This is a genomic window from Rothia sp. HMSC068F09 (genome assembly GCF_001812775.1).
GTDB classification, from domain to species: domain Bacteria; phylum Actinomycetota; class Actinomycetes; order Actinomycetales; family Micrococcaceae; genus Rothia; species Rothia mucilaginosa_A.
In genome coordinates this window covers 130077-182295 of record NZ_KV810419.1, presented here as the reverse complement: position 1 = coordinate 182295, position 52219 = coordinate 130077, and the positions used below count along the sequence as shown (strand labels likewise).

The 52219-nt window shown below is 60.0% G+C and carries 41 protein-coding genes, 1 tRNA gene and 2 pseudogenes; 17 read left to right on the top strand and 27 right to left on the bottom strand.

Annotated features, from left to right (window positions below; all coding sequences use genetic code 11):
- The 11 genes and pseudogenes from HMPREF2874_RS03000 to HMPREF2874_RS02950 all read left to right on the top strand — a co-directional run.
- Nucleotides 1–1572: pseudogene (locus HMPREF2874_RS03000) on the top strand (fibrinogen); the annotation flags it as partial.
- 346 nt (nucleotides 1573–1918) lie between these two features.
- On the top strand, nucleotides 1919–2776 hold the full coding sequence (locus HMPREF2874_RS02995) for an IMS domain-containing protein (RefSeq protein ID WP_070648896.1): 858 nt from the start codon (nucleotides 1919–1921) through the stop codon (nucleotides 2774–2776).
- A 203-nt stretch (nucleotides 2777–2979) separates the two neighbouring features.
- On the top strand, nucleotides 2980–6351 hold the full coding sequence (locus tag HMPREF2874_RS02990) for a fibrinogen-like YCDxxxxGGGW domain-containing protein (protein ID WP_246823754.1): 3372 nt from the start codon (nucleotides 2980–2982) through the stop codon (nucleotides 6349–6351).
- A 481-nt stretch (nucleotides 6352–6832) separates the two neighbouring features.
- Nucleotides 6833–7621 carry a CDP-alcohol phosphatidyltransferase family protein gene (locus tag HMPREF2874_RS02985; protein ID WP_070648894.1) on the top strand — a complete coding sequence of 263 codons (789 nt, stop codon included), beginning with the start codon at nucleotides 6833–6835 and terminating at the stop codon, nucleotides 7619–7621.
- A 12-nt stretch (nucleotides 7622–7633) separates the two neighbouring features.
- Nucleotides 7634–8584: a glycosyltransferase family 2 protein gene (locus HMPREF2874_RS02980; protein ID WP_049332917.1), complete on the top strand. Its 951-nt coding sequence runs from the start codon at nucleotides 7634–7636 to the stop codon at nucleotides 8582–8584.
- 18 nt (nucleotides 8585–8602) lie between these two features.
- The gene (locus tag HMPREF2874_RS02975) at nucleotides 8603–9949 is read left to right on the top strand and encodes an O-antigen ligase family protein (RefSeq protein WP_070648893.1); all 1347 of its coding nucleotides are present in this window, start codon (nucleotides 8603–8605) and stop codon (nucleotides 9947–9949) included.
- Complete coding sequence (locus HMPREF2874_RS09310) at nucleotides 9946–11820, top strand: oligosaccharide flippase family protein (RefSeq protein WP_070648892.1); 1875 nt, start codon at nucleotides 9946–9948, stop codon at nucleotides 11818–11820. Before HMPREF2874_RS02975 ends, HMPREF2874_RS09310 begins: the two co-directional genes overlap by 4 nt.
- A 54-nt stretch (nucleotides 11821–11874) precedes the next feature.
- Complete coding sequence (locus HMPREF2874_RS09305; protein ID WP_070648891.1) at nucleotides 11875–13107, top strand: GumC domain-containing protein; 1233 nt, start codon at nucleotides 11875–11877, stop codon at nucleotides 13105–13107.
- 123 nt (nucleotides 13108–13230) lie between these two features.
- Nucleotides 13231–13710, top strand: coding sequence for a PssD/Cps14F family polysaccharide biosynthesis glycosyltransferase (pssD, locus tag HMPREF2874_RS02960; RefSeq protein ID WP_049332927.1), 480 nt, complete (start codon nucleotides 13231–13233; stop codon nucleotides 13708–13710).
- A gap of 278 nt (nucleotides 13711–13988) precedes the next feature.
- Complete coding sequence (locus HMPREF2874_RS02955) at nucleotides 13989–14699, top strand: glycosyltransferase (protein WP_070483017.1); 711 nt, start codon at nucleotides 13989–13991, stop codon at nucleotides 14697–14699.
- A gap of 276 nt (nucleotides 14700–14975) precedes the next feature.
- Nucleotides 14976–15473, top strand: a complete 498-nt coding sequence (locus HMPREF2874_RS02950; RefSeq protein ID WP_049332932.1) for a DUF2505 domain-containing protein — start codon at nucleotides 14976–14978, stop codon at nucleotides 15471–15473.
- A gap of 117 nt (nucleotides 15474–15590) precedes the next feature.
- Here HMPREF2874_RS02950 and HMPREF2874_RS02945 read toward each other — a convergent pair whose 3' ends face one another.
- The 7 genes from HMPREF2874_RS02945 to rfbB all read right to left on the bottom strand — a co-directional run bounded on the left by HMPREF2874_RS02945 (nucleotide 15591) and on the right by rfbB (nucleotide 22485).
- Complete coding sequence (locus tag HMPREF2874_RS02945; RefSeq protein ID WP_070648890.1) at nucleotides 15591–16088, bottom strand: FAD synthase family protein; 498 nt, start codon at nucleotides 16086–16088, stop codon at nucleotides 15591–15593.
- A gap of 287 nt (nucleotides 16089–16375) precedes the next feature.
- The gene (gene sufU / locus HMPREF2874_RS02940) at nucleotides 16376–16846 is read right to left on the bottom strand and encodes a Fe-S cluster assembly sulfur transfer protein SufU (protein WP_049343045.1); all 471 of its coding nucleotides are present in this window, start codon (nucleotides 16844–16846) and stop codon (nucleotides 16376–16378) included.
- Between the two features lie 91 nt (nucleotides 16847–16937).
- Entirely contained in the window at nucleotides 16938–18236 is a 1299-nt protein-coding gene (locus tag HMPREF2874_RS02935) for a cysteine desulfurase (RefSeq protein ID WP_070648889.1), read from the bottom strand.
- Between the two features lie 187 nt (nucleotides 18237–18423).
- Nucleotides 18424–19011 (bottom strand): aminoacyl-tRNA hydrolase, encoded by a 588-nt coding sequence (pth, locus tag HMPREF2874_RS02930; RefSeq protein ID WP_070648888.1) that lies wholly within the window; start codon nucleotides 19009–19011, stop codon nucleotides 18424–18426.
- Nucleotides 19012–19198: 187 nt separating this feature from the next.
- A complete protein-coding gene (locus HMPREF2874_RS02925; protein WP_005506952.1) occupies nucleotides 19199–19819 on the bottom strand; it encodes a 50S ribosomal protein L25/general stress protein Ctc in 621 nt (206 codons plus the stop codon).
- 243 nt (nucleotides 19820–20062) lie between these two features.
- Nucleotides 20063–21487 (bottom strand): dTDP-4-dehydrorhamnose reductase, encoded by a 1425-nt coding sequence (gene rfbD, locus HMPREF2874_RS02920; protein WP_070648887.1) that lies wholly within the window; start codon nucleotides 21485–21487, stop codon nucleotides 20063–20065.
- The gene (gene rfbB / locus HMPREF2874_RS02915; protein ID WP_070648886.1) at nucleotides 21487–22485 is read right to left on the bottom strand and encodes a dTDP-glucose 4,6-dehydratase; all 999 of its coding nucleotides are present in this window, start codon (nucleotides 22483–22485) and stop codon (nucleotides 21487–21489) included. Before rfbB ends, rfbD begins: the two co-directional genes overlap by 1 nt.
- Nucleotides 22486–22559: 74 nt before the next feature.
- On the opposite strand from rfbB, the gene rfbA reads away from it, so the two are divergent.
- The 4 genes from rfbA to HMPREF2874_RS02895 all read left to right on the top strand — a co-directional run bounded on the left by rfbA (nucleotide 22560) and on the right by HMPREF2874_RS02895 (nucleotide 26278).
- Nucleotides 22560–23420: a glucose-1-phosphate thymidylyltransferase RfbA gene (gene rfbA / locus HMPREF2874_RS02910; protein ID WP_049332948.1), complete on the top strand. Its 861-nt coding sequence runs from the start codon at nucleotides 22560–22562 to the stop codon at nucleotides 23418–23420.
- 108 nt (nucleotides 23421–23528) lie between these two features.
- A complete protein-coding gene (locus HMPREF2874_RS02905) occupies nucleotides 23529–25013 on the top strand; it encodes a tyrosine-protein kinase domain-containing protein (protein ID WP_070648885.1) in 1485 nt (494 codons plus the stop codon).
- Between the two features lie 108 nt (nucleotides 25014–25121).
- Nucleotides 25122–25979 carry a nucleotidyltransferase family protein gene (locus HMPREF2874_RS02900; RefSeq protein ID WP_070648974.1) on the top strand — a complete coding sequence of 286 codons (858 nt, stop codon included), beginning with the start codon at nucleotides 25122–25124 and terminating at the stop codon, nucleotides 25977–25979.
- Entirely contained in the window at nucleotides 25976–26278 is a 303-nt protein-coding gene (locus HMPREF2874_RS02895; RefSeq protein ID WP_070648884.1) for a PqqD family protein, read from the top strand. Before HMPREF2874_RS02900 ends, HMPREF2874_RS02895 begins: the two co-directional genes overlap by 4 nt.
- Nucleotides 26279–26410: 132 nt before the next feature.
- Here HMPREF2874_RS02895 and HMPREF2874_RS02890 read toward each other — a convergent pair whose 3' ends face one another.
- From HMPREF2874_RS02890 to HMPREF2874_RS02830, 13 genes are all read right to left on the bottom strand, one after another.
- Entirely contained in the window at nucleotides 26411–27661 is a 1251-nt protein-coding gene (locus tag HMPREF2874_RS02890; RefSeq protein WP_070648883.1) for a glycosyltransferase, read from the bottom strand.
- Between the two features lie 13 nt (nucleotides 27662–27674).
- Nucleotides 27675–28619 carry a glycosyltransferase family 2 protein gene (locus HMPREF2874_RS02885; RefSeq protein WP_049343036.1) on the bottom strand — a complete coding sequence of 315 codons (945 nt, stop codon included), beginning with the start codon at nucleotides 28617–28619 and terminating at the stop codon, nucleotides 27675–27677.
- 72 nt (nucleotides 28620–28691) lie between these two features.
- The gene (locus HMPREF2874_RS02880) at nucleotides 28692–29732 is read right to left on the bottom strand and encodes a glycosyltransferase family 4 protein (RefSeq protein WP_070648882.1); all 1041 of its coding nucleotides are present in this window, start codon (nucleotides 29730–29732) and stop codon (nucleotides 28692–28694) included.
- 2 nt (nucleotides 29733–29734) lie between these two features.
- The gene (locus HMPREF2874_RS02875) at nucleotides 29735–31144 is read right to left on the bottom strand and encodes an O-antigen ligase family protein (RefSeq protein WP_246823753.1); all 1410 of its coding nucleotides are present in this window, start codon (nucleotides 31142–31144) and stop codon (nucleotides 29735–29737) included.
- Nucleotides 31141–32256 carry a glycosyltransferase family 4 protein gene (locus HMPREF2874_RS02870; RefSeq protein ID WP_070648881.1) on the bottom strand — a complete coding sequence of 372 codons (1116 nt, stop codon included), beginning with the start codon at nucleotides 32254–32256 and terminating at the stop codon, nucleotides 31141–31143. Before HMPREF2874_RS02870 ends, HMPREF2874_RS02875 begins: the two co-directional genes overlap by 4 nt.
- Nucleotides 32253–33338, bottom strand: coding sequence for an acyltransferase family protein (locus HMPREF2874_RS02865; RefSeq protein WP_070648880.1), 1086 nt, complete (start codon nucleotides 33336–33338; stop codon nucleotides 32253–32255). Before HMPREF2874_RS02865 ends, HMPREF2874_RS02870 begins: the two co-directional genes overlap by 4 nt.
- A gap of 11 nt (nucleotides 33339–33349) precedes the next feature.
- Nucleotides 33350–35593: an N-acetylneuraminate synthase family protein gene (locus tag HMPREF2874_RS02860; protein ID WP_070648879.1), complete on the bottom strand. Its 2244-nt coding sequence runs from the start codon at nucleotides 35591–35593 to the stop codon at nucleotides 33350–33352.
- Between the two features lie 88 nt (nucleotides 35594–35681).
- A complete protein-coding gene (locus HMPREF2874_RS02855) occupies nucleotides 35682–36410 on the bottom strand; it encodes an acylneuraminate cytidylyltransferase family protein (protein ID WP_070648878.1) in 729 nt (242 codons plus the stop codon).
- Nucleotides 36410–37504: an RNA-binding protein gene (locus HMPREF2874_RS02850; protein WP_070648877.1), complete on the bottom strand. Its 1095-nt coding sequence runs from the start codon at nucleotides 37502–37504 to the stop codon at nucleotides 36410–36412. Before HMPREF2874_RS02850 ends, HMPREF2874_RS02855 begins: the two co-directional genes overlap by 1 nt.
- The gene (locus HMPREF2874_RS02845) at nucleotides 37497–38063 is read right to left on the bottom strand and encodes an acyltransferase (RefSeq protein ID WP_070648876.1); all 567 of its coding nucleotides are present in this window, start codon (nucleotides 38061–38063) and stop codon (nucleotides 37497–37499) included. The genes HMPREF2874_RS02850 and HMPREF2874_RS02845 overlap by 8 nt, the downstream gene beginning before the upstream one ends.
- Complete coding sequence (locus HMPREF2874_RS02840) at nucleotides 38054–39052, bottom strand: CgeB family protein (RefSeq protein WP_070648875.1); 999 nt, start codon at nucleotides 39050–39052, stop codon at nucleotides 38054–38056. The genes HMPREF2874_RS02845 and HMPREF2874_RS02840 overlap by 10 nt, the downstream gene beginning before the upstream one ends.
- 224 nt (nucleotides 39053–39276) lie before the next feature.
- A complete protein-coding gene (locus tag HMPREF2874_RS02835) occupies nucleotides 39277–40197 on the bottom strand; it encodes a glycosyltransferase family 2 protein (protein WP_070648874.1) in 921 nt (306 codons plus the stop codon).
- Between the two features lie 146 nt (nucleotides 40198–40343).
- Nucleotides 40344–42017, bottom strand: coding sequence for an ABC transporter ATP-binding protein (locus HMPREF2874_RS02830; RefSeq protein ID WP_246823752.1), 1674 nt, complete (start codon nucleotides 42015–42017; stop codon nucleotides 40344–40346).
- A 467-nt stretch (nucleotides 42018–42484) separates the two neighbouring features.
- Here HMPREF2874_RS02830 and HMPREF2874_RS09590 point away from each other — a divergent pair, with 467 nt between their 5' ends.
- Complete coding sequence (locus HMPREF2874_RS09590) at nucleotides 42485–43651, top strand: arsenate reductase/protein-tyrosine-phosphatase family protein (protein ID WP_070648872.1); 1167 nt, start codon at nucleotides 42485–42487, stop codon at nucleotides 43649–43651.
- A gap of 110 nt (nucleotides 43652–43761) precedes the next feature.
- On the opposite strand, the gene HMPREF2874_RS02820 is transcribed toward HMPREF2874_RS09590, so the two are convergent.
- From HMPREF2874_RS02820 to HMPREF2874_RS02810, 3 genes are all read right to left on the bottom strand, one after another.
- On the bottom strand, nucleotides 43762–44742 hold the full coding sequence (locus HMPREF2874_RS02820; protein ID WP_012904032.1) for a ribose-phosphate diphosphokinase: 981 nt from the start codon (nucleotides 44740–44742) through the stop codon (nucleotides 43762–43764).
- 20 nt (nucleotides 44743–44762) lie between these two features.
- Entirely contained in the window at nucleotides 44763–46217 is a 1455-nt protein-coding gene (gene glmU / locus HMPREF2874_RS02815) for a bifunctional UDP-N-acetylglucosamine diphosphorylase/glucosamine-1-phosphate N-acetyltransferase GlmU (protein WP_070648871.1), read from the bottom strand.
- Nucleotides 46218–46305: 88 nt separating this feature from the next.
- Nucleotides 46306–46376 (bottom strand) — tRNA-Gln (locus HMPREF2874_RS02810).
- A gap of 253 nt (nucleotides 46377–46629) precedes the next feature.
- Here HMPREF2874_RS02810 and HMPREF2874_RS02805 point away from each other — a divergent pair.
- On the top strand, nucleotides 46630–48474 hold the full coding sequence (locus tag HMPREF2874_RS02805; protein WP_070648870.1) for an ABC-F family ATP-binding cassette domain-containing protein: 1845 nt from the start codon (nucleotides 46630–46632) through the stop codon (nucleotides 48472–48474).
- Nucleotides 48475–48560: 86 nt separating this feature from the next.
- On the opposite strand, the gene HMPREF2874_RS02800 is transcribed toward HMPREF2874_RS02805, so the two are convergent.
- From HMPREF2874_RS02800 to HMPREF2874_RS02785, 4 genes and pseudogenes are all read right to left on the bottom strand, one after another.
- Nucleotides 48561–49748, bottom strand: coding sequence for a glycosyltransferase (locus HMPREF2874_RS02800; RefSeq protein ID WP_070648869.1), 1188 nt, complete (start codon nucleotides 49746–49748; stop codon nucleotides 48561–48563).
- Between the two features lie 85 nt (nucleotides 49749–49833).
- On the bottom strand, nucleotides 49834–50841 hold the full coding sequence (locus HMPREF2874_RS02795) for a GHMP family kinase ATP-binding protein (RefSeq protein ID WP_070648868.1): 1008 nt from the start codon (nucleotides 50839–50841) through the stop codon (nucleotides 49834–49836).
- A 68-nt stretch (nucleotides 50842–50909) separates the two neighbouring features.
- The gene (rsmA, locus tag HMPREF2874_RS02790; protein WP_070648867.1) at nucleotides 50910–51782 is read right to left on the bottom strand and encodes a 16S rRNA (adenine(1518)-N(6)/adenine(1519)-N(6))-dimethyltransferase RsmA; all 873 of its coding nucleotides are present in this window, start codon (nucleotides 51780–51782) and stop codon (nucleotides 50910–50912) included.
- A 45-nt stretch (nucleotides 51783–51827) separates the two neighbouring features.
- Nucleotides 51828–52219, bottom strand: a pseudogene (locus HMPREF2874_RS02785) (LPS biosynthesis protein); the annotation flags it as partial.

Genomic DNA, 52219 nt, shown 5'->3' with positions numbered 1-52219 from the left:
CTGCGCCCGAAGCTGACGCAGAACGATCTGGCGGCTAAGGGTCTGCACGACTACGGCCAGCAGGGTGCCGAGGCAAGCAACCGCCGCGCGCTACCCAATAGCTACTCCGAGAAGTGGAAGTGGCGTACGAGTAAGACGACCGGTACCGGTAAGAACGGTGAGATGAACACCCAGGTTGAGGCCATTACCGAGGTGGGCGGCGCTGTCTTCACCGGCGGCGACTTTGCCTACGTCGAATCGGCCAGCGGCGAGAAGGTCGACCAGGCTTTCCTCGCGGCTTACGAGGTGGGTACCGGCGAGTTGCGCCGTTCCTTCCGCCCGAGCATTAACGGTCAGGTGAAGTCGGTTGAGGCGCTTCCGAACGGTCTGTTGGCCGTGGGCGGCACCTTCGACACGGTGAACGGTGAGAACCACAACGGCTTCGTGCTGCTGGATCCGAAGACCGGTCAGGTGGCTAAGGATTGGGATATTCACGTTCAGAGCCGCATTTCTTCCCTGCCGGTGCAGGTGAAGACCCTGCACGTTCGCGACGGGTACCTGTACCTCGGTGGCTCCTTCACGCACGTGAAGGGTAACACCTCCCCCACGTACGCCTACTCCAGGAACCTGGCCCGCATCAAGCTGAGCAACGGCGAGGTGGACTGGAACTGGCGTCCGGTCTTCAACGGCACGGTGAACGGTGTGAGCGCTTCCGAGGGCAACAGCCACGTGTACGTGGCCGGCTACTTCACGCAGCTCAACGGCGGTGAGGCCTTCCGCATCGCTAACATTAAGGATCCCCGCCAGAGCGGCGGCGATTGGACCCATGAGCCCTCGTACGTTCCTTCCAGCGCTCGGACCTGGGATTTGAAGAATGAGCGTAAGATGTGGGGCTTCCAGTTCGACGTTCAGGACGCCGGCTCCTCCGTCTGGTTGGGTGGCACCGAGCACATGATTAGCCGCTACGATAAGTCGAGCATGCAGCGTACCTACAGCGCAATTACTCGCGATGGTGGCGACTTCCAGGATCTGCACCTGAGCGGTAAGACTATCTACGGTGCTTGCCACTGCGGTGACTTCATCTACCAGGGCGCAACCAAGATTGATGCGGAGTGGAAGAACGCTACGGATGCCCAGACGATTCGTTTGGTCGCGGCCTTCGATAAGGACACCGGCCAGGTGCTGCCGGAGTGGGCCCCGATTATGAACGGCGCGCACGGCTACGGCGTGTGGGAGTCCTTCGTGGATTCGACCGGTACCCTGTGGGTCGGCGGCGACATCAGCAAGTCTCTGGGTGCTAACGGCGTGCAGGAAACCGTGGGCTTCGCTCGCTACGCTGCTCGCGACGTGACTCCCCCGGAGACCCCGCAGAACCTGCAGGTGAAGCATAACGGTGCGAAGGATCAGCTGAGCTGGTCCGCCGTGCCGGAGAAGCGAGTGACCTACCAGGTGCTGCGCGATGACCGTCCGATTGCGACGGTGACGGACACGCACTACTCGGTTGATCATCGCGATGGCGCCAAGTATTACGTGCGTGCGGTGGATACCTCGGGCAATTATTCCGCGAGTACCCAGGCCGTGCAGGCAGCATAACCCCTGTTCAGGGCATATATCGAGTAATATAACGTTTAATTCAACGTGATATTCGCCCTAATGCCCCGGGTTAGTTTTACAACTAACCCGGGGCATTTTGCACATAGTGTATGCATCTCCCCGGATGCATCATAGTTTTCTCACCTAAAGATGCACATTTCCTTCATATGCAGGTTTATATCCAGCAATACCTGTTCTTTATTCTCAAATGTTATGAAAATGCAATCTTTAGAATCCAGGTATTTTCCCAGCTTGGCGTGATAGCCTTTAGGGGCCGAGCCTCCGGGCGCGGTATTATCCTTCCGGAATATTGACCTTCTCACTCCAACCACCTAAGAGGCTTCCCATGTCTAACCTTTTCTCTGCGGGTTCTTCAAAGGCCCGTCGCCTCGGCGTTCTGAGCACCCTCGCGGTGTCTGCGCTTCTGTTCAGCGCCTGCGCTTCCGAGAACTCCACCGCGCAGAGCTCTTCGTCGGCCACCCCCTCGGCGAGCGCTTCCACCAGCGCCTCCGCAACTCCGTCTTCCCCTGCTGAAGGCGCGCAGGCTTCAGCCTCGGCCAGCCGCATCCCCGATCAGGGTTCCTCGGAGGCTAACCCCTCCGCGGGCACTGAAGCCACCTCTTCTGACGGCCAGAAGCTGGAGGAGATTTACACCGGCTCGGAAGACATGAAGAAGGCCTCCCCTGTTCCCACCGATAATGCCGAGGTTAAGAAGACCACCGAGCTCGTAAACTCCTACGAGGACATCCTCTCCAAGGTTAAGCCGGCTCCCTCCGCCGCGGCTTCGCCGGAGGCAACCAGCGAGCCCACCAGCGATGAGGACGCTCAGGAGCAGAACACGGAGAAGGCTCGCGCGGTCCTCGATGAGGACACGATTCGTGCCATCGAAAACATTGCCGTGGATTCCGCCGCCTCCGAGTTTGCGGTGCAGGCCTCCGAGTACGCTTTGGCCGGTTGGCACTATGAGGGTTCCTCCACCGTGGTGGGCACGCCCCGCATGGCCGATACCGAGTACAAGGGCCAGCCCGCACGCCTACTGGAAGTGTGCATGGACTCTTCCTCGGTCAAGATTTACGATGAGAACAATCAGCCCGTCAAGGATGATAGTTCCCCCAAGCGTTCACTCAATATCTACACCCTTGTTCAGGTTAACGGTCAGTGGAAGATTGCAACCCACGATTTCCCGAATAACCCTGATTGCTAGGGACTAATTAAGATACCGGTCTGCGCGGTTTTAGCTCAGGCCGGTCTCACCAACAACGCATTAATGATGCTGCGTTTTCATACAATTTTTGGCATTCACCTGGAGATATTATGAAAGCCCTTTTTGGGATAACGGGGTCTGGCTTTTCTCGTTCCGCAATAACTCGTTCGACCCTATGCCTCAGCATTGCAACCGCGTTGGCAATGCCTACCGTCCTTCCCACTCTGGCACCGGGCGCCGCGGTCGAGAAGACCGCCGAGCAGACGAACGTTCAGAAAGATTCATCCTTCTACAACGGCACCACCTCCGAGCGTGCCGCTGCTAGCTGTTGGGAGGCTAAGCAAGCCAACCCCGAGGCGAAGAGCGGCGCCTACTGGCTGTACACCCCGGCCATGAGCGCACCGACCCAGTTCTACTGCGATCAGGAGACCGACGGTGGCGGCTGGGTCAAGATTGCTGAGGGTCGCGACGGCTGGACCGAAGGCTACGAGGGGCAGGGTGACCCGGCTCAGCTGTATAGCTCCGCGGCGCCCGCGTCCTCCGGCCTGACGCTCAGCCAGGATCAGGTTCGTTCCTTCTCTTCGCTGCCCGCGGCCACGACCCCGGTGCAGCTTTCGGGCACCACCATTAGCGAGCTGCTCAACGGCACCTCTCCGCAGGATCTCACCGATGGTTACCGCTTCCGCCGCGTGCTGAACACCTCCGGCACCAAGTGGCAGGAGGTAACCGTGCAGCGCCGTCAGACCTCCGAATGGACCTGGGCCCTGCGTGCCGACGCTATTTGGTCCAACGCCGTGGTTCAGAATCCCGACGAGTTCTCCGCGTACAACGAGAATGGTCGCCGCGATTGGACCGACGGCACCTGGCAGGATCACCTGTTGCGTGGCCAGGACAACGGTTTCAAGACCCTGCTCTTTGAGGAGATGCCTAAGCAGGACTACCGTATCGGTTTCCGCTACGGTAAGGACGCTCCCATCGCTCAGGACGGCTCCGAGCCCTCCATGAGCGATTCGCGCAACTCTTACATCTACACTAACGAGGGTACGACCCAGAGCGCTTTTGGCTACACCCAGATGTTCCTGCGTCCCAAGCTGACCCAGAGCGACCTGAAGCTGACCGAAATCGGCGTGAATGGCACCGCGGCCAGCCAGCGTCGCCAGCTGCCCAATAGCCGTTCGGCTACCTGGCGCTGGCGCACGAGTTCCGCGACTTCCAGCGGCAAGACCGACGAGATGCACACCTACGTTGAGGCCATCACCGAGGTCAAGCACGACGATAACTCCTCCACCGTGTTTGTCGGCGGCGACTTCAAGTACCTGGAGTCTTCCACGGGCGAGGTCGTGAACCAGTCCAACATCGCGGGCTTCGACCCAAAGACCGGCGAGCTGCGCCGTGACTTCCACCTGACGCTCAACGGCCAGGTCAAGGCGGTTGAGGCCCTGCCGAATAATCGTCTGGCGATCGGCGGCTACTTCACCACGGTAAACGGCCGCCCCTTCTCGGGTTTCGTGGTCGTGGACGCCTCCACCGGTGAGGTTGCCCCCGAGTGGGAAAACGTGAGCATCTCCAACCGCATTAAGGGCGATGAGCTCGTGGTGAAGACCATTCACCGCCAAGGCGACTACGTGTACATCGGTGGCTCCTTCACCCACGTCAAGGAGAGCGATAACGCGGGTGTCGCGTACTCCCGCAATATCGCGCGCTTCAAGCTGGGCGCCCCTTCCAATGGCGTGCCCGGTATCGTGAGCATCGACCGCGACTGGCGTCAGGTGTTTAACGGCACCGTGAACGGCATCAGTGCCTCCGAAGATAACTCGCACGTGTACGTGGTCGGTTACTTTACCTGGCTGAACGGTGCCCTGGCGTACCGCGTGGCGGATATTACCGAGAACCTCCAGAAGGGCGGTAACTGGTCGTACCAGAACTCCGAGATTCCCGCCGGTGCGAACGTGAACGACCTGATGCACGAGACGAAGGTCTGGGGCTTCCAGTTCGACGTTCAGGATGCTGGATCCGGCGTCTGGGTTGGTGGTACGGAGCACCTCATCTCTCGCTACGACAAGAGCGATATGCGTCCTACCTACACCGCGATTACCCGTGATGGCGGCGACTTCCAGGATCTGCACCTGGATAAGGAACGTAATACCCTCTACGGTGCTTGCCACTGCGGCGATTTCCTGTACCAGAATTCGCACACCAAGCGTGCGCCGCTCACCGAGTCCACCGTGATTCATTCAGTGAAGCTTGTGGCTGCCTTCGACCCGCAGACCGGTAAGATGCTGCCCGAATTCGCCCCCGCCATTAAGGGCGATCACGGCTTCGGCATCTGGGAGTCCTTCGTAGACTCCACCGGCACCCTGTGGGTCGGTGGCGATATTCACCGTACCCTGGGCGTCAACGGTGTCCAGAACACCGTTGGTTTTGCACGTTTCGAGCAGCGTGACGTGACTCCGCCGGCTACCCCTCAGAACCTGAAGGTGGAGCTCAAGGACGATAAGGACGCTCTGACCTGGGATTCCGTGGCCGATAGCGGCACCGTGCGCTACCAGGTTCTGCGCGACGACCGTCCGATTGCTACCGTCTCGGGCACCTCCTACGAGGTGGAGCACCGCGATGGTGCACACTACTTTGTGCGTGCCATGGATTCCTCGAACAACTTCTCGGCTTCGACCGGAGTCCAGATTTCGCCCGTCCGCCCGACCCCCGAGGCCACCCCCTCGGAGAGCCCCATCGAGACTCCCACCGCCACCGCTTCGGAGAGCCCGGCTGAGAGCCCCACCGCTGAGGCCACCGCTTCGGAGAGCCCCATCGAGACTCCCACGGCAAGCCCCACGGTTGAGAACAAGAAGCCCGAGGAACCGCAGCCTGACCCGGCACCCAAGGAGCAGGTTGTTCTGCCCTACGGTTCCACTTGGAATTACGTTGTCTCCGATAAGGCACCGAACCGCGCAAAGGCGTGGAAGTACGACTTCCGCTTCTCTCTCGAGGATCTGGCCAACACCCGCTGGAACGAGGGCCGCGCCCCCATCGGCCTGGGCGCGGGCAACTTCAACACCCGCGTTCCGATTCGTTACGGCCGCGTGTACAACAACATCTACGCCTACACCACGATTGACCTCACTCGTGATCAGGCAAGCCGCGACCTGGAGCTGACCACCTATGCGGACGATGCCGTTGCGGTGGCGGTCAACGGTCAGGAAGTCGGACGCGCCGGTTTCGGCACCAAGACGCCCCTCTGGAACACCACCGTTGCGACGCGCAGCGTGTCTGCCGATCGGGCCCAGAAGACTCCGGTGACCTTCACGGTTCCGGCTTCTCAGCTGAAGGCAGGTAAGAACCTCATTGCTGTTGAGGTGCACGGCGCTCGAGGCGGTTGGTTTACCCGCACGGGTGTCAGCTTCGATCTGCAGGCCACCGTCACCGCGGCCGCGCAGAACCAGGAAAAGCCTGCCGCCCAGAACGATGAGAACGGTGAGCGAGCCGCCACCGCTGAGAATGCTCAGCAGGGCCGCAGCGTCCGCACCGTGCGTGAGGGTGTGGGCACCCGCGTTCCTCTTTCCGCACGCCGAGGCTAAGCACTCCGTCTAGCGCGGGGCATATTCTGCGGATTCCGCCATGGGGTTTGATTTTCCGAATGATTTCGGAAAATCAAACCCCATTTGTGCGAATAAAATACTTTTTCGTGTTCGTGAGAGTGAATTATTCTCAAATGATTAGAGGCATCTAATTATTCGAGTCCTAGCGATATACCGGGGGTGTTAGTCGCACTCCAGAACGGGATTCGTACCGCTCAAATAAACCGGTGCATAACCCTCTTCACACGAGGGAAAATACACCAAAGGGCTTAGTCAGTGAGTTTTAAGACATATTGCTAGACACCTATCCCGCGAGAAGGTTTCCGCTTTATCTCGTTGTAAAATATCGATATAGTGGTGTACTGAGAAAAGGAGCTAACCACTCATTTCTTAGGCGAGACTTCCGGACTTTCTCGCGCCCATCCCGAAAGGGAGTAATTCACTCTCCTTCACTCCTCTCACCGATTCAAAGGAATTGTGCATGTCCACCTCCGAGGCACCTCACACCCCGAATTCAACCCCCTCATCGGGATTCGCCGCCACCTTCTCCAGCACCCTGCGTTCCCTGGAAGCCGCTCAAAAGCCCGGTATTGGCGTGCCTGCCTACACCCGCTGGGTCAACCGTCGCGTCGCCCGCTACTTTGCCGCCGCCGCCGTGGCCCTGGGCATCACTCCCAACGGAGTCACCGCCATCTCCGCCGCCTGCTCCGCAGCCGGTCTTATCGTGCTCATCGCCTGCCCGCCCTCCGTGGGTGTGGGCATCTGCGTAGCCCTGCTCTTCGCGCTCGGTTACGGCCTGGACTCCGCCGACGGCCAGGTAGCCCGCGTGACCGGCGCATCCTCCCCCGCCGGCGAATGGCTCGACCACGTGGTCGACTCGATTCGAGTGCCCTCCGTGCACATGGCCACCCTGCTCTCCTTCTTCCTGTACCCCGAGCACTACTCCTTCAGCGGGTCCCACGCCTTTAACGGCTGGCTCATCGCCATGCCCATGATTTTCACCGCTCTCACCGCGGGTCACTTCATGAGCCAGATTCTTGCCGAGCAGCTACGCAATAACCGCAAGACCGCCGCTCCCCCGACCGGCGGCCCCCTGCGTTCCTTCGTCAACCTGCACATGGACGCCGGAACCCTCTGCTGGATTTACATCTTCCTCGGCTTTGGTCCGCTCTTCGTGGTCGTGTACGCCCTGCTGCTGCTCGCCAACGCCGCCACGATTCTGGTGTCTATGCGCCGCAAGTACGTCAGCCTGTCCACCCCCGCCGAGTAAGGAGAAAGACCAATGATGCACTTCACCTCTCGCAACCCCGCCGTCTCCGCCGTCATCGCGACCAACGGCAAGCGCCCCGAGCTGCTGCGCGTGGCCGTGCGCTCCATCCTGGATCAGAGCTACCGCGGCTTCGTCGAGGTCATCGTCGTGTTCGACCGCGTTGAGCCCGACCGCCTCGAAGATATCGAGGTCGGCGAAAACCGTGCCCTGAAGATCGTCTCCAACACCCGCACCGGCGGCCTGGCCGGCGGCCGCAACAGCGGTATCCTCGCCTCGACCGGCGCCATGATTGGCTTCTGCGACGACGACGATTACTGGATGCCTTCCAAGCTCACCCAGCAGGTTGCCCTCTGGCGCGAAAACCCCGAGGCCGCGGGTATCTCCTCGGGCATCACCGTGCGCTCCGGCGGCCAGGACATCGTGCGCCTGGCACCCGAGCGCGCAACCTTCGCGGATTTCCTGCGCTCTCGCATCACCGAGATTCACCCCTCCGCCATGCTGTACTCCCGTGAGGATCTGCTCGGTGTCGACGGTGAACCCGCCCGCATCGGCCTGGTCGATGAGGAACTGCCCGCCGCCTACGGCGAGGACTACGACCTGCTGCTGCGCGCGACCCGCACCGGCGATATCCTGAGCGTGCCCGAGCCGCTGATTCTGGTGCTCTGGGATCGTCCTTCCTTCTTCTCGGGCAAGTGGCAGTCCATGGTGGACGGGCTGACCTACATCCTGCGTAAGTTCCCCGAGTTCGAGCAGGATCCCAAGGGCCTTGCCCGCATTGCCGGTCAGGTCGCGTACGCTCAGGCGTCCCTGGGCAACAACAAGGAGGCGCGCGCCTACGCACGCGCCGCGCTGCGCCGCGACCCCAAGCAGCTGCGCGCCTGGGCCGCTTACGTGGTCTCCACCGGCATTATTAAGCCCGCGACCCTGCTCGAGCTCGTCCAGAAGACTGGCCGAGGCCTCTAACCCGGATACCGCACAGACATGGTTACTTCATCCGTTCCCTCCTATCCGGGTGCCTCGACACTCACGCTGAAGGACTCCTCGACGGGGCTTCCCAGCGCGATTGCGCGCGCCCGGGTGCGTCTGCGTCCCGAGCCGGTCGCACAGAAGAAGCTACCGGCTTGGCCGCTCATGACCCTGCTCTACGGCTTCCCCGCGCTGTGGGCACTGGGCGTCCTGCAGATCGCTCCGATTGTGCTGGCCGCCATCATGCTCTTTTACCTCATCATCCGAGGTAATGTGCGAGTGCCCGGCCCGATGTGGGTGTGGGCCGCATTTAGCCTGTGGGTCGTGGTCGCGGCGCTCGCGCTGACCCGTTCCACCGATATCATCGGCTGGGGTCTGCGCTTCGTGAACATCCTCAGCGCCGGCGTCTACGCCCTCTACTACTACAACGCTCGGTCTTCCATCAGCCTCAACAAGCTGCTGGGCGGCCTGGCGACCCTGTGGGGCACGCTCATTGTGCTCGGTTACGGCGGCGTGTTCTTCCCCGAGTTCCGTCTGCGCACCCCCATGAGCTTCATCATGCCCTCGGGCTTCATGCAGAACCCGCTCGTGCGCGACTACATGCTGCCTCCCCTGGCGGAAGTGCAGCGCCCCTGGGGTGCCCCCGAAGCGTATGTGCGCCCCTCCGCGCCTTTCCCCTACGCCAATAGTTGGGGTCTGGCCTACACGCTGCTCACCCCGGTGATGCTCGCATGCCTGTTGCGTCTGCGCTCCATCTGGACGCGTATCGCGCTACTCATCGCGATGGCCCTCTCCACGGTCCCCGCGATTGCTACCAGTAACCGAGGCATGTTCATTGGCCTGGGCATCAGCGCCGCCTACGTGCTGTTGCGTCAGTTCCTGGCCGCCAATTGGCGCGCCGTGGGTATCGGTGTCGCGGCTATCATGGCCGTTGTGGTGGCTCTCTTTGCCTCCGGCACCGTGAACAATATTCTGGGCCGTCAGGACTACTCCGACTCGACGGGCGGCCGCGCGGCCCTGTACCGGGCCACGTGGAAGGCTACGCTCGAGTCTCCCATCATCGGTTATGGAACCCCGCGCATGGAGCCGAGCATCGGCGTGTCGATGGGTACGCAGGGCTACCTGTGGACCCTCATGTTCTGCTTCGGTTTTGTGGGTCTGGCGCTGTTCCTGCTCTTCATCCTGAGCACGGTGGTGTCGGGGGCGCGTGTGAAGACCGCGGCGGGGTACTGGTTGCACAGTCTGCCGGTGGCTACTTGCGTCGTCTTCATCTTCTACAGCTTCGATATCGCGCAGTTGAGTATCCTGCTGCTCGCCTCGATGGCTTGCCTCCGCTCGATTCGGGAGGGTGAGGGCCTGTGACGAATTCCGCTGAGACGACTTCGGGAGGCGGGCACCCCCGCCGCCGGGCCCGCCTGAGTGAGGAGGCGGAGACCCTGGCCGAGGAGGTCGCACTGGCCGAAGAGTACGGGGACGATTTCGCCCCCACCGTGGACGATATCCGTTCGGGTCGTTTCCCGGCCACTACGGCCCTGTCGATTGTGCCTCCCGCTCAGGGCTTTGCGCCCGCCGGGGACGATTCGGTTCTCCTCGGGTCCTCCCCCGCCGTTGCTTCGGCCGCATCCGCAGATGCGCGCCCGGGTGGTGCACATCGCGGCGGGCCTCGCCGCATGGTGCAGGAGGGAACCACAAGCGAGGCTACCCCCGCGAGCGCGGTTCAGACGGCAAAGCCGGCGCAGGGCAAGAAGCAGCCCAGCCTCGCCAAGAGCGGTTCGCTGGCTTCGCTGTGCGTAATCTACGGTGCCGGCATCGCGTTCGTTACCACGATGGTGGTTTCCAACGGTATTGGCGCGGCAGGTTCGGGTGAGTTCTTCCGCCTTATGGCTCTCTTCGCCATCGCGATTTCGCTCGTAACCTTCGGTGCGGATACCGGTCTGGTGCGCACCATCTCGGCGCAGCGTGCCCTGGGGCGCTACGGGCTGCTCCCGCAGCTCATCCGCTACGGCCTCGTGCCCTCGCTGGTGACGTCGGTTTTCCTCGTTGTGGGCGTGTACGTGTACTCGTCCCTGGTGCCGATGGCTCCCGAGTATCAGGCGGCTATGCGCGTCAGCTCGGCCTTTGTGCTGGTTGCGGCGCTCATGACGGTTTTCTTCGGGGCGTTGCGCGGTCTGCACCGCGTGGTGACCTTTACGATGCTCCAGAACGTGTTGCTGCCGACGCTGCGCTTTGGCGCGGTGGGACTGGTGGTGCTGTTCTCGGGTCAGCTGATGGACCTGGTGTATGCCTGGACCGTTCCGGTGGCGATTACCGCTATTGTGGCGTTGTGGCTGTTGGAGCGTGCCTTCCCGAATGAGGAACACGTGGAGGTCCTGCCTTCCGAGGATTCGCCGGAGGAGACTTTCCGTTCCTTCTGGAGCTTCAGCTCGGCCCGAGGCGTAGCCACCGTGGTCGAAACAATCCTGGAGTGGATTGACGTGCTGGTGGTGACGGCCTTCCTGGGTGCGGCCGCCGGCGGCGTCTACGGCGCGGTCAACCGTTGCGTCCGCGTGGGCACCATGATTGAGCACACCGGTCGCGTGGTGACCGGTCCGTCGATTAGCGCGGCGCTGGCGACCCGCCAGCTGGATCGAGCTCGGGATATCTTCCTGTCCACCACTCGTGTGCTGACGGCCCTGTCGTGGCCCTTCTACCTGTCCCTGGCGTTCTTCGGACCCGTGCTCTTGCATTTCTTCGGTAAGGGCTTCGAGTCCGGCGCGGGCATCCTCTGGGTAATTTGCCCGGCGGCGATGCTCTCGATGAGTGCCGGTGGCGTGCAGTCGGTGCTGCTAATGAGCGGTAAGAGCCGCTGGCAGCTGCTGAATAAGCTGTCCTCGCTGGTTGTGGCCGTGGTCCTGAACTTCACCCTGGTTCCCGTGTGGGGGCTGTACGGTGCGGTAACGGCCTGGTCTTCGGCTCTGCTCATCGATACGTTCCTGGCCAGCTATCAGGTGTTCCGCCTGGTGGGTATCCGCGCCTCGTGGCGTGAGATGGCTCCCTCGCTGTTCCTGGGGGCCGCGGTGCCCACGGCGTGTGCGCTGGTGGCGCTGCTTCTGCTGGGGCAGAGCGTGCTGGGCGTGATTGTGTACGTGGTGCTTCTGGTGCCGGTGTACGGCGGTGTGCTCTTCCGCTTCCGCAAGGCGCTGGGCATCGAGCGATTCCTGTCGGCCCGCCGCGCGAAATCCGACGCCTCCTAATCTTCCAAACTTTCTCCGATATTAGTGTCCGTTTTCTCTTCCAAGGATGTCCTCATGGATAACACCTCTCACACTTCCTCGGTGACGCTGGGTAGCCAGGTTCGCCGTATTCTTCGTCATCCCGTGCTGATTCTGGTATCGGTCGTGGTGTTCGCCCTGGCCGGTGCGGCCTACGGCTACATGACCAACGGCAAGTACACCGCCAAGGCTTCCCTGGTGGTCTACCCGATGGTGGTGGACCCGGCCGGTACCGGTAGCGCCAACTCCGCCAAGGTCGACATTGCCACCGAGTCTCGCGTGGCTTCCTCTCGTGAGGTGGCTACCCAGGCTGCTAAGACCCTGATTAGCGAGGGCGATACTCTCTCCGAGGCGCAGCTGACCAGCCGCCTCATGAACTCCGTGAAGGTGACCGGCACCTCCCAGACCTCGGTGCTGGATATCGAGGTCACCCGCTCCAACCCGGACGACGCCGCACGTTACGCGAACGCGATGGCGAACTCCTACCTGCAGGTCCGTTCCGACGCGCTCAAGAGCAGCGTGGACTCGGCAACCAAGCAGCTGGACGAGCAGATTGCCACCGCGGAGGGGGACGCGAACCGTAACGCTCTGGTATCCCAGCTGCAGGAGCGTCGCGCTCAGATTCAGCTGACTTCTACTACCGGTGGCCGCGTGATGAGCCAGGCTCAGGTTCCTTCTTCTTCCTCGGCTCTTGGCCCGGTGAAGCTGGGTATTGTCGGCGCCGTGGCGGGTCTGCTGATTGGCCTGGTTCTGGCGTACGGCCGCGACCGCACGATGCGCAACGTCGGCTACGCTGACCGCCTGCAGGATGCTGGTATCCCCGTGCACGAGCTGGGTTCGACCTCAGAGGCGAACGATGCCTTCATGCTGCTGCGCACTGTGGGTGCTCCCGACGGTGATATCAAGAGCGCCGGCGCCTCCGGCGTGGTGATTCTGCCGGGCACCGACCGCGGCGTGGAGCACCTGTACCAGATGCTGAAGCGCGTCCTGCCCAGCGAGTACGCACGCTTCACCGATTACGCTTCGGTACGCGAGGACCTGACCCGTTACACTCCCGAATCGATGGTGACCAAGAGCGAGGCTCCGCTGGTCATCAGCCTGAGCACCGCCACTCCCCTGTCCACCCAGCTGCGTTTCGTGCAGGCTGCCGGCCTGGCCCTGGTTCCGGTCACCGCAGCTACTTCGCTGAAGTCGGTGCGTGAACTGTTCCAGCAGCTGGAGCAGTTGGAGGACGTCACCTCCCTGGCGGTCTTCCTGGACCGCGAGTAGCGTCGGGGCGCACCCGCGCGGGTATTCACTCTATGGTGCGGGGCTCGGCGATTCCGGTTTGTCGAGCCCCGACCGCTCATCACATTTTTGTTTCTCCCTTTGTGGGGTATTAGGAGAATACTTATGACTGAGGCAACCTCCGCCCAGGCCCGGCCCAAACTCCTGTTGGTTTCCAGCAGCGGTGGCCATTTGAAGCACCTGACGGCTACCGCCGCCGCCTGGCAGGATTACGATCGCGTGTGGGTTAGCTTTAAGCAGCCCGACGTGGAATCCTCGCTGGCCGATGAGAAGACTTATTGGGCGTACTATCCGACGACGCGCAATATTAAGAATGCTATTCGCAACCTTTTCTTGGCGTTTCGAATTTTTCCGAAGGAACGTCCGGATGCGGTGGTTTCCGCCGGTGCGGGTGTCGCGGTCCCATTCTTTATTGCGGCGAAGCTTTTCCGGGTAAAGACCCTGTACATCGAGTGTTTTGACCGCCCGACTCTACCGACGATGACGGGTAAAATGCTGTACACCATTGCTGATCGCATCATTGTTCAGAGCGATGAACAGCAGAAGAATTTCCCCGATTCTCGCGTGATTCACCCCATTTTTTAAGAGTGATTAACCTATCCCGAAAATAATACCTTCCAGTGCATAGAGGGTATTATTTTCGGGGTATAGTATTTATTAAACATACAGATACATAAAGGTCGTGCGCTCCGCTGAGGACTCACCATCCACACGAACTAACCACTCGTCAGAGAAGCGTATGCGGGGATTACTCACCATTCTCTCCGGCACGACGCCACCACGTATATCCATACGATGCCCTCCGGATTTTTGCATCGGATATGCGGGGTTACTACCGATAAATACATAGAGAGGAATAGGCGATGTCTATTCAGAACTTCCCCCAGGTCAGTGTCGATACCGCCAAGTTCGATCTGCCTGTATTTACCCCCGCTGTCGCACCGGTTCGCATCCCGACGAAGACGTACGATCTGGTGGTTTCTCTTGGCACCGACGTTCACACTTTTGACCGTCTTCTGCGCTGGGTCGAGGCCTACCTTGAGGCTCACCCGCAGGTCACCTGCCTCGTGCAGCATGGCCACACCGCGCCCATTAAGCACGCGGATAATCTGAAGCTTCTTCCCGCGGCCGAACTGCTGGACTACTACGCCAACGCAAGCGTTGTGCTGGTTCAGGGTGGCCCCGGTTCCATCCAGGATGCGCGCCGCACCGGTGCTCTGCCCTTGGCCGTTCCGCGCCGCGCGGAGTTTGACGAGGTTGTCGATAACCATCAGGTCCCCTTCACCGCTCTGATGGAGAAGCGCGGCCACGCCGTTGTGGTGGAGAGCCGCGAGGACCTCTTCCACAAGCTGGATCTGGCGCTGTCGAACCCCTCTCTCTTCCGCACCGCCGAGCCCTACGTCTCCACTCCGGAAATCTCCGCGGCCCAGCTGGGTGAGGAGCTGCACGACCTGCTGGCCGGTAAGATTCACCGCCGCGATTCCTTCTGGGGCCGTTGCAAGCAGGCCGTCCGCGCGCACCGTGCGGGTAAGGCCGAGATGGCACGCATCGACGCCATGGCTCCCAGCGCCTAGTAAGCGCCCAGTACCGGCGCCTAGTAGCACGGGCTGAATATTTCGGTCCGCTCCCCTATTCGTGCAAGACGCCCCTGAGTCTTGCATCTTAGACCGGCACGCGAACCTCCGACCGAGAACGCGGTGACCTGCGGGTATAGGCCCGTTGCCGCTATCTGCCCACGGCGTATTCTCGGCAGAATTCGCATCGTATTATTAGGTTGCGAAACCCCGCGCACCGTATCCTAGAGAGGAATGATGCGCGGGGTTTATCGCGCACTACGAAAGGAAAATTTCATGGCAGTTCAGGAATCGACCGTCATCAATGCTAGCGTCGACCAGGTCGTCGAGGCTTTCTCCAGCGAGGATTTCGCACGCTTCGTCTGCTCCGAGGTGGGCGTTGAGTTCGGTAGCTTCTCGGTCTCCGGTGACACCTCCGCCGAGTTCACCGCAACCACCGAGCGCACCATCCCGGCCGACCGCGTTCCGGATATCGCCCGCAAGTTCGTGGGCAACGGCGTCTCCATGACCCAGGTGGACAACGTGAGCGCCCCCGCGGCTGACGGTGCGCGCACCGTCGCAACCGAGGTGAAGGTCAACGGTATCCCCGTTTCGGCCAGCGCCACCCAGCACCTGATTCCCGAGGGCGACAAGACCCGTCTGGACGTCAACGGCGAGGTTTCCTGCTCCATCCCGCTGGTGGGCAAGAAGATTGCCGCCGCTGCCGAGCCGCAGGTTGGCCGCGTGCTGAAGGTTCTGGGCACCTCCGCCGAGAAGTGGATTGCTCAGCGCTAATCGTTCCCGCCCAGTAGGCCGGCGTACCGCTGGTCCTCACGAGGGTTAAAGAATCCCCGCCACCCGATTGGGTGGCGGGGATTTATGCGTCTTGGGGGTCACGAGAGCGGCAGGGTTTTAGGAGGCGATAATCGCCTCGGAGTACTCGCGGTCCCCCAGTAGCTCAGCGAAGCGGTGCATCTCCGCGCGCAGGTCGTGCTCGGCCTCGAGCAGGTCGACGACCTTGCGCAGCTTGGTGCTGGAGGTGTGCTCGGTGTAGGGGAAGTAGTGCACCTCCACGCCCACCTCGGCGAAGCGTTCCTCGAGGGCGCGGCCCTTCTCGGTGCCCTTCCAGTCGTCGCCCTTGAAGAAGACGTTAAAGGGCTTCTGTTCCCATGTTTCGAGCTTGTCGGGGGTGGTTTCGATGTGCACTTCGTCCACGTAATCGATGTGGCTGACGATGGCGGCGCGCTCTTCAATGGGGATGACGGGGCGGCGGCCCTTGGTAACTTCGAGGACGTCGTCGTGCACGACGCCTGCGATCAGGTAGTCGCAGTTCTCCTTGGCCTTGCGGAGAATCTCGAGGTGACCGTAGTGGAAGAGGTCGTAGGCACCTGCGGCGTAGCCAATAATCATGAGGGGTTCCTTGTGGTTGGTAGCGGCGATGGTCACTCCGGCGTCCCGAAGGGGTCGGAGGGTGAGGAACGCATCCGCCCCGTTCATGCGGGCGGGGCCGGTCCGAAAAAGGTTCCTCGCGGGGCGCTGGTTAGGCGAACCGCACCTATTATTTTACCAGTCATCTTTTCCCGCGGGGCTCGGATAAAACGCGGAATGAGGCGGACGCGCTGTAGCGTCCGCCTCATTCCGTTGCGATCATCTTTGGGCCGCCCAGCAAGGAGCTGGTGGGGGCCGCGCGGGCTGTGCTAGTCCTCCAGAGCGGCTTCCTTGGCGGCCTCCTCGACGGCTACCCAGGAGAGCATCGCGCACTTCACGCGAGCCACAAACTTCGAAACGCCCGCGAAGGCAGCCATATCGCCGTACTCCTCCTCGTCCAGGGTCACCTGGCCGCGGGAACGCAGCATCTCGCGGAACGCATCCACGTGGCGCTGCAGCTCAGAGAGGGTCATGCCCGGAGCCATATCCGAGAGCACGGAAGCAGCCGCCATCGAGATGGAGCAGCCGTCGCCCTCCCAGGAGACCGACTCAATGGTCTTCTCCCCGTCCTTCAGCTCGTCAGAGAGCACCACGCGCAGGTTGATCTCGTCGCCGCAGGTGGGGTTGTACTGGTGGTTATCAGCGCTCGCATGGCCGGCGGGAACCTCCACGAGGTGCTCGCCAATGCGCTCCTTAGAATGTTCCAGGATGATGTCCTGGTAGAGAGCTTCGAGAGACATTTTGGTCTTCTTCCGTGTGTTGAATCGTCTAGTGAGGATAACGCGGCCGCGCACGGCGGCCCGGGTATGCCCGCCGTGCGCGCCGTAGAGGTTAGAGGCCGAAGTAGGGGCGCACCTCGGCGAGAGCCTTCAGGAACGCGTCCATGTCCTCGGTCGTGTTGTAGATGTAGGTGGAGGCGCGGGTCGAGGCGGTCACGCCGGCGCAGCGGTGCAGCGGCTGCGCGCAGTGGTGCCCCACGCGCACGGCGATACCCTGCGTATCGAGCAGCTGGCCCACGTCGTGCGGGTGCACACCGTCAATGGCGAGGGCCACCAGGCCCGCGCGCTGGGCGGGATCGGTCGGGCCCAGCAGGCGCACGCCCTCGATCTTCTGAACGCCCTCAACCAGGCGAGCGCCCAGCTCGTGTTCCCACGCTTCAACGTTCTCCATGCCCAGGTGCTGCAGGTAGCGCACGGCGGCGGCGAAGGCGACCGCCTGCGAGACGCGCTGGGTACCGGCCTCGAACTTGATGGGGGCGGGCATGTACTCGGCGTCCTGCAGCCCGACGCGGGTGATCATGGAGCCGCCGGTCAGGAAGGGCGGCAGGGCGTTCAGCAGTTCCGCGCGGCCGTAGAGGGCACCGATGCCGGTGGGAGCCAGCATCTTGTGACCGGAGAAGGCGGCAAAGTCGACGTCCAGGGCGTGGAAGTCCACGGGCATGTGCGGTACGGACTGGCAGGCGTCCAGCACGACGAGTGCGCCGTGCTTGCGGGCTAGAGACACCAGGCGTGGCACGTCGGTAATCGCTCCGGTCACGTTGGAGACGTGGGTGAAGGCCAGGATGCGGGTCTTCTCGTTGACGATACCCTCGGCGGCCTCGTAGTCGATGCGGCCGTCCTCGGTGGCGGGGATGTGGCGCAGGGTGGCGCCGGTGCGCTGGGCAAGAATCTGCCAGGGAATCAGGTTCGCGTGGTGCTCAATCTCGGTGGTGACGATTTCGTCACCGGGGCCCAGCGCAAAACGCTCGGCGGGCTTGCCGCCGATGCCCTGGGAGGCGTTACCGATGCTGTAGGCGACGAGGTTCAGTGCCTCGGTGGCGTTGGAGGTCCACACGATCTCTTCGTCAGTGGCGCCCACGAAGTTCGCTACGGTGATACGCGCATCCTCAAACAGGTCGGTTGCCTCAACCGCGAGGGTGTGGGCGCCGCGGTGCACGGCGGAGTTAGCGTGCAGGTAGAAGTCGCGTTCTGCGTCGAGCACCTGAAGGGGTTTCTGGCTGGTCGCCCCCGAATCCAGGTAGACCAGGGGATGCCCGTTGACCTCGGTGTTGAGGATCGGGAAGTCCTGGCGAAGCTGGCGTACGATGTCGTCGCTCAGCGGGGTGTTGGCGGGGGTGGAGTATTCAGCCACGGGTACCTTCTTCTCTCGCTCATACGCTCCACGGGTCGGGTATTTTCCCGTCGTGGAGCGTATAACGTCATTCTTTTCTAGCTTATTCCCTCACCGGGCTCTTGCATAGTTAGGTAGAGCCTAGTTCACACCTCGACCCGAATCATGCGTTGCCCCGGTTCAGTGCTTGCCCGGCACGGGTCATGTGCTAGGAGCCTGCGCCGTGGTAGCGCTGCTGGGTTGCCAGCAGGCCTTCCTTCACGAGCATCATGGTGGCATCAGCGGCGTTCGAGATGAGGAAGGGCAGGTCTTTCGCTTCGGTGCTGCTGAAGGGCTTGAGCACGAAGTCTGCGGTGTCCATGCGTCCGGGAGGTCGACCGATGCCGGTGCGCACACGGTAGTAGTCCTTGGTGCCCAGTGCCTTGGTGATATCGCGCAGACCGTTATGACCGCCCTCTCCCCCACCAATCTTGAGCTTAATGGTGTCGAAGGGGATATCGAGTTCATCGTGCACAACAATGATATGGTCGGGGTCGATGCCGTAGAACTTGGCGACGGCGCTGACCGGGCCGCCGGAGGTGTTCATGTAGCCGAGGGACTTCATGAGGATGACCTTGGGGCCACCAAAACCGAGGCGCCCCTCCACCACAACCGCGGAGGCCTTGGAATGCTTCTTGAAGCTGCCGCCAATTTCCTTGGCGAGCTCGTCCAGAACCATCTGACCAATATTGTGGCGGGTTTTCTCGTACTCCGGGCCCGGGTTCCCCAGACCAACAATGAGCCACGCATCAGACATATCTTCGCCCTTTCCACGGCGCTGTAAAAGGTTTTTTAGAAAATTCATGGACTACACCATTCTATGAGTATGGCCCGCTACCACCTCAGAAGAGAGGTAGCGGCGGGCCATCCACAGATCACTGTTGCGCTAGGCGCAGGGCGCGGTCTTAGTGCTTTGAGTTATCTGAGTCGTGAGCTTCGCCAGCCTAATCTGATTCCTCGGAAGCTTCAACGATGTCACCCTCGGGTGCGTTTTCGCCTTCTTCACCGGGCTCGGGAACGTCGAGTTCCTCGGGCTCAGAAACGTTAACGATCAGCAGTTCAGCGTCTGCAACCAGGGTTACGCCTGAGGGCAGTTCAACATCTGATGCCAGAACGTGAGCGCCAGCTTCGCGGCCTTCGATGCTCACGGTCAAAGCTTCGGGTGCCTTCAGTGCGTCAGCTTCAACCAGAAGAACGGTTTCTTCCTGGTTAGCAACGGCGCCAACAGCGGGCTCGCCTTCAACGTGTACAGGAACCTCGATCTCAACGCGCTCGCCGCGCTTAACGGTCAGCAGGTCGATGTGCTGCAGTTCGGGGCGGATTGCGTGACGCTGGATGTCCTTGATCATTGCGAGGTGTGATTCACCTTCGATGTCGAGGTCGAGGATAGCGTTGGGGACGCGGGCAGCCAGGGTGGTTGCGTGGCCGGGGAGTACTACGTGCTTGGGCTCTTCGCCGTGGCCGTAGATGACGGCGGGGATGTCGCCTGCCATGCGGATGCGGCGCGCGTAGCCCTTGCCGAAGTCGCTACGTACGGTAGCTGAAATTTTGATGGTATCTGACATGAGTCGTCCATCCTTTCTTGGTTAGAAGTGATGCGCCAAGTGGAATAGGGACTGGCGCCAGAAATCTCTTTCCAACCAGCCACCGTCAGTTACGGACCTACACGTTTCGTGTATTCCACCGCCTTGGCCAAGACAATATTGTACAGGTTCCCGGCTCTTCTTCAAGGGCCGGGAACCTGTGATATGGCGCTTTTCACGCCTTTTATGCTGTTATCAGCAGATATAGGACCAAATCCTAGAGGATTAGGAACCCATTTCTGCAAGGTAGGCGGCGAGCGCCTCGCGGTGATTGCGCGGGGTGAAGCCTGCAGCAATCAGCTTGGACAGGTCCATTGCCGAGTTCGTCGGACGGTGAGCGAAGAGCTCAGCGTTGGCGAAGTATTCCTCGGTGGTGGTGTCGCTGACTCGTGCCTGGTCGTGGCCGGTGCCTTCGTACACTGCACGAGCGAACTGTGCCCAGTTGATGACTTCACCGGTGTTCGACACGTTGTAGGTGCCGTATTCAGCGCCGGAAAAGAGCAGGTGCAGGGCAGCTGCTGCCAGGTCCTGGGTGAAGGTCGGGCGGCCCCACTGGTCGGCGACCACGGACGGGTCGATGCCGCGCTCAGCCAGGGATGCCATGGTGCCAACGAAGTTCTTGCCGGCGCCAACAACCCAGCTGGTGCGCAGGGTGTAGTGCTTACGCCATGCGGCGGCGGCAACCTCACCGGCAGCCTTGGATGCGCCGTAGACGCTCAGCGGTGCCAGGGGGTAATCCTCCGGGTATTCCTCGCCCAGGGGCAGGGAACCGTCAAAGACGTAGTCGGTGGACACGTGCACCAGCGGCAGGTTAGCTTCTTCACAGATGGAGGCAAGAGCGCTCACACCCAGAGCGTTAGCTGCCCAGGCATCACGGCGACCCTCGGGGGTTTCTGCCTGATCCACTGCGGTGTACGCTGCAGCGTTGATGACCGCACGGAAGGAGCGCCAGCGGAATGCGTCACGCCACTGCTCGGGCTTGCCCAGGTCGAGGCGGTCGCGATCCACAGCCAGGAAGGGTACGTTCTGCTCGGTGAGCTGGCGAACCAGCTCGGTGCCGAGCTGACCGCCCGCGCCAATAATCAGGATCGGGTCGGCTTCCAGGGGCTTGATCTCGTTCAGACGCGGGTGGTTACGGTCCTTCTCGGAGAGTTCTGCCTTCGCCAGGTCGATAGGCCAGTCGATTGCGACGGTCTCATCGGCAAGGTTCAGGAAGCTGTAGCCGGATACCGCATCCGCCGACCAGTGGTCGTTGACCAGGTAGGTGTAGGCGGTGTTCTCTTCCAGGGTCTGGAAGGAGTTACCCACGCCGCGGGGCACGAAGATTGCGGTGTCCGGGCCCAGCTCCACGGTAACGACCTTGCCGAAAGACTCGCCGGCACGCAGGTCAACCCATGCGCCGAAGATACGACCGGTTGCGACAGAGACGTACTTATCCCACGGCTCAGCGTGGATACCGCGGGTGGTACCTACCGAAGCATTGAACGAAATGTTGTTCTGCACGGGGTTGAAGTCGGGCAGACCGGCTGCAACCATCTTCTCGCGCTGCCAATTTTCCTTGAACCAGCCGCGGTTATCGCCGTGAACCGGCAGGTCAATGATGAGCAGGCCGGGAATCTCGGTTTCAGTAACCTTCAATTCCTTGGTCATTACTGGCCAGCCTTTGCGTACTTCGCCTCAACCTCAGCCTTCAGGGGCTCCCACCAGCCGCGGTTCTCGGTGTACCACTTAATGGTGTCGGCAAGACCGGATTCGAAGTCGGTGAACTTCGGCTCCCAGCCGAGCTCTGCACGCAGGCGGCTACCGTCGATTGCGTAGCGCAGGTCGTGGCCGGGGCGATCAACCACGTGCTCGAAGTCGTTCTCGTCCTTGCCCATCAGGCGCAGGATGGTGCGCAGAACGGTGATGTTGTTCTCTTCGCCGTCCGCACCGATGAGGTAGGTTTCGCCGATCTTACCCTGCTCCAGGATGCGCAGCACGGCCGAGGAGTGGTCGGATGCGTGAATCCAGTCACGAACGTTCAGGCCCTCGCCGTACAGCTTCGGGGTCAGGCCCGAGAGGATGTTGGTAATCTGGCGGGGAATGAACTTCTCGATGTGCTGGTAGGGGCCGTAGTTGTTCGAGCAGTTCGAGATGGTGGCCTCGATGCCGAAGGAACGAACCCACGCACGCACGAGCAGGTCGGAGCCTGCCTTGGTGGAGGAGTACGGGGAGGAGGGGTTGTAGGGGGTGGTTTCAGTGAACTTAGCGGGATCGTCCAGCTCGAGGTCGCCGAAGACCTCGTCGGTGGAGATGTGGTGGTAGCGAGTGCCGTGCTTACGGACCGCCTCCAGCAGACTGAAGGTACCCACCAGGTTGGTGTGAATAAAGGGTTCGGGGTTGGCCAGCGAGTTGTCGTTGTGAGACTCCGCCGCGTAGTGAACAACGGCGTCAGCCTTGCCGACCAGTTCGTCTGCCAGCTCGCGATCCGCGATATCGCCGACGACGAGCTTAAAGCGGGATTCGGGAAGACCTTCCAAAGACGCAGCATTTGCGGCGTAGGTCATCTTATCCAGCACGGTAATCGTGTGATCAGTGTTATCGATGAGGTGGTGAACAAAGTTCGAACCAATAAAACCGGCACCGCCGGTAACAAGAATGTGAGCCATACGGTAGATTTTACCCGGCTAAAGAGCGATTTTTACGCCTCAACAAAGAGATAAACATGACACAATAAGAAGTTATGAAGGGAATTATTCTTGCCGGCGGTACCGGTAGTCGTTTGCACCCCATCACTCAGGGTATTAGCAAGCAGCTCACTCCGGTCTATGACAAGCCGATGATTTACTACCCGCTGTCCACTCTGATGCTTGCGGGTATTCGCGATATTTTGATTATTACCACTCCTGCCGATCAGGAGCAGTTTAAGCGTTTGCTCGGTGATGGCTCTCGTTTTGGTATTAATCTCGAATATAAAGTTCAGCCTTCTCCGGACGGCCTGGCTCAGGCATTTATTCTGGGCGCCGATTTTATTGGAAATGATCCCGTAGCCCTCGTGCTCGGTGACAATATTTTCTACGGCCCCGGTCTCGGCACTCAGCTGGCCACTTACGAGCAGAAGGACGGCGCGACCGTCTTTGCATATCGCGTGGCCGACCCCCGTGCTTACGGTGTGGTGGAATTTGATGAGGACTTCAACGCTCTCTCTATTGAGGAGAAGCCCGAGAACCCCAAGAGCGATTACGCGATTCCGGGTCTGTACTTCTACGATTCGAAGGTCGTGGAGTACGCTCGACAGATTAAGCCTTCGCCCCGCGGTGAGTTGGAAATCACTGACCTTAACCGCGTCTACCTGGAACAGGGTAAACTGAAGGTTGAGGTTTTGCCGCGCGGCACCGCATGGCTCGATACCGGAACCTTTGATTCACTCGCTGATGCCACTAACTTCATCCGCACCGTCCAGAGCCGTCAGGGCTTGTCCGTCGGTTGCCCGGAGGAAATTGCGTGGCGTCACGGTTGGCTTTCCGACGAGCAGCTCCGCGAGATTGCTACCCCGCTTACCAAGAGCGGTTACGGTAGCTACCTGCTCGGCCTGCTCCGCTAAGCCTCACACCGCAACCCAGGGGATATACCGTATCCCTTCACCGCCCGCGGCAGTACTCCACGTCACGGGCACACACTAACTCAAACTTTCTGGAGTATTCTCACTACTATGACCATTTTGGAATTCTTCCGCACCACGAGGGCTAACCTCTGGTTGCTGATTATTGGCATCATCGTTGGTGCCGCGGCGGGCTTCGGCTATGCATCCCTGCAGCCGAAGGTGTACGCCGCCTCGTCCTCGGGCTACGTGACCGTGGGCGAGTCCGGTACGGTGGATGTTCTCTCGGGCTCTACAGCCGCTAAGGAGCGTGCTCGCTCCTACGCAGCTATCGTCTCCTCTGAGGCCGTGGCACAGAAGATTAAGCAGAACACCCCTGAGCTCTCCCTAACCACCGGTCAGATTCGTTCTAGCCTCACCGCAACCGCAGGTGACAATGCTGCGCTGATTACCGTGAGCGCCCAGGCTTCTTCCCCGAAGAACGCACAGCTGCTCGCCAACAGCGCTCTGCAGGCTACCGCTGACTACATCAAGGAAATTGAGCAGAACCCCGGTAACGCTCAGGCCCTGGTTAACGGCGATAGCAACGCTGCGGCAACCCCCCCTGCAAACAGCAATACCGTCCGCGTGATTCCGCTGAATAACGCAAGCGTCAACCCGCCGCTGGTTTCCCCGAACTACCAGCAGAACACTCTGATTGGCGCCGTTATCGGCCTGGTCGTGGTGTACACCGCCATCTTCCTGCGCCGCGCACTGGATCAGCGCATCCGCACCCGTGACGACGCCACCAAGGCAACCGGCGCAAGCATCCTGGGTGTGCTGCCCGTCAGTGAGGACCTGAACGAAGAGAACATCGTGAACGGTGACACCGACGACCACATCGCTCAGGAATCGATTCGTCAGCTGCGTACCAACCTGCGCTTCGTGAATGTCGATACTCCCCCGCGCTCCTTCATCGTCACCTCCGCTGTGCCCGGTGAAGGTAAGTCGACCGTGTCGCTCTCGCTGGCTCGCTCCCTGGCCGACGCTGGTTCGCCCGTCATCCTCATTGACGCCGACCTCCGCCGCCCGACCGTGGCTAAGAAGCTGAAGCTCGACGCCAAGGTCGGTCTGACCCAGGTTCTGGCCGGTCAGGTGGAGATTGCAAACGCCGTGCACCAGCTGGGCGATTCGAACCTCTTCGTGCTTCCCGCGGGCCGCATCCCCCCGAACCCCTCTGAGCTTCTGGGCTCGGACAAGATGCGCCAGCTCATCAAGGAACTCTCCGAAGAGTTCATCGTGGTGGTCGACGTTCCGCCGCTGCTGCCCGTGACCGATGCATCGCTGCTCTCCCACTCGGTGGACGGCGTGATTCTGGTCGGTTCGATTGGCCGCAGCCACCGCGAGCAGATGGCCGAGGCTTCCAGCATCCTGAAGAAGGTCAACGCAAACCTCTTCGGTCTTGTTCTGAACCGTGCACCCCGTAAGGGCCTGGGTAACTCCTACTACGGCTTCGGTTACGCAAGCACCTACGTGGGCTACGCAACCTACTACGGCTACGGTAAGGACGGCGATAAGAAGTCCTCGAAGTCGAAGTCCTCGGCCCCCAAGGCATAACCTTTCGAGCCTCTCCCCACGGGGAGCAACATACGGCGGGAAGGGCAGTGTTTCTGTCCTTCCCGCCGTATACTTATTTGGTATAGACCGGTGCACCGAAAGGTTATTGTGACCACTCACTCCACCAATACCCCGGAGCCGCTCACCACTCCGCTCGCGGCACGGATTCGGCTTGCGCACGCCTACTTCCAGCACATGGCCGATAAGCATTCCATCGACGTTCTGCATATCAAGGGCTACGCGTTCTCGCAGGAAATTTACCGCAAGGGTAGGTACAGCTCCGACGCTGACCTGTTGGTCCGTCCATCGCAGGTGGACCGCTTTGTGCAGATTCTCCTGGCGGATGGCTGGCGTATCCAGGCCCACTTTGAGACGGGCTCAGTGTTCGAGCACGCCATGACCCTCTACCATGCCTCCTGGGGCCTGACCGATATTCATCGATTCTTCCCCGGCCTCGGTCGCCACGGTGACTACGAGAAGACCTTTGACCGTGTGTGGGCAGCCCGCCGTACCCGATTCATCGCTCACCGGCCCTGTACGGTCCCCTCAGACCTGGATGCGCGCCTTATCGTGGTGCTACACCGTGCCCGCGCTGCGTCCCGTTACAGCGCGGATATCAACTATCTGGTGAACCGCATGTCTTACGCAGACTGGCAGCGGCTTAAGGAACGTGCCAACGAGCTCGATTCAAACCTGGCCTACAGCGCGGCCATAGGCGGGCTTGAACAGTACCGAGGCGATCGCGACTATCTGCTGTGGCTTTCCGTTTCGCAGGATGTCCCCCACTACGTTCAGTGGATTGGTCGGCTTCGGTCGGCAACCACCCTGCGCGATAAGCTACGCACCCTGAAGAACATCTTCTTCGTCAATAAGGACCACCTGGCCATGCAGCTTGGCCGTACCCCCACGCGTGCCGAGGTGCGTGCCAAGTTCTTTGAACGCTTCGGAATCGAGGTGAAAAAATGACCGCAGAATCCCCTCAGCCCGTGTATGGTATCCCCGAAAATATCGCCTACGTACATTCCGAGGAGTTCGCCAAGTACTCCCCCACCGCCACGTATATCGCGAATCTAGACACCGGGGAGCACTCTATCCTGCAGGGCTCGGCCTCCATCATCTGGGGTCTTTTCGAGGAACCCACGAGCGAGGAGGAAGCGATTGAGACCATCTGTGAGCTCTACGAACAGCCCGCAGAGGTTATCGCGCCGCAGATTCAGGCGTTCATCCCAGACCTGCTCTCCAAGAACCTCCTGGAGACTCTCTAGGGCCTCTCTGTAGCTCGAAAAACGGGCACAACGTAAGAAGGCGGGGGTGGTCAGACTTTTTTAGTCTGACCACCCCCGCCTTCTTTGTCTCCATGAACGAGCGGAGAGCACGAACAAGCGGGAGAAGCGCCTTTACTGGTCTTCGGGAAGCGCCTGGATGTAGGACTTCAGCCGGCTGATGAACCGTGCCTCCGAGAAACTATCCACGTACTCACGGATGTAGTCGGCGTCCCAGTCCTTCGGGTTGAAGACCTCCAGGGCCGCCTGCAGCTGCTCCACCGTGGGCTGATCGATGAACACGCCCGTCTTACCCTCCTGAATCGTATCCAGGAAGCCACCCGCACGGTACGCGATGACCGCCTTGCCGCTCGCTCCGGCCTCCAGCGGAGTGATGCCGAAGTCCTCGTAGGAAATTGCCAGCAGCGCCAGGCAGTGGCGGTAGGCGTAGCGCAGCTGCGCATCCGTCACACCCGAGGCAATCCGAATCGTGTCACCCGCAATCTGTTGCAGGTGTTCCTTCTCGGGACCGTGGCCAATCACCAGCAGTTTCTTGCCCAGGTTATTGCAGGCTTCCACGGCCTTGTCCACGTTCTTGTAGGGCAGCAGACGCGAAACAATCAGGAAGTAATCCTCCCCGCTCATGAACTCTTCAAGACCCGGAATCGGCTCCGTCGGGGCTTTAGGGTCCACCGAGTGCGGAGGGAAGAAAATCGGAACGTCCTTCTTACCGTACACGTTCTCGATGCGCTTCTTAATGACGCTGGCGTTCGCCACGTAAACCGCCGAGCGGTGCGCTGCCCAGTGATCCCACAGCATCAGCGCCGGACGTAGCGTCTTCAGCAGCAGCGGCACGGGACCGGTGCTCTTCTCGCCCAGGTACTGATCGCTCAGGTAGAGCCAGCGAGCCGGCGAGTGGCAGTAGATAAACTTGCGACCCGCGTAGTTGAAGCCGTGCGCCCAACCCGTCGTCGATACCACGGCACGCTCTGCGGGAACCTTCAGAAGGGAGGAAGCCAGCGGAAGAATCGGCAGGGCCATGCGGTGGTTACGGCGCAGGTAGCCAATCTTGTTCAGAGGACTCGTGATGATTTTCGCGTCCTTGAACTCGGGGAACGTTCCCTCCGGGTCGTACAGGGTCGTGTAAATCGGGGCGTCCGGGAACGCGCGATGCATGGCCAAGACCACGCGCTCGGCACCTCCGCGCTGAGTCAGGTAGTCGTGAGCAATTGCGATTTCCTCTGTTGCCTCCGGCTTCACAAAGGGTACGTAGCGACGCACCAGGTGCGCCACCTTCTTCAAGCCCTTCGGAATATCTGCCAGCACCGCATCGGGATTCTTTGGCCCGGTGAACGGAGCGGAGGTCAAGAGCTGAGCGAGTGACATTTTCTTTTCCCTCCTAGAAAACTTTCTGTGCGCGTTCGGGGTAGTGAATACCTGCGTAGGATGCAGCCTCAACCTGCAGAGCCACCAGCTTCTCGGCCAGCTTCGCCGGCAGTTTGAGCAGAATCTTATCGCTCGCATCGCCCAGGGTCTTGATGGTCTTTTCGGTCGTGAACCGGGCCAGGGTCTTTACGAGGAAACCCCACGGGCCGCTCGGGTTCGGGGCCGGATGCGCGGCATCTCCGTGCTTACGGACGAAAATCGTGCGGGCAGATCCCGAATGTAGAGCGCGCAGGGCACGCACCGCGGTGGTGGTGGCCTCAGCATAGTGCTTGACCTCAACCTCGTCAGAAATAATGATGCGGCCACCGGCATCGTGCACCATCTTGCCCATGTCTACGTCTTCCCAACCGTAGAGGCGGTAAGCCGGATCATAGCCTCCGGTACGCTCGTAGAACTCAGCGGAAATCGACGAGTTTCCGTTCCAGTACAGCCAGCGTCCCTCTTCGGCCACGCTCAAGGCGCCTTGCTTAAAGCGCGCATCGCGGAAGTTACCGTACACACGGGAGTACGGGGTGTCCGGGTACACGTTCTTGAGGGTACCGATCACGCCGTCGTAGTCGCGGTGCAGACGAATCTGGTTAGCGACGTAATCGGGAGCCGGCTGCAGGTCGTCATCGCAACGGATGAGGATATCGGCATCAGCCGCGCGGTGGCCGGCGTTCAGCGCCGCCACTCGGCCGCGGTTCTCCTCAAAGACAATCTTGGTCAGGTTCAGCTTGCCCTCGGCGATGTAGCGATCAACCACGGCCTCGCTGTTATCGATATCGCCATCGAGAACCACGATGACCTGGAAGTCCTTCTCCGTCTGCTCGGCAAGCGCATCCAGCGGGTAGTGCAGAATCTCCGCGCCACCGCGAGAGGGGATAATGACCGCAGCCTTGTAACGGTGAGTCGTCATGCTTTTCCTTCGGGTTGAGGTGAGATGAGAGTTTGAGTGAAATATCCCGTGGGGAGGGATCGGGCGTAGGGATTAGCCAGCGAAGCGTTCCAGCACCTCGCCTACGCGCACTTTACCGGCCTCGGGTGAGTAGTTTTCCTGCCAACGCCAGAACAGTTCGGAGGTGCGTTCCGCCAGGTCGGAGGAGTTCTCGCGTAGCTCCTCCCCCAGGCTCTTGATGGCGGCGGCCAGGTCCAGAGGCTGACCGGCCGAGACGATATAGGGGTAGGATTCGCCGCCCACGACCTCGGCTAGGGCGCCGGCATCACTCACAATGACAGGGATGCGGGCGCTCATCGCTTCAGCAACCACAAGGCCGAAGGACTCGGGCGCAATGGAGGGAACCACCAGCATATCGATGGAACCAAAAAGTTTGTCCGGGGTGGTCCAGCCGAGTCGGGTGCTGAAAGACGACACCTGCTTCAGCGCTTCCTCCACCTCGGTACGCTCCTCATCCGAGGCAAACACGGGTTCACCGCCGATAACCAGGTCATAGACGACCTCGTCAGCATTCAAGGCGCTCATGGCCGAGCAGAGGGTCGCGATACCCTTCGAGGGGGTCAGACGGCCCAGGTACCCCACGCGCAGGCGGCGATCGCCCACGCTGTGGTCCAGGGCGGTGGACACGCCGCTCACCCAGTTTGCAAAGACTTCGCTGCCGGGGCAGGAGTGCTCCACATAGCGGCTGGGCACCAGGGTCACGGAAGCTTTGCGGCGGGCGAAAGGCACCAGCTTGGCGTTCAATCCGGCCGGTAGCTGGTGCAGGTGCACGATGCGGTTCTTACGGCCGCCAGTAGCCGCAGCAGGAACCAGACCGTTACACCACAGCAGAACGTCCTTGTGGCGAGCGTGCCAGACGCGCAGCGCCAGCATGTACTGGGCTCGGTTTTTCGCCGGAAGCACGACGCGGGCGAAGCCCTCATCGGCGGCCGCCTCCACGAGCTGATTGGGCTCGGAGGGGCCGACGATGGTGACCTTATAGCCAAGGCTCCGGGCCGCGCGGGCCACGTTCAGGAGCATGACCTCGCCGCCGCCAATATCGCCGTTATTGGTAGCTATATAAAGCTCTTTCATCGTTATGCTTTCCTCGCCCGCTGACGGATAGAACTGACGTCAAACGATTTAGAAGTAGGTGACTTCTTAGGAATTTCTTGCTGGGCTACAGCGGCAGGAGCTTCCTTCTCGATGAGCTGGCCCTTCTGCTGTGCAGGTTTCTCAGCGTTGCCCTGAACCTTCTGCGTAGCATCTGAAATAGGTTCATGATGTCCGCTGTCCGAAGCGTCTAGATCCTTGTCCGGGTTCAGGTACAGCAATGCAAGACCCACCACGATAGCCCAAGGCACCGTCAGAATCACCTCGCCAAGACGCTGAGAGGTAATAATGATGATCACCATTGCGGCTTCGGCAATAACAATGCGCTGAGCACGCGGCTGCTTCCAGATGAATGCAGCAGAAATCATCAGGGCTACAATCACAATCATATAGAGCCATCCAGCCTCCTGGACCAGCGTCATATATGAATTGTGAAAGTAGAAGTAACGATTCTGAAGCGGAACCTGTGCAGTACCCAGACCACCGCCGTACCACGGAACCACATCAATCATGCGGTACATGGTTTCGTCGATTCGTTCACGCAGAAGGTCACTACCAAGTCGTTCCGCGAAGGCACCAGCACGCGCGAAATTATCTTCCAGGTAGTTCACAGCCAGGTAAAACAACCACGCAAGAACTGTTTTACCAAACAAATTCAGGCGATGAGAAAAGTACAACCACAGGACAGCAAAAGCATATGCGGCAAGAGAGGTACGGGAACCCGTCAGCCACAGCATACCTGAGGTAACAACAAGAGCAGCGATACGGTGACTTGTTTTACGGACCATAGCGACAAACAGGAAGCCGAAAATTGCGTAATACAGACCTGACTGATTCTTATCGTTCAACCAACCGGTCAGCGTACCGCCGTAGTTATTCGGTGCGATGCCCGCATAAAATCCAATGAGGTTAAAAATAAGACCCGCTGTCACACCAAAGATGAGGGAACGAATGTCAACCCTCTTTTGAGCAATCTGCAACGCCAGAAGAAGGACCACAGCCATACGGATTGCGCGGCGAATCGCTTCGTCAACAGAAATCCCGTTAAAAGCTACACTTTCGAACAAAGCCCAGCCAACAGCAAACAAGATGATCGAGAAGAACAAGGAGTTATACCTTGTCTCCAAGGTGGCAGGTTTTGTCAGCTTGTACAAGACAAGCAACATCACAACAACCGTACCCACAGGCATGGTCACAACGGGCGTAGGGATACCGATGAAGATCAGGCCGAAACCAGCCCAAAAATCAAGCATTGTCAGCCTTGAGACGCTGCCGATAAGGTACTTTGCTTCACCCGCGGTCGCCTGCCCAATGCGATATGTCTGGAGAGAATTAGGCTTTTTGTCCTGCTGAGAAGCTGCGGTCTCTGTACTTTGTGAGAAAGACACAGTCATTTCTTCTCCAATGTGCGAGTGTAAATATCAACCGTCTGAGCAGCCATCTGCTCGTTCGAAATCCAGGTGAAAGGCTCAGACTCGCCCTTCTGCAGCTGCGCGCGCATAGCCTGCAGAACGTCCTGAGTCAGGGTTGCACTCTGGCGCTCCACCAGCTCGTCGGCGCTCAGGATCTCCGGGTTGCCGCCCACAGCGGTAGCAACCGTCTTCAGACCGGCTGCCTTAGCATCCAGCAGAGTGTAGGAGCAGTTCTCCCACACCGACAGCTGAACAATCATGTCGCTACGGCCCATCGCCTCAATCGGGTTAACAAAGCCGCTGAAGGTCACCGAATCGCCCAGGTTCAGACGCTGAGCCTGAGCCTGCAACTCGGGCGCCAAATCGCCAGAGCCCGCAATCTCAAGATGAGCCTGCGGGTAATCAACACGAAGCTGCGCAAAAGCGTCCAGCAGCACGTCGATGCCCTTCTCAGGGGACAGACGAGAGAGCGAAAGAATACGAGGACCGCCCTCGGCAGGTACACGCTGCTGCTCAACAGCCGCATGCACCTCGGGGATGTCCACGCCGTTGTACACCAGCTCCACGCCACGAGCGCCCCACTTGGCGCGCATCTGATCGGCGGTAGAACGGGAAACAGCAATTGCCTGGTCGGTACCCCACAGGCGCACACGGTGCACGGTCTCCATGAGCTTAGAACGCCAGGAGCTACCGTGGTACACCGAGTCATTACCGGCAATACCGTGCTCGGTGGTCAGAAGCTTCGGCACGCAGGTGCCGCGCTTGATGACGCTACGGATGCGTAGCGTGTTGACTACAGCGGTCGCGACAACATCCGCATACGCCAGGTGGCTGTGCACAATATCCGGGCGGAGCTGCTCAATAGCCTTCTGCAAAGAAGCAAAGGACGTCTTGAAACCGTAGTCGGGGCCGAAGTCAGCCTTGATAACGGTGACGCCCAGTTCCTCAAGGCGGCTCGTGAGCTTACCCTCGGGTGCGAGAACCACCAGGTTAAAGCCGGGGAGCCCGGCACGTGCCATATCGACAACGTGCCGAGCTACTCCACCAAAATCGGGAACCGGAACGACCCAAAGAGCCGTTGGTGTAGAGGTCATGCCTTAGTCAACTTTCGAGTGAGGAAAGAACGGAAGGATGCAGAAACCTTAGTTTCAATAGAAATATGCACCAGGTAGGCGAAGCAAATCACCAAAACCAATGCAATAATACGTGCCCCCCAGGGGCCAGCCACCGGGTAGAACAAATCCACCAGCATATAGCCGACCATAGCGTGGCCCAAGTACAGGGGGTAGGAAATACGTCCCAAGAAATTCAGCGGACCCCTCGAAAGTACCGGAACGTTCTTCAGGTATACAACGATGAAGAACACCAGGCTAATCAGCGCCACACCGATTCCATGAGCAAGATCATGCATCAGCGCTGCGTTGAGGGAAGCCAGAATCGCAAAGTACGGAATGTGCCAGGTGAACTTTCGATCATGACTGTACATGAAGAACATCATGCCCAGACTAAAGAGCGAAGAATGTTCCGCAACCGCAGCCCACACAATCATCTTCGGTGCTCCACCGAGAGAAGCCTCAGGGTGGAAAAGCAGACACAGAGCCGTACCGATAACCGACCAGGTAAGCAGAATCGTAGTCAGCTCCCCACGGTAAATCTTTCCCTTCCTGATAATCAGGTACAGGGCGACCATCACGTAGAACTGCAGTTCCACTGCCAGCGTCCAGTACACCTGATCCACGTTATCCACACGCAGGAAGCGTTGCAGCATTGTCGTGTTGATCAGGGTCTGCGGAATCGTAATATGGCGTCCGGGGTTTCCGTAGATGAAATACACCAGAGCCGATACCGCCAGCGCAAACCAATAGGTCGGGTAGATACGAGAAAAACGCGAAATCACGAACTTCAGTGCCGACCCGCTCTTGATGGCGCTGAGCAGAATCACGAAACCAGAAATGATGAAGAAGAGCTGAACACCCAACTCACCCAGGGCGATGTCATAGGGCGAAGGAGCAGTCCGCGGATAGTTCTCCGTAGCGGGAACACCCAGGTGATAAATCACCACGGTAATAGCAGCCAGGCCGCGGAACCCGTCCAGCTCCCGGAAACGCCCGGGAGTGATGAAGTCCTGATCTAGAACATCATCCTCCCGAGCTTTTACGGTCTGAGACTTGGTCATAGACGCTGATCCTACAGCCACTTCTCGAGGCGGTCCAGGGCGGTGAAGAAGCCTTCACCATTGTTGATGTGGCCCTGCCAGATTTCGGGAATGAAGGATGCCTTCGGGGCCAGCTCACGCAGCTGCTTGCCCAGTGCGGCCCAGTCCACGTCGCCTTCGCCAACCTGAACACCCTCACCGTCAACGCCGACGCCGTCCACCAGGTGCAGGTGAATCGACAGCGGTGCCAGCTGCTCGACAGCCTCCGACAGCGGAATGTTCAGGAAGTTAGAAGCCAGCATGGTGTGGGAGATGTCCAGGCAGAGCGCGGTGTCGTAGGTACGCGAGAACTCCGCGGTATCCTTCGGATCCAGGAACAGGTTGTGGTACTGCTGACCACCCATCAGCCAGGGGTACGGGGGCAGGGTCTGAGCGGCCAGGCGCACGCCGGATGCGTCCAGGTGCTTCAGGGCCTCGCCGATGCGCTCGTACTTTTCGGCACGCTCGGAGACGGGGATGTGCTTGTCCTTGGTAAAGCCACCCATGGTCACAACCATGATCGGGTCCTCATCCACGGTGAAGTAGCGGGTCAGGTCACGGGTGATGTCGATGGTGCGCTGCACCTCGGCGATGGAGCGTTCCCACACCTCGGGATCCTTCGAAGCGAGGTCCACGAGGAAGTCGCCAGCGAAGAGGTCGGGCAGGTGGGTGGTGAAGCCCATGTCCAGCTTGGAGTCGAAGACATCGTCGATGTTGATGTCCAGGTCCTTGTAGGAGAAGTGGAACTCCAGGAAGTCCGGCTTAGCCTCTTCAATCAGCGGCTTGTAGTCGTGGTAGCGGACGGGCAGGCCCCAGGGGCGATCGAACTTGAAATCGCGGCGGGTGACCAGGTCATCCTTCAGGTCGCCCTCGAAGAAGAACGAGCCTTCTTCAACGTCGCGCTGCATGGTACGGCCGACCAGCTGCGGCAGGTGGTTCGGCTGCAGGCCGCGGCCGGGAGACTTCACGGCCACGTCGGCCTCGGTCACGACCTCGCCCTTAGCGATGTGGCGGGTAGCGACCAGGGACTTGGCCAGGTTCACGCGGTTCATCAGCTCACCGGTGGACACCTCGCGGGGAGCGGCAGAACCGATAGCTGCCTCAACCTCGCGAATCTGCTGGACCATGGCCTTGAATTCCTCGGGCAGCAGAGAGACGGTGTGGTCGTTACCCTCAAGGGTCTTGTCGGTGGTGAAGTGCTTCTCGATGATCTTTGCACCGCGAGCAACGGCGGCAATCGGCACGTGGTAGCCACGCTCGTGGCCCGAGTAACCGACCAGGCACTGGCCAATCTCTGCCAGGCGGTCCATGTAGGCCAGGTTCACGTCCTTGAAGGGTGCGGGGTAGGCCGACTGGCACTGCAGCAGGGCGTAGGATGCGCCGGCGTTGCGCAGCAGGGCCACGGACTCGCGAATCTCTTCCTCGCGGCTCATACCGGTGGAAACCAGCATGGGCAGACCGCGGGATGCGACGTCGCGCAGCAGCTCGTGGTTGGTCAGGTCAGCAGAAGCAATCTTCATGCCCTGAATACCGTAGTCGACCAGTGCCTGCACCGAGGGGGCGTCCCAGGGGGTGCACATGATGTCCATGTTGTGCTGCTTGACGTGGTCGAAGACCTCGTACATCTGGTCCACGCTCAGGGAGAAGCGGGAGAGCAGGTCCAGGGTGTACTGCACGCCCAGGTCCTCGCCAGCGGTGGCTGCACCGCGCTGACGGTAGAGGGCGTCCATGTCACGCAGCTGGAACTTCACGGCGTCGGCACCGGACTCAACGGCCAGGTCCACCAGTTCCTTAGCGAAATCAACGCTGCCCTGGTGGTTGTTACCAATCTCGGCGATGATGAAGGCCGGAGAGTCCTCGCTGATGGTGTGCTTACCGATGCGCAGGACGTCCTGCTCATCCATGGCGAGTGCCACGAGGTGGCCACGCTCGTCGGTCAGCGGAACGTGGTTAATACCCTTGGCGAAGTAACCGCGCAGGGTCTCGGGGTCGGCATCTGCCGGAGCGGTCTGCGGGTTGGTGTTAGCGGCATCCAGGGCGCTGGTCTCCAGGGATGCGGTCGGGTTAGCAATCAGCCAACGACGGAAGTCGCCGTCAGAGAGCGAACCGCGCAGGATACCGGACTCGTTCACCAGGAAGATGATGCGCTGGCCGTTGGCAGAAATCTTCTGCAGTGCGGTAAGAATCGGGTCTTCAGCGAAGACCACATACGGGGCGATATTACGTTCAATAATCATAGGTTTGAACCTTTTCGTTTGAGTGTTCTATTGAATGACTGAGTGCCGGTCAATCCGGGATGGCGACGAAAATGTCGCCGGATGAGGGTTACTTGCTCTCGTTCAGAATCTGAGTGAGCTGATGTTCCGCCACGGAGAAGTCAATCGGCGCGTCGATGTCGACACCCTCAACCTCGTTGAGCATGAACAAGTCAATCGTACCGCCGGGGTAGCCGGCCAGGCGGTTGTGGTGCTCCGTGTACACGGGGGTCTTCGTGATGTACATGGAGCCGTTCTCGCGGTAGCGGAAGGTTTCCTTAGTCAGCTCCTGACGGCGCGGACGGTGCATAATCTCGAAGGCTGCGGTGGGTTCCCCATCGGCGTGCCAGGTCCAAATGAACGGACCGATCGGAATCACGCCGACCATGGAGTCCTTGTCGTTCTCGACAAACTGGCGGACCGCGCGTGCCAGGGTTCCGGGCAGACGCACGGGGCTGGTTGCCTGCAACAGCATGACGGCTTCGGGTGCCCAGCCGTTCTCGGTGTAGAACTCGATGGCGTGCTCGACGACCGGCTCGGTTGCGGTGGTGTCCTCCGCCAGGTGGGCCGGGCGAATGAACGGCACCTCGGCGCCGTACTCGCGGGCGATATCGGCCAGCTCGGCATCATCGGTGGAGACGACAACGCGCAGCTCGTGCTCACCGGCAAGCTCTTCCTTCGCCGCCAGGGCCTGCTCGATGGTCCACGCCACGAGCGGCTTACCCGCAATCGGGCGCAGGTTCTTGCGCGGAATGCCCTTCGAGCCGCCGCGTACGGGAATGACGCAGAGAATACGCATTATGCCTCCAGAGTTTCGATGATGAGTTCAGCGATGCGGCGTGCCGGTTCCTTCTCAGGCTGAACCGGTGCGGGGGTGGGTTCGCTCCCCCACCGGTTCATGCCGTAACGGTCCCAGAATTCCACAAGCCATGCGGGCGGTGCCGGGTGGTACACCCAGGCCGGGATACCGCGGATAGCCGCCTCCAGCACTCCGGTGGAGAAAATCGACACGACGGGGTTCGGTACCTCGTTCAGCGGGGTGCCGGAACGATCGATGCGGATGCCTTCCTTCTCCCACAGCTTGTGGGTCAGCACCGACAGCTTATCCTTCTCGCTCGGATGCGGGCGGTAGCTTCCGCCGAACTTCTTCAAGAAAGAGTGCGAAGCATACGCGAAGGATGCACGTGGCAGTTCCGCACCGTGCATCTGACCCAGGAAAATCGATTCCAGGTCGTTCTGCTTCTGTGCCTCAGCACCGGCTGCCTTCTGCGCTGCCAGGTAGAGCAGCTGCGAACCCACCGCGTGAGTCGTGACGTCGCGGCGACCCGATGCCCAGAACTCGGCGTCAGCTTCGCTGAAAGCCAGCAGGGTGCATCCTACCGGCAGCGGCGGTGCCTGAGGTACCAGCAGCCCGTGCTGAACCATCCAGTACTCAGCGCCGATTGCACGAGAGAATTCGTAGGCTGCGGCACCGCGTCCAAGGAACTGTGCGGCAGAAAGAACAATACGGATATCCGGCAGGAGGCTCATCAGCTCATCGCCGGAGATTTCCCGCTCAGACCAGTCCTTGCGAGAGTAGCGCTCGCTGGCATACTGTCCGTCCAGGCACTCGCTAGCGTCCTCAGGAACCCACAGAGCAACATCGACAGCGTCCAGATGCTTGAGAGGCTCCAAGATTGCGTTGCGGTTCGTCGGAGAGAACGAATCCATAACAATCAGCACTTGAGGCTTAGTACCGCGAGTGTACAGAAGACCGCGTACAGGTTCCTCCGCGCCGGCCCGAGAACGTGCGGAGTCAAGAAGCGAATTCAGCTTGTATTTAGCCCACTTCAGCTTCTTCTGACGCCTCTGCCATGCCTGCCAGGCATCCAAATCCAGAGGGTACTTAAGCATCCTGCTTCTCCCCCGAACGGACTCGAATAACGGTAGCGGGGATACCCACAGCCACGGCATTAGCCGGGATATCGCGGGTGACCACAGCCCCAGCACCAATCACAGCGCCGTCTCCGATGGTGACGCCACCGAGCACAGACACATTCTGACCGAGGAAAACGCGATCACCAATCACGATGTCACCACCGGGCTGCACATCGTGCAGAGAGTCCAGAGGATGTTCGCCAGAATTGACCATCACATTATCGGCAAAGACACAGTCCTTACCAATAGTCACATTCGACAGAGCGTGAATATGGCTACGGTGACCAACGTAGGTACCGGAACCAATACTCAGAATACCGCCAGCTTCAGAAGCAATCCACGCATCCTCATAGATTGCAATCTGGTCGCCAAGGTAGATGTTCTCTACACCGACCATGCGCAGGGGACGAACAAGAACAGTGCCCGATCCGAAAGAGCCAAACGCTCGCGAGTACAGGATCTTACCCAGCAGGTCTGCCATGTGCCAACGCACACTCGGCATCTTAGTCACAATCTTAGAAAGGTTTAGGCCCATAGCTGCTCCAAAATCTTTACACGCTGATCGAAGGTGTGCTCGGCCAAAGTGCGCTTTTGACCGGCTTCACGAATCTGACGAGCCCACTTCGGCTCACGGAAAATACGGGTACAGATCTCAATGAGCTCATCGATGCTCTCGTAGACCAGAACCTCTTCGCCAGGAATGTAGTAGCGATCCACATCAGCACGGTCAATCACCTGCAGAGCGCCCACGCCGGGAGCCTCAAAGGTACGCATGGTGAAACCATCCTGATTATTGTGGATGTTCAACGTTGCCGGGGAGGACGCCATAATGCCATACGCCTCAGAGCGGTCAATATCGCGACCTGCGGGCACGCCGGAATCCTTGAACTGCTTAGTGCGCAGAATATCGTAGGGGTGACGCGACCAAGCACGACCGTAAGCACGCACCGGCAGACCGGCTGCGACCAGCGCCTGCAGGGTCTCCTCACGGTTGGGGTACTTGGCGCCCACGAAGTTGATGGAGTCCTCACGCACGGGAATAACCGGGCAGTGGGTGTCATAGGCGTTGGGCATGTCGAGCACCTCGAAGCCCTGCTCGCGCAGGTGCTGCGCGTCCAGCGGGCTGTAGCTTGCCAGCGAACCCAGGTGGTGCAGGTCCTCTTCGGTGTAGCTCATGCGGCGCATCTCGTCGTAGAGCCAGGTGCCGTAGCGAACGCCGGAGGTTTCCAGCAGGTCCCACCATTCGCGGGAGAGCATGTCGCCCTTAATGACCAGCACAATATCGGGGCGGAACTCGTTGAAAGCGTCAATAGCCTTTCGAGTTGCCTGAGCCGCGAAGCTTTCGGGGCGGTACTTCTCGGGCAGCTCGTGGGCGAGCTTGTTGAGGATGCGCTCGGACAGAGTACCGGGGGCATCGTAGATGTGGGTGCGCACATCGTATCCGTGCACTTCCAGGGACGCTTGAATCGCCTTCCAGTACCCGTGGAATGCGGGTGAGAGTAGTAGAAGTTTGGGCTGAGTCATATGAGGATTGGATCCTGTCGGCGTTTGCTATAAGAACCCGCAGGGTAAAACCGTGCGGTGCTATGTGTTGGAGTGAAGCAGAGAGGTACGTTTCAAGCAAAGCTTGCGCTCAAACATACCTACTAAAATTTTACAACGAAAGCAGAAGATGACACATGCTTACGCAGTGTGTCACCTCCAACGTTTAGCTATGGGGCGCTCCGCACCGGGCGCGGACGCTAGAGCTAGTTTTCGCGGCGCTCGGCCTTGGCGATGCGCTCCAGTTCGGCGGCGAGGAAGCCGCGAGCGTCCACATCCTTATTGCGCAGCGCACGCACAGAGTTCACGAGGAAGTTCGCGTAGCTGGTCGCACGCAGGGCTACGGCCAGCTTCTTTTCCCAGCCCCACTTGTCGGCGTAGATGAAGCGTGCGGTGGTCAGCCACTGGATGCGACGCTCCGAGGGGGAAGATCCGCCGCCCTCGTGGGTAACGGTTACCGAGGGAATCAGGTAGCGGTCCACACCGGCCTGCGAGAGGCGGTACTGGAAGTCCACCTCTTCGCTGTTCATGTAGAAGCGCTCGTCCATGCCGCCGAGGCGGTTGAATACGGCGCGAGGCACGACCATGCAGGCGCCCATAACCCAGTCGACCTTCGCGTCGGAGGTTCCGGTGCATGCCTCAACGTCGTGTCCAACGCCGCGGTGCCACCAGTTGGTCGGCTTGAAGCGAGCCAAGGGGGTGAACCATTCCCAGGCGATGTGTCCGGCGGTGGGGAACTTGCGGGCCACCCACTGCTGCTGGCCGTCGTGGCCAATAATTTGGGGGCTAGCCAGCACCTCGCCGTGGCGTTCCACGGCTGCGAGCATGCGCGAGACGAAGGTGTCATCCAGCTCCAGGTCGCTGTTGAGGATGAAAACCCATTCGCCGGTCGCGGCAGCGACACCGGAGTTCACGGCCTTACCGAAACCGCCGTTGACGGCACGGCGCACGACGGTCACGCCCTCAACCTCGGGGAACGGGGTAGGAGAAACGTCATCAGAGACAACGATTTCAATATCGGCGGGGTCAATACCCTGCTGAGCACGCAGCGTGTCGATAATGGCGAGAACCGGTTCCGGCTCACCGTAAAACGGGATGACCGCAGAAACGCGGGGTGAGTGGGTCATAACATGTCCTTTGAGCGAGGGGGGCGGGCCGCATCAGTGGATGGGGCCCGGAGGTAAGAAAAGAAGCTGAGGCGTGGAGAAGGGCGATTGCGCCAACGCGTCTGTACTATTCGTACCACTGCGTCGCCACAACCGCCCCGCATCTGTTAGTCCGGCAGCTGGCCCAGGCGAACGAGGTTCGCAAATTCTTCGTTTGCCGCCTGAACTTCCTTGAAAGTTCCCTTATTGGCAATGCGGCCCTGGGAGAGGTACACCAGCTGATCAACGTTGCGCACCGTGGAAAGACGGTGAGCCACGATAATCACGGTAATCTCCTTGGAGATGCGGTTAATGGTCTGAGTAATCTTGTGCTCAGTCTCATTGTCCAGCGCACTGGTTGCCTCATCCATAACCAGCAGGCTCGGGTTGCGGTACATCGCACGCGCAATACCCACACGCTGACGCTGACCACCGGAGAGGCGGTTACCATTCTCACCAATCGGAGTGTTGATGCCATCTTCCAAGGTCTCGACAACGGGCATCAGCTCCGCCAGCTCAAGGCAGTAGAGCACTCGCTCATCATCGATGTACTGCTTGGGAATGCCGAAGGCGACAGCCTCACGCAGAGTACCGTTACCCAGGTACGGATCCTGAGGAACATAACCAATCTTCTGGTACCAAGCATGCAGGTCAGCGTGGATGTCCTTACCCTGGCTAGAAATCGTGCCGCTCGTCGGGGTCAGCAGACCAAGAATCAAGTCAACCAGAGTAGTCTTACCCGAACCGGAGCCACCCACGAAAGCAACCGAGGTACCAGCCGGCACATCCAGCTGAATGTCTTTGAGAACGTCCTTATCACCATCCGGGTAACGGTAGACCAGGTCGTCAATTTGAACATCCACGGGGTCAATTCCCGAGTTGATGATGGTTGCCGGATCAATTTCATCCTTGAACTCAACCATCTGCAGGCGCTGCTCTTCGGGGCTCATCGAGCGGATAACCTTAGCAACCTCTTCACTAGCGAACTCGTTCGCACGGATACCGCCCAGGGAGGCAATCATACGGGTCGCGTTCGGAAGGATGCGGATACATGCGGTTGCGAAAAGCATCAGGGAGGGAAGACCATCAGCACCCTGAGTCGAAGTCACCAAAGCCAGCAGACCAGCGATACCCACGATGAAAATAATTTCAAGCGAATACTTGGGGAAGTCGTTCAGGAACGAGAGGTTAACATCGCTTTTAACGCTTCGTACTGCGGGCTCGCGGTACTGCTCGATAGCAGCCTTGTGTGCATTCGTAATACGAATTTCGCGGAAACCCCTGATGTCGTCCAGCAGGAAGCGCAAAGCGTCTCGACCCGCACGTGCCGTTATCTCACCATACTTCGCGTTACCGCGGCGCAAGAAGAGCTGCATGATAGCGATGGTGATGCCGAAGTATGCGAAAGCAACCAGCGCAGGAATCGGCATGACGCACAGAATCATGATGAGCAGCACGATGATAGACAGGAAATCGCCCACAAAGTTAATAATCGATCCCACAAAACCGCGGTACGCAAACACCACGTAGGTGCTAATCAGATACGCGGTTTCCTCAGGCTGAGACTTCCTGTGATTGAAGTAGCTATCCTTCATGTAATGGTTGAGGATAGTCGTCGACGTCGCCAGCTGCTGGTAGCCGGTGAACTTCAGGCTCCAACGCTTAAAGAGGAGCGCAGCGATACCCTTAATCACAAAGGCGAGCACCAGGACAATACCCAAATAGAGCACCAAATCAGAACGCTGAGGGTTGCCGAAGATATCAGAAATTACAGCCAGGTAGCCGGTAATTTCAGCACCCATCGCAATATTCATAATGGGAAGAATGGCCGCAACACCGACCATTTCCATTAGCGAAAGAAGGAATAGGCCGATTAGATTCACAATTAGTAGCGTAAAGCTCCGTCCTGGGAAAAAGATACGAAGCTTAGTGTAAATACTCTTCATTGGTCCTCGTTGGTGAGTGTTTGCACTGGCTTCCGAGTGAGAAGAAGCCCAGCATTTCACGCCAATTCTAGCATGTGACCTCTAAACCCTTTCGCTATAAAGTTTGTACTTTAGGTCATCATCACGTCCCCAGGTTGAAGCTTTCAGAGCGACCTACATTGAAGATGTATCGGACGAGGCCTTAGGGAATTCGCCACACTCGAGATTCAGAAACCTTTGAAGAGTCAAGCAACTCGGTATGATAGATACTATTCGTTCAACTTCACCCGACACTTCCGGCTTCCCTGTTCACCGTTGGGTATGTTCAAGAGAAAAGGCTTTTGATGGGCATCTTCAACATCAAGTCCTTGAAGGACAAGTACACCCGGGGCTCCGCAGAGGAGATCACCGACTCCTCCAAGGCCCCCGAAACCACCGCGACTACTGCGCCGGCATCCGCCCCCTCCATTGCGGAAGGGGTCCGCTCACTGATCCAGAACAACCCCGACCTGGCAGGCAAGAACCGCCGCGGTGCCGCCCAGCGCTCCATGGTCCCTTCGGGTTCGCTCCGCGAAGTCATGGGCGAGTATGAGGCTCACTCCCCCGCCGAGGTCGCCGTTCAGACGCCCCTTCCCAAGGCATCCGAGCCTTCCCGCGCCGAAGAAATCTCTGAGGACGGCACCGTCACCATTGACGCGCAGCCGCTGAGCCTCACCGAAACCTCAGGTACCGCCGCCGATATCCTCCCCCTGGACGAACCGTCTGCTGAGGACTCCTCCTCACGCTCCGTTCACGCCAAGGAACACCACACGCCCACCGTCGCCTCGGGTGTTCTGGCCGACACCGCAGAAGAGCCCGCTCCGGCAGCCCCCGCGGCACGTGAGGAGACCGCAAGTGCCCCGCAGGGTGAACGCGAACGCACCCCGCTCTTCAAGCTCTCCCCCGGCACCTTCACCCGCAGCGGCGCCCACGACACCGACGGCCCCTTCCAGGCGCTCTTCGTGTGCACCGGCAACATTGCCCGCAGCGCCTCCGGCGAGGTCATTTCCAAGCACCTGGCGGCAGAGTACGGGCTGGAGGACAAGTGGACCTTCGCCAGCGCCGGTACCGGCGCGCTGGTCGGTCAGGGCGTGTACGAGCTCATCGCCAACGAGCTCATCGAGCGTGGCTACAACCCCGAGGGTTTCGCCTCCCGTCAGCTGACCGAGGAGATTATTAAGAACGCGACCATCATCCTGGTCGCGGAGAAGGTGCACGCCGACTGGATCGTGCGCGAGTGGCCCCAGTACCACTCCAAGATCGTGCTGCTCAAGCAGGCTGCACGCCTTCGTGAGGAAGCGCGCCGTGCCGAGCCGCTCTCCTACCTCTACTCCTACGGTGGCACTCCCCTCGCGAGCGATAAGCTCGAGGACCCCTACCGTCGAGGCCCGGCCGCCGCGAAGAAGGCCGTGGACGAGGTTGAAGAGTCGCTACGCGTGATTCTGCCGTGGCTGGCGCGAGCCCACCGCTAAATCTCCGCAATACAGAATCTGCAGGGGCCTGTCCCCCCCCTCTGAAACGTAGAAAATCCCCCGCTACCACAACCGTGGTAGCGGGGGATTTTCTACAGCCTATTCAAGCCCTAGTGATCGAAAATCTCGGTCACGGAGCCCTCGTCGAAGACCTCGCGAATAGCGCGAGCGATGAGGGGCGCGATGGAGAGAACGGTCAGGTTCTCGAAGCGCTTTTCCTCAGGGACGGGCAGGGTGTTGGTCACCACGACCTCGACCGCGCCGCACTCGGACAGACGCTCAACGGCGGGATCGGAGAGAACCGGGTGGGTTGCCGCGATGATAACTTCCTTCGCGCCCTTATCCATGAGGACCTTCACGGCGCCAGCGATGGTTCCGCCGGTGTCAATCATGTCGTCAATCAGCACGCAGGTGCGGCCCTCAACGTTACCCACAACGGTCTTGGAGACCGCGTGGTTCGGAACGTTGATGTCTCGGGTCTTGTGCACGAAGGCCAGGGGTGCGCCGTTCAGCAGGGTGGCCCAGTGCTCGGCCACGCGCACACGACCGGTGTCCGGGGACACCACGGTCACGTTCGACAGGTCCTCAACGCGCTCGCGGATGTGCTTAGCCAGCACCGGAATTGCGAAGAGGTGGTCCAGCGGGCCGTCGAAGAAGCCCTGAATCTGCGAGGTGTGCAGATCGACGCACATCAGGCGATCCGCGCCGGCGGTCTTGTACAGGTCAGAAATCAGGCGAGCCGAGATGGGTTCGCGGCCCTTGTGCTTCTTGTCCTGACGAGCGTAGGGGTAGAACGGGGACACCACGGTAATGGAGCGAGCGGAGGCACGCTTGAGCGCATCAATCATGATGAGCTGCTCCATGAGCCACTCGTTAATCGGTGCCGGGTGCGACTGAATCACGAATGCGTCCGCACCGCGCACAGACTCCTCAAAACGGACGTAGGTCTCGCCGTTGGCGAAGGTGTATGCGGAGGTGGGCAACAGGTCGTGGTCAAGGGCCTGCGCAATCTCCTCGGCGAGCTTGGGGTGTGCTCGACCGGAGACCACTACAAGCTTGCGCTCACCGGGGTTGGTAATCTCGCTACTCATGGTGTTGTTCTTTCCTCGGATTAGGATTCTGCCGGTTCCTGTGCGCCCGCGGCCTTTGCAGCCTCAGCGGGTTCGGTACCGGCACGGTTCTTCAGAACCCAGCCCTCGATGGTGCGCTGGGAAGTCTCAGAGTAGGCGAGGGCGCCCGCAGGAACATCCTTGCGGATCAGCGCGCCCGCGCCGGAGTAGGCACCGTCACCCACGGTGACCGGTGCAACGTAGATGCCCGCGGATCCCATGCGGGCATGTGCGCCAATAACGGAACGGTTCTTCACCAGACCGTTGTAGTTGGCGAAAATGGAACCCGCACCAATGTTGGCGCCCTCGCCGATGGTGGCGTCGCCAACGTAGGACAGGTGCGGAACCTTCGCGCCGTCACCAATCTGCGAGTTCTTGGCCTCGCAGAAGGTGCCGAGCTTCGAGCCCTTACCCAGGGTCGTACCGGGGCGCAGGTATGCGAAGGGACCGACGGTTGCGCCCTCGCCAATCACGGCACCAAAGCCGTGCGCGCGGATGACGGTAGCGTCAGCCTCAACGGTCATATCGGTCAGAGTGGTGTCCGGGCCAATGGTTGCGCCGGTGGCAACGGTGGTGGAGCCGTGCAGCTGCACGCCGGGCAGGAGGGTCACGTCGTTCTCAATGGTGACGGTAACGTCAATCCAGGTGTTCTGCGGATCGACGATGGTCACGCCGTTGCGCATGTGAGCCTCGAGGATGCGGTTGTTGAGCATGCGGCCCAGCTGAGCCAGCTGCACGCGGTCGTTAGCGCCCTCAACTTCCCAGCGGTCCTCAATGGCCAGAGCGGAGGTACGGTGCCCCTTCGAACGGGCGATGGACAGCACGTCGGTGATGTACTTCTCACCCTGAGCGTTATCGGTGGTCACCTCAAGCAGGGCTTCGCGCAGCACGTCGGCGTCAAAGGCGTAGATTCCGGAGTTAATCTCGGTGATTTCGAGCTCTTCGGGGGATGCGTCCTTCGCCTCGACGATGGCGGTCACCTCGCCAGCCTGGTTACGGACAATACGGCCGTAAGCGCCGGGCTCATCCACGTGGGTGGTCAGCACGGTGACGGAGTTCTTGTCCTGCTCGTGGAAAGCGATAAGCTCGCGCAGAGTCTCAGGACGCAGCAGGGGCACATCGCCATAGGTCACCAGCACGGTACCCGAGACGGGGGCCTGCGCATCCAGGGCGTTCAGGCCGACCTCAACGGCGCGGCCGGTGCCGGGGATTTCGTCCTGGTCAACGATGGTCACGTCGGGGTCGAAAGCGAGCACGTGCTCGGCGACCTTGTCGCGCTGGTGGCGCACCACTACAGCGAGGCGTTCAGGGTTCAAGTCACGGGCCGCGGCAACGGCGTGCTCCACCATGGAGCGGCCACCAATACCGTGCATAACCTTGGGGGTTGCGGACTTCATGCGCGTGCCAGCGCCGGCGGCGAGAACAATCACCGCGGAGGGTGCCAGTTCAGTGTTCACTGAGAAGACTCCTTATACGAGGTTGTAAGAGTGAGAGGTGAGCGCGGAACCGCCGACTCTCATTCAACGATTCCGTTGAGTGCTTACGCTCCGCCACTAGGACTCGAACCTAGACAAACGGCTCCAAAGGCCGCTGTGCTGCCATTACACCATGGCGGATTATTCCCGTGCCGGTGCGGGTACCGCCTCTGGTGGCAGTCGCCATTCGCTACCCTAATTTTGGGCAGAGAACAGCGCCGTGCAGGAAATGCTTCCCTCAGTTTATCAAATATCCGCCGTGGGCTCGCCCCACGCGCGGCGCAAACGCGGGCTTTCGACGGGTACTTCAGCTATCTTTTCAAACCTTCAACCGTTCCCCCATCGATTACCTCACCGGCAACTGAAAATACCCTCACCCTGTACCCTAGAAGGCGTGGCACATTTACTAGGCGGCGAATCGCTGCATCTTGAGTTTCCTACCCGAACCATTTTCGAGGGCATCACGGTCGGTCTGAACGAGGGCGACCGCATCGGCATTGTCGGCCGTAACGGCGACGGCAAGTCCACCCTCATGAAGATTCTTGCCGGCCGGCTCGAACCGGACTCCGGCCGCGTCACCGTGCGCGGCGGCACCCGCATCGGCTACCTCGACCAGTCCGATGTACTCGACGACGACCACACCGTCGGCTACGCGATTGTGGGCGACACCCCCGAATACGAGTGGGCCTCGCAGGCTCGCATCCGCGACGTCATCTCGGGCCTGGTCTCTGACCTGCCCTGGGATGCGCCGGTCTCTTCTCTCTCCGGCGGTCAGCGTCGACGCGTAGCACTCGCTTCCCTGCTCGCGCAGGAGTGGGACGTGCTCATGCTCGACGAGCCCACCAACCACCTGGACGTCGAGGCCATCACCTGGCTCGCAGGCCACCTGAAGTCCCGCTGGTCGAAGAACGCCGGAGGCCTCATGGTCGTTACCCACGACCGCTGGTTCCTCGACGAAATCTGCACCGACACCTGGGAGGTTCACGACCGCATCGTCGAGCCCTTCGAGGGCGGCTACGCGGCGTACATCCTGCAGCGCGTGGAACGTGACCGTCAGGCAGCCGCGGCTGAGGCGAAGCGCCAGAACCTGATGCGTAAAGAACTCGCGTGGCTGCGCCGTGGCGCCCCCGCGCGTACCTCCAAGCCGAAGTTCCGCATCGATGCGGCCAACGCCCTGATTGCGGACGTTCCGCCCGTGCGCGACACCGTGGAGCTGAAGAAGATGGCGGTCTCCCGCCTCGGCAAGGACGTGGTGGACCTCGAGAACGTCTCGGTCACCTACGACGACCCCTCCCTACCCGGCGGCAAGCGCCCCGTTCTGAAGAAGGTCACCTGGCGTATTGCCCCCGGCGAGCGCACCGGTATCCTGGGCGTGAACGGTGCGGGCAAGTCCACCCTGCTTTCGCTGGTGACCGGCGACCTGAAACCGACCGAGGGACGCGTCAAGCACGGCAAGACCGTGAAGATTGCGACCCTCACCCAGCAGCTGGACGAGCTGAAGGAGGTCGAGAACGACCGCGTCTCCGACGTGATCGGCCGTAAGAAGCGCAGCTACATTGCCGACGGCAAGGAGCTCTCCCCCTCGCAGATGCTCGAGCGTCTAGGCTTCACCAGTGCTCAGCTCTCCACCCCCGTCAAGGACCTTTCGGGTGGTCAGAAGCGTCGCCTGCAGCTCATGCTGATTCTGCTGGACGAGCCGAACGTGCTGATTCTCGACGAGCCCTCCAACGACCTGGATACCGATATGCTCGCGGCGATGGAGGACCTGCTGGATACCTGGCCGGGCACCCTGCTGGTGGTTAGCCACGACCGTTATCTCATGGAGCGCGTGACCGATCAGCAGTACGCCGTGATTGACGGTTCGTTCCGCCACCTGCCCGGCGGCGTGGACGAGTACCTGGCACTCTCGGCGGCCGGTGCTGGCGGCTCTGCGGCAGGTAGCGCGCAGGCCCGTTCCACCGCCCCGACCCAGAAGGCTTCGACGCAGGAGGCTGAGGCATCCGCCAAGCCGAAGGTTTCCGGCGCCGAGCAGCGCGCGGCGCAGAAGGAATCGGGAGCGATTGAGCGTCGCCTGGCGAAGCTTGCCACGGAGCAGGAGAAGCTCTCCGAGCAGATGAGCGCGCACGACCCGAGCGATTACGCCGGTTTGGCGGCACTCGGCGAGCAGCAGCAGGCGCTCCAGGATGAGATTGACGAGCTAGAAATGCGCTGGCTCGAGCTCTCCGAACTACTGGGCTAACGCCTACTGACATAGAGGAATGCCGGTTCTAGATTCAATCTAGAACCGGCATTCTGTATATATTCGGTTATCCGTTACAGCGGCTACTAACGGTGAATAGATTCGAAAAGCTTCTCCCACTGCCGAACAACATATTCGGGAGAAAAAGTACGAGACTTTTCAAGACACAAAGCAGACTTTTTAGCCCGCAATTCAGCATCGCTCATCGCCAGACGCATTTGCTCTTGCAGAGCTTCACCACTGGGCTCCTCCGCAAGATACCCCACTTCAGGCACCATCTCTCGAAGTGCGCTGGAGGAAGGATAGGAAATAAGAGGAGTTCCGACCTGCATAGCTTCCAAGAAAGACATGGGCAGACCTTCAAATTCTGAAGCCATCACCGCCAAAGAACTCTGTGCGAACGTCTCGAGTACTTCCTTCGCGTTGAGCGTACCTCCAATCTCAACGCGGTGAGCAATTTCCGGATCAATCTGAGCTAGCTTCTCTTTCAAAGCTAGAACCTCTTCTTCTGAGCCGCTTCCGTTATAGCGCAGCGTCCACTCAGGAAAGTCCTCAGCACATGCAATGAAGCTTTCAAGGATACGACCCAACCCCTTCTCAGGACCGTATCGCCCAATGTACTGAATAACAGGCTTCTTCTCCCCAAGACGCAGCATCTCAGAGATCTCTTCCGAAAGAGGCTCAACAGGGTTATGAACAGCCTCTACAGGGCAGTTCAGCCACTGAGCAAACAGCTTAGCGTCACCCTCAGATAGCGTTACGAATGAGTCATAAGACGTAGCGACATTACGGAGAGTCTTTTCCTCATCCAAACGATAGGTACTGTTGTAGCCACTATGAAATTCGTGGATGTACCCGATGCCCTTTTTAGAATCGGATTGAGCGTACTTCGCCATGTAATCTGCAGTCTTCGCCATAGACGTCAAAACAACAGTATCTTTACCGAAAGACCGCAGGTAGCGGCGGGTCCGGAAAGTGTTATAGCAATCCCACAGGACCGTAAAACACTTCTTAACCGCCAATGCAGCTCCCAGAGGACCGGGATTGGTGTACACCAGTCGGTTATGGGTTGTCTTATTCACCAAAGGACCCGAATTAACCACAAAATCCGGCTCAATAGCGTCCGGATGACCAGCGGTATTGTCGAAGAGCGCCATATAACTGACGTTGTACCCGGCCTCGTCAAAGGCACGCCCCAGAAGCTTATTGACGGTACTAATACCGCCCAGAATGCTATAACGATCCTGCGCAATAATAATGTTTTTAACCTTCATCCATACTCCCCCCTTTTTTTATAGATAGTAGATAATAGCTAGCGGAAGCGAATGAATATTAGTTTGTATATATGTGTGTCAAATACTAATGATACAGAATCGCACTAACTGCGCTCACAGCGTGGTTGCCCGCAGCGCGAAGAGTGGAGGCAAGAGACTCCGCATGAGCCTGTGAAGAGGCCAGCAGAAGCACCGTCGGTCCGGAGCCCGATACCAGCGAGGCGTACACACCCTCGCTATCGCGCAGGTTCAGGGTCTGTTCCAGCTGCGGGGCGCACGAAAGTGCGGGAGCCTGCAGGTCATTACGTAGCAGCGGTGCCAAGGAGGCGAGCGCCGCCTCCGAACCGTCATAAGAGTTCAGGGCTTCCAGAAGCTCTACGGGTTCCATCAGCTCGCCGGAGGCGGGATACTCACCGGCGGCACGGCCCGCGTCCAGCTGCTTGAATACGCTGGGGGTGGAGAGGCCAAACTGCGCGGCGACAATCACCAGGTGCAGAGGTTCCCGAGGCGCCGCAACGTTCTGCAACTCGGTACCGGTCCCCTGCCCCAGTGCGAGGGTCTGACCGAGGGCGGCACGCACGCTAAAGGGAATATCGGCGCCCAGTTGCGCGGCAAGACGTTCATAATCGGTCTGGGTCAGGAGCGCACCGGTGCGGCCGGTTGCGTGCAGGTAGCGGTCCGTGGCAATCAGTGCCGCTGCGGCGTCTGCTGAGCCGCCCGCCATGCCGCCGGCCACGGGCACGGCCTTTGCAATGTGCAGGTGTAACGCCGGGACAGAGCCAATACCGTGCTCCGCAAGGATTAGCTCCGCGGCACGATACACGAGATTCCGCTCATCCATCGGCACAGCGGCAGGGTCGAACTGCCCCGCCTGCATCTGCTGATCCACCAGGGAGCCGGGCACAATATCCATGCTCAAGCTCAGCCCAGGTGTCTGCCCTTCAGAGACCGTGATGGTCTCCATTAGGGAGACCGCCGCAAAAAGCGTAGTCAGCGGGTGGTAGCCGTCCGGGCGGACGTCCCCCACAGCAAGGTACAGATTGACCTTACCGGGAGCATCAACCGAAATAGCGGTCGGGGAGGCGGTACTCATCAGCGCATACACCTTTCGCGCGGGAACTCGCGTGAGAACGTCAGTGAAAAATTTAGAGCGGGAAGAAGCTACTCCGTTACAGGCTCAGCCGGGACAGTCAGCGAAGCCTCCGCAATGCGGATAAAGCCGTGAATATCCAGCTTCTCACCGCGCTCCGTCGGAGCGATACCGGCAGCCACCAGAATCTGCTCCGCGCGCGCTCCGGAGCCCGCCCAGGAGCTCAACGCGGCGCGCAGAGTCTTACGGCGCTGAGCGAAGGCCGCGTCCACAATCGTGAACACCAGGTCGCGGTCAACGGTAGAGAGCGGTTCTTCGCGCATGCGGAAGCCGACCAGGCCAGAGTTAATCTTCGGCGCAGGCCAGAACACGTTCTTGCCAATCACGCCCGCCTTATAAACCTCGGCATACCAATTAGCCTTCACCGAGGGCACACCGTAGATCTTCGAACCCGGGGTGGCCGAAAGACGGTCGGCAACCTCGTCCTGAACCATCACCAGGGCGTGACGGATACTCGGGAACTGCGCAAACAGGTGCAGAAGCACCGGAACCGCCACGTTATAGGGCAGGTTCGCCACCAGAGCGTCCGGAGTGCGAGGCAGCTCGGTGACCTTCAGAGCGTCCATAAGCACCACGTCGATATCGTCCGCCTTCTCGGGGCGGAACTTCTCAATCGTGTGCGGAAGCTGCTGAGCCAGCGGCGGGTCAATCTCAACCGCAACCATGTCCTTCGCAGCATCCAGGATGCCGAGGGTCAACGAACCCAGGCCCGGGCCGACCTCCAGCACCGTCTCCTCCGGTGAAATCTCTGCCGCGTTGACAATACGACGAATCGTATTGGGGTCAATCACAAAGTTCTGCCCAAGAGTCTTCGTCGGACGAATACCGAGCATCTCGGCAAGCTCACGAATCTCAGCAGGGCCGAGCAGGGGCAGATCGTTCACAGCGTTCCTTCATATAGGTGGATGGTGGGGAGGTTACAGTTTAGATTACCGCGAGAAACGCTGCTTTACCTCATCAAGAGTGGCTTCCAGAGCGTTCTTAGCGTTTGTAATACGCTTCTTCGGAGCCAAAGCAATACGCACTCGATCCAGAGGACCAGTACCGTGCTGGAGGCTATTCACCTTATCCAGATGACGCTTACCGGATTCCAGGATGACGCTACTGCCCTCCCAGCCGCACAGGCCCGGCTGCACAAAACGCACATCCACACCCCACTGCTGGTACAGCTTGTAATCATCAGCCACAGTACCCGGCACCTTATCCTCAAACTGCTTAAGCAGCAGCTCAGCGCCCGAACGGGAGATCAGGTACAGACCGGTACAAATCAGGGGCCAGGTACCGTACGGCTTACCCATACGGTACTTACCGTGCACAAAAG

Excerpts from the sequence above, each read along its gene's own strand:
- HMPREF2874_RS02995 (WP_070648896.1), top strand. The coding sequence starts at position 1,919 with ATGTCTAACCTTTTCTCTGCGGGTTCTTCAAAGGCCCGTCGCCTCGGC.
- HMPREF2874_RS02990 (WP_246823754.1), top strand. The coding sequence starts at position 2,980 with ATGCCTACCGTCCTTCCCACTCTGGCACCGGGCGCCGCGGTCGAGAAG.
- HMPREF2874_RS02985 (WP_070648894.1), top strand. The coding sequence starts at position 6,833 with ATGTCCACCTCCGAGGCACCTCACACCCCGAATTCAACCCCCTCATCG.
- HMPREF2874_RS02980 (WP_049332917.1), top strand. The coding sequence starts at position 7,634 with ATGATGCACTTCACCTCTCGCAACCCCGCCGTCTCCGCCGTCATCGCG.
- HMPREF2874_RS02975 (WP_070648893.1), top strand. The coding sequence starts at position 8,603 with ATGGTTACTTCATCCGTTCCCTCCTATCCGGGTGCCTCGACACTCACG.
- HMPREF2874_RS09305 (WP_070648891.1), top strand. The coding sequence starts at position 11,875 with ATGGATAACACCTCTCACACTTCCTCGGTGACGCTGGGTAGCCAGGTT.
- pssD (WP_049332927.1), top strand. The coding sequence starts at position 13,231 with ATGACTGAGGCAACCTCCGCCCAGGCCCGGCCCAAACTCCTGTTGGTT.
- HMPREF2874_RS02955 (WP_070483017.1), top strand. The coding sequence starts at position 13,989 with ATGTCTATTCAGAACTTCCCCCAGGTCAGTGTCGATACCGCCAAGTTC.
- HMPREF2874_RS02950 (WP_049332932.1), top strand. The coding sequence starts at position 14,976 with ATGGCAGTTCAGGAATCGACCGTCATCAATGCTAGCGTCGACCAGGTC.
- HMPREF2874_RS02945 (WP_070648890.1), bottom strand. The coding sequence starts at position 16,088 with ATGATTATTGGCTACGCCGCAGGTGCCTACGACCTCTTCCACTACGGT.
- sufU (WP_049343045.1), bottom strand. The coding sequence starts at position 16,846 with ATGTCTCTCGAAGCTCTCTACCAGGACATCATCCTGGAACATTCTAAG.
- pth (WP_070648888.1), bottom strand. The coding sequence starts at position 19,011 with ATGTCTGATGCGTGGCTCATTGTTGGTCTGGGGAACCCGGGCCCGGAG.
- HMPREF2874_RS02925 (WP_005506952.1), bottom strand. The coding sequence starts at position 19,819 with ATGTCAGATACCATCAAAATTTCAGCTACCGTACGTAGCGACTTCGGC.
- rfbD (WP_070648887.1), bottom strand. The coding sequence starts at position 21,487 with ATGACCAAGGAATTGAAGGTTACTGAAACCGAGATTCCCGGCCTGCTC.
- rfbB (WP_070648886.1), bottom strand. The coding sequence starts at position 22,485 with ATGGCTCACATTCTTGTTACCGGCGGTGCCGGTTTTATTGGTTCGAAC.
- rfbA (WP_049332948.1), top strand. The coding sequence starts at position 22,560 with ATGAAGGGAATTATTCTTGCCGGCGGTACCGGTAGTCGTTTGCACCCC.
- HMPREF2874_RS02905 (WP_070648885.1), top strand. The coding sequence starts at position 23,529 with ATGACCATTTTGGAATTCTTCCGCACCACGAGGGCTAACCTCTGGTTG.
- HMPREF2874_RS02895 (WP_070648884.1), top strand. The coding sequence starts at position 25,976 with ATGACCGCAGAATCCCCTCAGCCCGTGTATGGTATCCCCGAAAATATC.
- HMPREF2874_RS02890 (WP_070648883.1), bottom strand. The coding sequence starts at position 27,661 with ATGTCACTCGCTCAGCTCTTGACCTCCGCTCCGTTCACCGGGCCAAAG.
- HMPREF2874_RS02885 (WP_049343036.1), bottom strand. The coding sequence starts at position 28,619 with ATGACGACTCACCGTTACAAGGCTGCGGTCATTATCCCCTCTCGCGGT.
- HMPREF2874_RS02880 (WP_070648882.1), bottom strand. The coding sequence starts at position 29,732 with ATGAAAGAGCTTTATATAGCTACCAATAACGGCGATATTGGCGGCGGC.
- HMPREF2874_RS02875 (WP_246823753.1), bottom strand. The coding sequence starts at position 31,144 with ATGACTGTGTCTTTCTCACAAAGTACAGAGACCGCAGCTTCTCAGCAG.
- HMPREF2874_RS02870 (WP_070648881.1), bottom strand. The coding sequence starts at position 32,256 with ATGACCTCTACACCAACGGCTCTTTGGGTCGTTCCGGTTCCCGATTTT.
- HMPREF2874_RS02865 (WP_070648880.1), bottom strand. The coding sequence starts at position 33,338 with ATGACCAAGTCTCAGACCGTAAAAGCTCGGGAGGATGATGTTCTAGAT.
- HMPREF2874_RS02860 (WP_070648879.1), bottom strand. The coding sequence starts at position 35,593 with ATGATTATTGAACGTAATATCGCCCCGTATGTGGTCTTCGCTGAAGAC.
- HMPREF2874_RS02855 (WP_070648878.1), bottom strand. The coding sequence starts at position 36,410 with ATGCGTATTCTCTGCGTCATTCCCGTACGCGGCGGCTCGAAGGGCATT.
- HMPREF2874_RS02850 (WP_070648877.1), bottom strand. The coding sequence starts at position 37,504 with ATGCTTAAGTACCCTCTGGATTTGGATGCCTGGCAGGCATGGCAGAGG.
- HMPREF2874_RS02845 (WP_070648876.1), bottom strand. The coding sequence starts at position 38,063 with ATGGGCCTAAACCTTTCTAAGATTGTGACTAAGATGCCGAGTGTGCGT.
- HMPREF2874_RS02840 (WP_070648875.1), bottom strand. The coding sequence starts at position 39,052 with ATGACTCAGCCCAAACTTCTACTACTCTCACCCGCATTCCACGGGTAC.
- HMPREF2874_RS02835 (WP_070648874.1), bottom strand. The coding sequence starts at position 40,197 with ATGACCCACTCACCCCGCGTTTCTGCGGTCATCCCGTTTTACGGTGAG.
- HMPREF2874_RS02830 (WP_246823752.1), bottom strand. The coding sequence starts at position 42,017 with ATGGGTGCTGAAATTACCGGCTACCTGGCTGTAATTTCTGATATCTTC.
- HMPREF2874_RS09590 (WP_070648872.1), top strand. The coding sequence starts at position 42,485 with ATGGGCATCTTCAACATCAAGTCCTTGAAGGACAAGTACACCCGGGGC.
- HMPREF2874_RS02820 (WP_012904032.1), bottom strand. The coding sequence starts at position 44,742 with ATGAGTAGCGAGATTACCAACCCCGGTGAGCGCAAGCTTGTAGTGGTC.
- HMPREF2874_RS02800 (WP_070648869.1), bottom strand. The coding sequence starts at position 49,748 with ATGAAGGTTAAAAACATTATTATTGCGCAGGATCGTTATAGCATTCTG.
- HMPREF2874_RS02795 (WP_070648868.1), bottom strand. The coding sequence starts at position 50,841 with ATGAGTACCGCCTCCCCGACCGCTATTTCGGTTGATGCTCCCGGTAAG.